This is a genomic window from Corallincola spongiicola (assembly GCF_004284785.1).
Lineage (GTDB): Bacteria > Pseudomonadota > Gammaproteobacteria > Enterobacterales > Neiellaceae > Corallincola > Corallincola holothuriorum.
The window spans coordinates 114383-172053 of the sequence record NZ_SHLY01000007.1; the positions used below are offsets into that span (position 1 = coordinate 114383).

Here is a 57671-nt window from a genome sequence, read left to right on the forward strand (position 1 = left end):
AATCGTCGTGGCAGAAGGCTTCGGAGGGTTCTTCCGCAGGGAATCTTCAATTTCAGCCATATTGTCGTCCCACTCAGGCCAATTGGTTGTAAACGTATCCGTTATAACCCCTACACTTGTCCAGCCTACGACTTTTTGCTGTACGTCCCACGCTTCACCATTCCAAAATGCAAAGTCACAGCTTCCGAAGCCTGTGCTGTAATACATTGCAACTAGGTAGACGCCTTTTTGCTGGGGAGCGCCTTTTTTCCAGTCTATGTTTAGTTTGGTTTTCTTCATCAGAATTTGTCCCTAAATGATTCTGCCGCTGCTATCCATTCTCGCATTTACTAATTGCTGTCGTCCGAGCCATGATGATCGCTATCGCTTTCATTCCCTGAGTTGTTGTTAGCGTGAATTGCCTGTTCCAGTGAACTCATATCAAACTCACGCTGGCGACCAAAAACCACTTCAGAAATATCACGCCTCATTGATGCGTAGCTGGTGTCTACCCCCGCAGTGCTGCAGGCTCTAGCGCTTACTTGGGGGGAGCAGTACATAGCGTAAGCGTAACAGTTGTTTGCTGACATATGACTGGTTGATCTAATTAACCTCTTCCGTTTAAGGGCGCGCTCAACTTCACGCTTTGAGTAGTATCTTTTCTTGCCGTACTGAGCCCTTAGATCTTTAAGCAATCTCGTAAGCTGTCTGATTTTCCATCGCCTAAAAAGACGTTTAAGCATCGTAAACTTCCTTATTGAGCAAAGCGTTAACACAACGAAATAGCCCGGCGGTAGCTTGATGTTATAATGACATTCCTGCTGCAGCACGAGAGAAAACATCAGTTTCTCGCTCTTGTTGAGCTCAATCCGGTGGGACACCAGTCACTCGCTCGATGGGATGGATGATGTCCTACAAGTCGCTTTTCATTTCGTCAGGTGAAAAAGTGAGTGTGTTTTGCTTTCTGTTGAGCTGCGAGAGTTAGTGAAAGCTCCTTAAAAAAGCGTAATGAAACAAGCATGAAGTCATGTAAAACTACTGACCGCAATATACAGCTATCTCGTCTGTCTTTGGTGTTTCGGCTTTAAAAGCCGAAATGGACGCAGGGATAACTTCACCGCTATAGGTCATAGCGACATACTCATAGTACTGAGGTTCAACCGCTTCCGAAATGATAAAGCTAGGGTGCCCCTTTTTTGCAAAAAATACCGTGTAGTCAGACACATTGAATTCGGGATGATTACTGGAATGATAGACTGTAATCTTATCCGCGTTAGCCATGGCAAAGTCATTTAGATAGGCTGACCAGTCAGCGTACCACTCGCTATCGTCAGGCTTTGCATTTCCCACTACAGCGATAGCATCCCCAGAATTATATTGTTGGCATATAGCTGCCGTGTCCTTTACCGCGCTAGTCGTCGCCTCACATGCAACACTGCCAGCGAGTAGCAGCACGGAAATAATAGTTCTTAAAAACATTGTGGTGTCCTCATTAAACGACAAGTGGAAGCATGTGGTTGTTGGCAACAGAGTGAATCGACCAGCCTTTCGTAGACCACTCGTTAGTTGTAATTTCTAAGTTTCTCATAAGCCAGCGGAGGCATGTCTTCAGCGTTGCTGGATTGTCTGGCTGAGATCATCAATGCTAATTTTTCCCTGCTCTGTTAAATCCGGCCATTCGTACCTTTTCAAGACTGGTGCTGGCCATCTCAGCGATCTCTTGCGGAAAGACTGGCACCTTTGATTTGCTCCAGTTTAAGCAGGCTCGCGGGCCCCCCCCGACGCGATGGTTAACTGATTCAGATTTAATGCTTTTAACACTACCTCTACTGGACTTGAGGAACACTTGTTGAGAGGGTGAGGGGGGCTGAGGCTTGCCTCCAACAGAAAAGGCTCATGTTAGGTAACCCATGCGCCTTTTTACATTTGTTACCTGACTAAATTCGCTTCGGGAAAAAGACCTCTTTTGTTTTTCCTGAACGAATCAATGCATGCATCGTGCTTGCGAACATGACGGGATCTGTTTCGAGCAGTTTGATTCTGTCCAGGTACTCAGACAGGTAACCTGACACCAAGAACAGCAGCATATCCACACCTTTTAGGTCGTATCGCATCAGTTGCCAAAGTCGGGGGCAGTCTTGTTTTAGTCGACGGCTGTATGATGCGCAGTCAGCTAACATACCATTCGCTTGTAGTAGACCAGCTAAAACCGTTGCCAAGTTGCCTTTGGCTGCTTTTCTTAGGGCTCTGAATTCTTTTTTAACTTTTCTGCTTAAATCTGGCGACTTAAGTATTTGAAGAGAGATGTTGTAGATGATGATGGAGGTGAGTGCTTGCGTGGTTCTCACGCCTATCTGTTTACCAATGATTCGACCGCTGGTACCTTGCAACAGGCTTTGGGCGTCTGCCAAGTCGGGTAACGAGGGGGTCGGAATAATGCCTAGTTCGCCAGCCACTTTCAGAAAGCCCTTGTCGTAATCTGTGGGTACTTTAATGGCACCCGCTTTAGCGACCGCATGAATGTATTCATGTGGCAACAAAGAGACATAGGTGCTGACAACCGTTGTTACACACTGTGCCACGGGACTAAGAATGGCAGCAATATCCAGGTCCATCGATTTGCGTATCACCGCCGTAAACGCATCCAATACGACAAGGTTTTCTCCCCCGACCTGTTTGAATCGCTCTTCGCCTGCTAACCCTAATCCTTCTGCGGTTCTCGTTGCGCCTTGGGCGATACGTGTCGGCTTTTTAATTGCCTGTGCGTGAACGCCGTCAACGACACCCGCAAGTAGCGTAGATTGGTCGTTTAGACTACCTATGAACACATCGTATGACGTATCGGCTGTGACACGCCGGTATGAGGGGGTGTGGCACCCAAAGTCGCATGCTTCCCACTTTCGTTGGTAGAAGGCGTCGTTTTCCATATGTTGGACATTGGAGAAGGGGAGAGCTTTGTACGCTTGAACGTACTTCTTAACACCCAGTTCGCTAACTAAGTTTCCATCATGAGCCATGAGTAATTCCTTTTACTATTTGTTGTTAATGCTATCTATCAGCTGATTAAATTGAGCAAGAATCCTTTCTTTGCTTTCAAGGGGGGTATGAAGCGTGACGTACGATTGATGACCCACATATTGCATCTCAATCACTTCGACATAGTAGGCTGTGTCTAGCTCGTCATTGAGATTAACTTCGACAAAGTAGCCTCGGCCCTGCTGGCGATCGACTTCACCGTGAGTGAGTTTGACTGAATCGCGCTGTGCCATGGGAATGGCATCAGCCATGTATTGTTGCAGGTATAGTTCTAAGTTTGGTCTGGTTGCGCTGTTATCGAAGATCTCGATGCGAGCTCTAGATGCTATCGATGTTGAAAGCGTGATAAGGCGCTGTGTTGCTTGTAGGTAGTCATCCTGTGATACGTCCCAATCTTGTGGGAGCACCATTGAAAATCCATCTTTATGGTAGGCTGTGCCCGCTGGGGGCGTCGGTTCGCTGCAACCGCTTAGTAACGAGCAGCATATAACGATTAATGTAAAAAAAAGACAGCTGGGGAAGTTGTTGGCTTTGTTCATTATCTGGTCCTCCGTGACGCAAGGGACTATAGCTTTCTCAGTATGCACTGACAACCTTGATTGCCGATTATGTAATCAACATAACAGTCTACTTAACTGGCTAATTTCTAAATTACTTTTTCCTTTTGTGTTGCTGTTTAAAAAGATCAGAGCTATTGATTTCACGTATGCAATCCAATGACCTATTTTTTTCAATAAGTTGCGCGCTGGATGGTTATTCTAGTCATTTAGTTTCTTAGCCAACAGACTAAATAACAGAGTAATGATCACTGACGAAACGATGTAGGCAGGTACGGTCGTTTGGAGCATCATTAATCCGCTTTCAACGCGTTGTTCTTCGGTTAGAAATGGAGTCGCCTGAGTATTGAATGAATAGTTGTATATGATGAAATTCAAAACACAAATTAAGACGCCCATCAGTGTATAAGCAAAATATTTTTTCATCGACTTAACTTCCTAAATCCATTTTTCTAGCGCTAACTTCTGCCTACAGGCCGTCCGCTTGAATAGCTGTGACCAATTTCCTTGGTGCGACCTAACGCTATAGGCGTCGCTAAGAGTGTGCACTCATTAACGGGCTACGGTTTGTCCCAAAAGGTTTCTGTCACTTGGCCATTCTCATTCACGACAAGGTAAAAATAGCGGCTTAGTACGAGCTCAGATTGATAGCGTTGTAAAGCGGTCAGCTGTTCGTCTGTAGGGGCGTTGTAATACATCACGTACACTTTATCTTGCTTGTCTTGTATCGGGGCTTCTTGTTCAATCAAGGTCAATTGAACATTCCGAACACCGCCCTTTAACGCCTCAACGTCTATGGCGGCATGTTGTTGCAAGAAGGTGTGTTTCCAGAACTCCAAGTGATCGGCAATGCTTAGCACTCTTGCTTTTTCGATGGCAAGTGCCTCCTCTTTTAGATACAGAGCCACCTGAGACCAGGCGATGTAAGCAAGCATCACCACCGTCAGAATGATTGAACTTCGGCTTATCTTAATCACTGTCATCTCCCCCTACTCATACGCTAGGTTGACCTATTTGTTGTTCCCTGCAGTTGGGCTCAGATTGAAGGAGTCAGGCAGCAGTTGATGCTCGTCGTTACCCATCTGATACGCTTTATCCCAAAGCTCAACTTGGCCCTTGGGAGCAGGCGGATACCACTGGACGTTTATTTAGCTGATTCTATACGGTTACAGCAACCGCTTAGTAGCTGTTGCTCTGGGGTGAGCAACATGACTTCATATTCATAGCTGAAATCGGACATGTCATTTGAACACTGATTGGTTTTGCTGAGAACCACGGATACCGATGCGCTATCGGCACCGCTTGCAGTTAAAAACCAACGGTTGGTGTGATTGCTACTGGTGATAGCTTTGGTTAATTTAAACTGGCCTTGGACGCTATCCATGTCTTCTAAGACGATCGTCTTGTCCTTTAACTCCAATGACCAGAAAGGTTCGGTGCCAAGGCATTTTAGTGGGCCAAACTCTGCGTCTTGCTGACTGCCATCTTCAGCACATGCCGTTGTTATTAGCAGGCTGAAAAGAGCCGCTATCAGGTAACTTTTTCTTCGCACAATCTCACCTCATTAAGCCAATTTTTGTGCCGCGATGGGGCCAAAAAGTTTTTGTTTGGCAATTAGAATCAGCATCAGGAGCTTACTCACTGCAAGATTCTACTTTGACGATAATGCTACCTTCTACTGTTAGTTGAATTCATTGATTTTTTTATGATCTTACTCTGTCGTCATGTCTCAGAAGTCGCAGCACGTTCGTTTCTGGTCAGCTTTCTTTGACCGTACTCATGGAATACTTATCCGGTTCTCTCTAGAGCGTTGTCAACTTGTTGATTTTTTGTTACTTTTTTGTTCGTTTTGTCCGAGGGTGAGTTGAGCTAGAGGCCGGTAGTTATGCGTCTTGAGCCTTAACTGTCTTCTTTCTCTTTTATTCTCTAGAGGTCTCAGAAGTTGGTTATTCATACGTTCAAGTTGTCGATTCTATGTCTTGCTATGGCTTGTGCTGGTTGCGGAGGAGGCGGCGGTGATGATCCCGTTATGCAAGCCGATGCAGACCAAGACGGTATTATTGATAATGTCGATTCTTGCCTAAATACCCCGGCCGGTATGACAGTTGATAGTGAAGGGTGTGAGATCGTTCCAGACGATACGGTTGGTGATGACGAAGATACCGTTGGCGATGACGACGATACCGTTGGTGATGACGACGATACAGTTGGCGATGACGACGATACGGTTGGCGATGACGACGATACGGTTGGCGATGACGACGATACGGTTGGCGATGACGACGATACGGTTGGCGATGACGACGATACCGTTGGCGATGACGACGATACCGTTGGTGATGATGACAATGAGGTCATTGCCGAGGTGTGTACTGAGATAAAGGCCGTTGATTTTGCACGATATGCCGATATCACTGGTTTTGCTAATGCGACTAAAGACACCAAAGCCGGATTGGAGCTATTACAAATAGCTGAATCGGGAGCGACTGCTGCTGCACAACAGACATACACTGGTATCGATAGTGATGTGATATTTAAGCTGCATACCATACAAGAAGCGGATGGTGAGCCGAGCTATGTGCTAAAAGTTAATGGCGCCTCGGTTGGTCAGGCTACTAATACCCGCATACACGGCACTGATACGCCAGAGTACAGCCTCGAAACTCATGTGCTGAATAGTGCATTTTTCTCATTACAAACGAACGACTTTATCCAACTAGAGTTTACTAATCATGCCAATGGCTTGGTGATGAATGGTGATGTCGCCGATAGCGCCCGCGCCCGTTGGTTTAGTTTGGATATTTGTACTGAAGGTGCAGACCAAGACAGTGACGGTGTTGCTGATGCGGTGGATCAATGCCCGAATACACCGGAAGGTAGCGTTGTAGATAGTGACGGCTGTGTTGAGCTTCCCGCTGCGGGCGGTGATGAGGTGATCACGGGTGAGTTACGTCAATGGCACAAGGTTACCATCTCCTTTAATGGGCCTGAAGTGGCTGAAACAGACACGATTAACCCGTTCACGGACTATCGTATGGATGTCACTTTCTCTAACGGTGATAGCCGTTATGTGGTGCCGGGCTTTTTTGCCGCAGACGGTGATGCGGCTAACAGCGCTGCGGACGAAGGTAACCAATGGCGGGTTCATTTCTCTCCTGACAAGGTGGGAGAATGGAAATACGAAGTCTCATTTCGTACTGGTGAGAATGTTGCTCTAAATGCGAATGCATTAGCCGGGCAGTCCGGTGGTGACATCGACGGTGTCTCAGGGGTATTTGTTGTCGCTGATAGCGACAAAACTGGCAGGGATTTCCGCGGTAAAGGCCGCTTACAGTACGTCGGTGAACGTTATCTACGTTTTGCGGAAAGCGGAGAGTACTTTCTGAAACAGGGTTCTGATTCCCCTGAAAATTTGCTGGCTTATGCTGACTTCGACGGTGACTTTAAGTCGGACAATCATAAAGACGATAAGATAAAAACCTGGCAACCCCATGTTGCAGACTGGAATAACGGTGATCCGACTTGGCAGGATGATAAAGGAAAGGGCTTAATCGGCGCGGTTAATTATCTCGTCAGCGAAGGTCAGAACGTTATCTCTTTTCTGACTATGAATATTGAGGGTGACGACCAAAACGTCTTCCCCTACACAGATTATGATGAGCGTTATCGTTTTGATGTTTCTCGTTTAGCTCAGTGGGACGTTGTTTTTTCCCACATGCAGAACAACGGCATCTTCCTGCATTTCAAAACTCAAGAAACTGAAAATGATCATCTGCTTGATAACGGCGAATTAGGTGCCCAGCGCAAGCTTTACTACCGTGAATTGATCGCCCGTTTTGGCTACCACCTGGCGTTGAATTGGAATTTAGGTGAGGAGAACACGCAATCGACTCAGCAAGTACAGGATATGGCGAGCTACTTTGCCGCGAATGATCCTTATCAGCATCCCGTTGTTCTGCACACATACCCTGGCCAAAAAGATCAGGTTTATGGGCCGCTATTAGGTGATCAATCTGATTTGCATGGTGCTTCAATGCAAATGGGCCAAGCAGACTTCAGCGATGTTCATAGTCAGGTACTGGAGTGGATTCGGCGCTCAGAAGATACCGGGAAAGCCTGGATAATTTCGGTCGATGAACCCGGTGATGCGAAGTTTGCGTTACGGCCAGATGATAACGCTGGTGATAGTCAGATCGATGGGCGTAAAAATGGTGTTTGGGGTACGTTGATGGCGGGGGGAGCCGGCAACGAATGGTACTTTGGCTACGATTATGCTCACTCAGATTTAACGTTGGAAGATTTTCGGAGTCGAGACGCTTGGTGGGATGTCACCCGCTATAGCCTTGAGTTCTTTAAAAACAATAACGTCCCTTTCTGGGATATGGTTAACGACAACAGTATCAGTAGTGCTGAAAATGACTATGGCTTCTATAAAGCGAACGACACTTATGTGGTTTATTTGAAGCAGGGTGGCAGTACGGAATTAGATCTGAATGGTGTATCTGGTACATATGAAGTTGTCTGGTTCGACCCTCGTAACGGGGGAGAACTGCAACAGGGATCTGTGACGGGTGTTGTTGGCGGTGGCTTTGTTGATTTGGGTGAGCCGCCTCAGGAGCCTTCTTCTGATTGGGTTGTTTTGGTGCGACGAGATGATGATTTAGTCATCCCTCCTGTTGTGCCACCTGTTGACCCTGACGAAGACCTTTACGTTGATGTGGATGGCCTGGTGATTATTGAGGCCGAACATACCACCGATGCGTTGGGTGAATGGATTGTGAAGCAAGCGGTAGCCGGGTATACCGGTTCCGGTCATGTTGAATTCACCGGTCCAAATTCATATTCCGCCCCGCAGTCAGCAATATCCTATCGCTTTAAAGTCTCGCAGCCAGGTGATTATCAACTGTATATCCGCGCGCATAAGCGATTAGACGGCGAAGCTGCTGACAAAAACAATGATGCATTTTTCCGTTTGGAAGGGGATTTTGAAGCCAGTACGAGTCATGAAAAAAATGCCGCATTAGCACTATTGAAAAACGACACTAAAATTTTTGGTGGCAGCGCCACTGGATGGGGCTGGGCTACGCAGCTCAACCCTAAACATGGGGAGTTTTATAACCCGGTGTATAAACTGAAAGCGGATACGGAGTATAGGTTTGTGATGAGCGGCCGCTCGACGAAGTTCAACGTAGACCGTTTTATCTTCAGGCATAGCAGTGTCGGTGTTGCGACCGCGAAAGATCCATCGCTTCCTGAGACACTTCAATAAGCTGGCTGAGTGACTCAGAGCACCGTGCTCTGAGTCACTGCTTGTTGAGCCAGCCCTATATGAACACCAGACAATGTCCGACACCCACAAGTCTTGCGGCGCTTGAAACCCTAAGTGACTGTAGTTGCGCAGAGATTGGTTTTAACTGGGATGCTGATATAGTTGACGTTACCAGCACGCTGTTTTCTTCGGTACTTATGTCATGAAAACCACCCCTGAAAAACTACTAAAAAAGCGGCCTGAGCTTATCCATACCGATGATTGCCAGGTGAACTCCCATGTACAGCGGGAGGAGGGGGACTGGATCCGCCACACATTGATGATCGAAGGTTACGAGGTGCCATTTGTATTTAAGCGGCAGAAGCAATATCAGTCTCTAAAGGGCGCGCGGGTTAATCTTAGTTACTACCCCGAGACCAAGTCCGTGGCAGGTTTTGAGATGGAGTTTATGAAGGTAGTGCGTGTGCGTCGCGCTTGATTTAACTTGTTGATCTGACTTGCCATAACGCGATTTTTAGAAAATTCATAAATGGCGGTAGCCCATGTGTTTGATCGATTTTCGGCATGCCCTCTGAGTTTATGAAAAGCCCGCTTCTTGTCTGAACCATAGTTTATTTCGCGATATGGAATGAGCGCTGTATGTTTGATCCTGTGAGGGAGTAACAGCTTGTCTACGTGGTTTACTGTATTCATGGTACTCTGAACTCTCCATTCTTCACCTGCTCCCTTAATAATTGCTTAAAGCAAGTTGCCTGATGCGTTGCCCTTCGGCTGCCGTCATGATGCTGCAACTTGCGACTGGCGCTCCTTAACCAGGCATTGTTAGGTTTTTATCCCGTCATTTTTACAGCGTTGTGTTTTTTGATGTTGTAACGGTTGCGACAGCACAGCGTGTACGTACGTAGGCCTATTGGCGACACTGACAATGTGTCCATGCAGTCACTCATTGAATTATTTTAATTACAAGGTAACGACGACATGAACACGTCATTAGTGGGAGTCATTGGGACTTCGAAAAAGCAAGATGAACGCCGGTTTCCTATCCACCCTGAGCACCTTACCCGGATCCCTGAAGCACTTCGGCGCCAACTGATATTTGAAGAGGGCTATGGTGCGCCATTTGGCATCGCAGACTCGGAGATCGCAGCGCTGACCGCTGGCATAGCCACACGCCATGAAATTCTGGCAGAAATTGGCTCGGTTATTATTAACAAGCCAGTGCTGGCAGATCTGCAAGAGCTACGTGAGGGCGGCACGCTTTGGGGCTATGTGCATTGTGTGCAGCAGCAGGAGATCACCCAGGCGGCGATTGACCGTAAGCAGACTTTGATTGCCTTTGAAGATATGTATGTTTGGTCTCCTGACGGGCAGGCTGGTCGCCATACTTTCTATAAAAATAATGAGATGGCCGGTTATTGCGGGGTTATCCATGCATTGCAACTGAAAGGGATCGATGGTCACTATGGTAATCAACGTAAGATCATTATTTTCGGCTTTGGTGCTGTGAGTCGTGGCGCGATCTACGCATTGAAAGCGCATGGCTTCAGAGATATCACTATCTGTATTCAGCGTCCGGATCATGAGGTTCGTGAAGAGGTGCTGGATTGTAACTATGCCAGAATTCGAAGTGGTAATGCAGGCGAAGCACGGATGATGCTGGTAGAGCATGATGGATCTATGCGGCCATTGACTGAGTTGATCAGTGAAGCTGACATTATTGTAAATGGTACTTTTCAGAATACCGAACATCCCATTGATTTTGTGACGCAAGCTGAGGGGGCCAAGCTTAAGCCGAAAAGTCTGATTATTGATGTCAGCTGTGATGAAGGGATGGGGTTCTTTTTTGCTAAACCGACCACATTCGAGACGCCGATAATCCAGTATGGCAGTGTCGACTATTACGCAGTGGATCATACGCCGAGCTATCTATGGGAAAGCGCCACACGCTCTATCTCTGCTGCGCTTATTGTCTATTTGCCCACGGTATTGGCTGGCCGTGATGCTTGGCAGCAAGATGAAACCATTAGACGGGCGATCAATATTGATGATGGAGTGATTAAGAACGACGCCATTTTGTCATTTCAAAACCGTGCGGTGCAGTTTCCTCATCTATATCGTGATCCTGTTACTGAGGAGGCAGAAAGTCAGCTTGCTTAATAGGTCTGTTGGCCCATAAAAATCGTCTTAGTTGCAATGCAGGAATTGACTCTCGTGGCAGCTAGAGGGTAAAGCTACCTTTCTCCAGTCGGTCTGTTTGGTATAGCTATCAAACAGATCTTTGGCTTTGCTAATCACAGAGCTAATCTGCTTTTCGAGCAATGGCTTGCGCGCTCAGTGACCATCCCCGATGCCTACCAATATTCTACTTATTAATCTCTGCTAATTAATATTCAGATTTCCTCTAATGGCTATATACATATCTGAGATGACGTATCTAGGTTGTTTATTTTGAATTTTGGTAACGCTAACCATATTAGGGTTTAATGTGTTAGTCATCTCTTGTTTGTGTTATTTTTATCCACGTTAAGTTTAAGTTGATATTAAGCGGTGTTGATCTAGCTCATTGATTTAAAGTGCCTTTGTTTTTGTTTTGTGATCGGTTGAAGAAAATTATTTATTCGTTTGAATAAATAATTTTGTCACATGTAAGGTGTTACGCTGTATCAAGTGGTCGGGATTTATATCGTCACATGATACTTTGTATCAATTATATTATTAGTTTAGATTGTATAAGGAAGTAATTAATGAAAGCTGTTTTATCATTGCTATTGGGCGCTGCTGTTTTATTTAGTCATGGGGTTAATGCACAAGAAGTAAAGCTGCTACAAGCCACATCTACTATTGATTTCTCATTTGCCAATTTCTTTAAAGGCGACATCCTGGTTGAGAATCTGGCCTATGACAAAAAAGTCACTGTCGTTGCTAGCATCAATGGGGAAGAGTGGCAGGAGTATGAAGCTGATTACGCAGAGTCATTAGACAATGGCTTGGAGTTATGGCGCTTTTCTGAGATGAGCCCCTATTCTTTGTCTGAGTACCAGTTTGCCATCAAGTACGAAGTGAATGGGGAAACCTTCTGGGATAACAACAACCACTCTGACTACCTTCTGACCAAGGTTGAAGGTGGGCGAGTTGAGAATAACTTTATCCTGCATTCTGATTTCATGATTAAGAACCAGAAGATGAATGATTGGTATCGCTCTCGAGATGGTTTTTACTACATGACCGGCACGCTCTACCTGCAAAACTTAGGTTTCGAGAAGCAGGTGGATGTTGTTTACACCACCGATGGTTGGCAAACCGTGGAAACGGCTGAAGCCAGGTACATTGATTCAAACAATGATGGCTCGTCTGAGGAATGGAGTTATTCACTAAAGAGTGAAGTCGCTAATCAGCATGTTGAATTCGCAATCCGCTATCGCGTGAATGGTGATGAGTATTGGGACAACAACTTTGGCCGTAATTACAGCCGTTAAGTTTGTCTTGAGCTGTTGTCTTTAGATTGAGAAAAGAGAGACAGAGTGTCTATGGCTACCGCAGCATAAATGCTCTGTCATTTTCTAGTTTTTAGGCGGAACTAAATCACCTGAGATCGGCTTGTTAGCGTTGTATGAGAGCAACGACGCGGCGCATTAGAAGTTGAACATCAACAGAAGTTTTTATATGAAGCCGCGGTGATTGCAGCACCGATGACTATAGTGGCGACAAGTTGTTTGTCACCACTTTCTATTGTCACCACTTTCTATTGTCATGACTTGTTATTGTCATCACCGCTGCGTTTGTCGATATTAGCTGAATTCGCTGACATCAATTCCTAGCAACTTACCAATGCCCTCACCGTAAGCGGGATCGGCTTTGTAGCAGTGTTTGAGATGACGTAGTTGGATCTCTTTAGGTACGCCATCCAGATTTCTTGCCGTGTTATCGAATAAGATCGCCTGCTTCTCTGGCGTCATCAGACGGAAGAGGTCGCCAGGCTGGCTAAAGTAGTCTTCATCTTCCCGATGATCCCAATGCGCTGCTGCGCCGTCCAAGCTTAACGGTGGCTCTGAGAAATCAGGCTGTTCTGCCCACTCCCCCTGATCGTTGGGCTCATACCCCAAGGTGCCGCCGTGATTGCCATCAACACGCATAGCACCATCGCGATGGTAACTATGAACCGGGCAGCGAGGTGCATTCACCGGGATGCTGTGATGGTTCACGCCTAAGCGGTATCGCTGTGCATCGCCGTAGGAAAACAGACGGCCTTGCAGCATTTTATCTGGCGAGAAACTGATCCCCGGCACCACACTTGCGGGGTTAAAGGCGGATTGCTCGACTTCTGCGAAGAAATTCTCAGGGTTGCGGTTCAGTTCCAATACGCCCACTTCCATCAATGGGTAGTCTTTATGAGGCCAGATCTTGGTCAGATCAAACGGGTTATAGGGTACTTTTGCGGCGTCTGCCTCCGGCATGATCTGTACTTTCATCGTCCATTTGGGGAAGTCTTTGTTGTCGATGCTGTCGAGTAGATCGCGCTGATGGCTTTCTCTGTCTTTCCCTATTAATGCCTCGGCTTCGGCATCGGATAAGTTTTTAATGCCCTGTTGTGATTTGAGATGAAATTTGACCCAAAAGCGTTCGTTGTTGCTGTTGATAAAGCTAAAAGTATGGCTACCAAAACCATGCATATGACGATAGGTTGCTGGAATGCCGCGATCACTCATGACGATGGTGATTTGGTGGAGAGCCTCGGGCAGGGATGTCCAGAAATCCCAGTTGTTTTTCGCGCTACGCATGTTGGTTCTTGGATCGCGTTTCACCGCGTGATTCAAATCCGGGAACTTCAGGGGATCACGTAAAAAGAATACCGGGGTGTTGTTCCCCACCAGATCCCAGTTTCCCTCTTCAGTGTAGAACTTCACTGCGAAACCACGGATATCACGCTCAGCGTCGGCTGCACCCCGTTCGCCGGCTACCGTGGTAAAGCGTGTAAACAGCTCAGTTTTCTTACCTACTTCTGAGAATATCTTCGCCTTGGTGTACTGAGTAATATCATGAGTCACGGTGAATGTGCCATAAGCGCCTGAGCCTTTGGCATGCATTCGACGCTCTGGGATCACTTCGCGATCGAAATGAGCGAGTTTTTCTAGAAACCAAACATCTTGCAGCAGCTGTGGGCCTCTCTTACCGGCCGTTTCTACATTTTGATTATGGGCAACAGGACAGCCTGCTGCCGTTGTTAGCTTCTTACTCATAAGGGGAGCCTCTGTTTTTTGATGCGACTATCACGAAGTCAAAAACTGAATTTAGAGCATAGGTTCGATAACTTTTTTACGCCAAGTGATGGCTTGTTTTCAATCAAATTTACCTAGCTTTACGTTTGTATTCTTTTGTTAATAAATCTTGGGCGGACGAGGCATAGAAGGGGCATTGAAAATGAAAAAAGCAGCAGGCCAGGCCTGCTGCTTTTGGGGTTGTGTATCGGTTTATCTGTGCGTTTTACTGTATCTCAAGTACCGCAAATGAGTTTGCTGCCACGTCGACGCTGAAGCTGCCGCCGCTGACGGTCACGTTGGTCTCGTTATATGTGCCATTCGCGCTATCGGGCGTGAGCAAGCGATAACTGCCGTCAGTGAGGTTGTTGAAAGTGTAGCTAAACGCTGCGCCTTTGGTCAGGGCTACGTAGGCTGCTACGCCGCCCAAATCACGTTTAAATGCGGCGTGATCGCCTTCGATAAGCAGGTCGATCTGAGTCCCTTTCTGCAGCGCGGTAGACGAGCTTCGTAGACTGTTAAGCATCTGCAGATGCTTATACAGTGCCGGGCGATTATTTTTGGCGTAGCTGATCCCTTCTGAGCCCAACATCCAACGCGCGACTACATCATCTTTTTCTGTGGTGGTGATGTAATGTGGCCAGCTTGAATAGAGTACCTCTGTACCGTAGAACACGACCGGCAAGCCGCGGAATAGGTAAACAAAGTTAAGGTTATTCATGTACTGAGTTTGCGACAGGATACCGTTGGCACGGGTGACATCGTGGTTGTCGACAAACGTAGCTAGATAGGTCGGATCGTAGATCCCTGATGCATCGCCATCTGCCCCAGCAATACGAGCGTAACCGTTGCCATCGTCAAAGCCCGTTTCACCTTTAAAGGCTTTGCCCATCCACCCTGGGAAGTCCATCGAAGAACCATGCAGGTCGAGCATGTGGAATTTCTTACCTTCACCGTTATAGATCAGGTCAACAGCTGCCGTACGATCACCGGTCCATGCTTCACCGCACATATAGAAGTTGTCGTTGCCTTTACTACGCGCGTGCTCGTCCATCGCTAACGTAAACTCTTCCCAGAAATCGGCACTCATGTAAGACACTGTATCGATGCGGAACGCGTCTACACCGTGGTCGATAAAGCGCTTGTAGACGTTGATCAGGTGGGCTTTGGCATTTTTACCATCTTCGCCGTTTTCGTTGAAGTCGAGCAGGTCTAACAGCCAGGTGCCATTACTGTAGCTGAAGAAACCGTTGCTGCTTGTTGTGCCTTCGTAATAAGGGTCTTGATCACCAAACTTCCAAATCTGGCCATCCATCTTAATTTCCAGCGCTTTGTCCGCCCACTTACTCTTTGAGCCGACTACGGAGTCGCCGGGTTGACCATGATTGACCACGATATCCAGCATCAGTTTCATGCCACGGGCATGCAACGCTTCAACCAGTGCGTCAAAGTCGCTCCAGCCGTCATTGTCTTTGCCAGAGGAGTGCAGGTGCGGATCGATTTGGTCGAAGTCAGCGCCCCAATAGCCATGGAAAGCAGATGCTTCATACTGACCGTCAGCGTTAAAGCGACGCCCTTCAGGTTGTTTCACTACCGGAGTGATCCAAATGGCGGTGAATCCCATGCCCTGAATGTAATCAAGGTTATCCATGATCCCTTTAAAGTCACCACCGTGATAGTAGGACAGAGGACCCGTTTTACTGGTGTCGCTGATCTTGTACTTATCCGCCGCGCCGTTTGGCAGGTACTCATCACCCCAAATATTGTTATTGCTGGTATCGCCGTCGGCAAAACGGTCAGTCATGATGAAATAGACGTTCTCAGAACGGAAATCACCGTCATTGCCGTTGTCGCCAATGGTGTATGAGAAGGTTGAGATAGCGTCATTGCCGGTGGCATCAACTGCGAGAACTTTCAGCACCAAATCCGCACCCGTGTCTTGGATGTCTGTTGCTTGGTAGGTTTTGTCGTTACAAGGAGTTGAAGCTGTAGTGGGTGTTGACCCATCGGTGGTGCAGTAGATCTTAGCGGCGGGATCCTGGTCGTCGGTCACGCTTAAGATAATTGTTTGTGCTTCCAGGTAGGTGCCAGGGTTTGGTGAGGCAGTGACGACTGGCGCTTTTCTATCGACACCGTCATCAAACTCCGTAACGTCAATATCTTTGCTGTTAGCATTGAAGCAGATGTCATAGGTGGTGTTACCTACGACGGTATAGTCTTGCGCCGGATAGTTTTCGATCCAGTCACCATGATGATCGATCTTAAAGCGTGGATCGTCAGATCCAAATGTTTGCGTTGTACAGTAGTTCACACTATCCGTGGTGGTCATCAAGGTTGTCGCCCAACCATTTGGCGTACCTCGGAAGTACCAGCGATCATCGCCCTGACCATCTTCTTCGACCGAAATGGTGACACTAGCGGTGCTATCGGCACCTTGATCGTCCGTCACTGTCAGGCTGATGGTTTGTTGGCCGAGGGTGTCAAATACCACGGTAATACTGGTGCTGCTGTCGCCCGTGCTCCAGTCATAGGTAACGATGGAGCCATCACTATCGCTAGAGTTGTCAGCGTCGAAAGTAAGGGAATCACCCAGAGTGACCGTTTGTGCTGTATTCGGATTGATAACGGCAATGGGTTTCTGATTGCTGCCGTCATCGACGAGAGTGATTGTATAACGCAATGTCTCGTCGTTAACCTCGACGACGTAATTGCCAATCACATCAGTAAAGATATCGCCACCACCAAAAGTGAGCTGGCCATTACTGCCGCCATAGTTCTGAGACCAGTTTCCGGTAACATCAAGCTTGAATCTTTGCTCGGTCTGACCGTCGAAGCTGACCGTTGTTTGCCAGGTATTATTCGCCGTCAATGTCATCGGGGTGGCAGCCCAGTTATTTGGCGTGCCGCGGAAATGCAAACTGGCGAAGTTATGGGCGAATTGGCCATCATCGTCATCGCCGTCACAATTGCCGACAGGATCTGCCGTGATGCTGGTGCTATCTACCAAGAACGTGATGAGGTAACTCTGATTTGGATCGACGGTAACATCGCTGTCGGGGTAGTTCTCGTTCCAGTTACCGTATCGGTCGATCTTAAAACGCGGCCCACCTGTGGCATCGCCAGATCCAAACGTAGTACATAGTTGATATTTGTTATCAGTGACTTGCTCGAGTTGCGTGGTGCCCCAGTTGTTGGCGGTTCCTCGAAAAAACCAATCCGCTTGTGCGGGCAGCGTGAGTAGGGACAGACCGGCCGCTACAGCTATTGTACGGTACCTCATAAGAGATCCTTATTTTAATTATGTAATAGAAAATGGTTAGTAGGGTGCTTCTTCAACGCGTTGGCTCCGCGTTGCTTTAAGGCGATATAAGCTGATTTGCTTATCATCGTTGAAAGTCAGTTTCGCTGGCGGGTGTTAGCGTTAACGTGGGTGAAAATAAACCATTTCTAGGTTTATTTTTGAGCAAGCTTTAATAAATGTGATTTTCTTCTCATGGTAAGTGGAACAAAGAAGATCTGACGCACACTAATTAGGTGTAGTTAAGTAACCTCTTGAAAGTAAAGCGGTTGAGTGTCATTAAAATTATCTGCTTGGCATTCTTATAATATTGAAAATTGAAATGATCCAGGTCAATTAGAGTTAGACTTTTTTAATTTTTAAGTTAAGCAAAATGATTCTTAACATCTGGCTGTTGCGGTGAGATGTTCGATGCCAGATCATGTGTCATCCGTTAAAGATATTTGCGGCTTGGTAAGACTAATTAGGGATGTTTTTTGCTTGAAAACACCCGTCCTGCTGATGCCGAACGGGTGCTGTTTTTGCTAATAAGTGCTGTTTACTTCTCTGTTAATTTAACGTCGTCAACAATAAAGCTGCTACCGGCGTTCGGGCCAAAGAAGTGGATCGCAGCTTCCTGCAGTGCACCCGATAGCTCTAAGGTGACTTCACCGCTTAACATGGTCCATTCTGTGGTTGCGCTGACTTTATCAAGCCTGATCCAATGACGACCCGTGTCATCGACATACGTCAATCGAGCTTCAATGTTGCCACTGCCTGAAGCCATGCGAGTCCATGCTTCAAGTGCGTAACTCTTACCGTTGTCTAGTTTTGTGGTGACCAACTGTCTGGGGCCATCGTACCAGGCCCAACGACGGTAGCTTTGCAGCGCATAGTTTCCGCTGTGGGCGCTCGCAGTTAGTTTTATTCTTCCCCAAAAACCTTCAGTCCAATTGGTGACATTACCCTCTTCAAGGTTGCCGTTATCGATCAGGTTATCAGGTTCGGTCGGATCGGTTGGATCTGTTGGATCTGTTGGATCGGTTGGGTCCGTTGGGGCTTGCTCTTCTGCGACAACGCTGACTTGATCCAGGTAGAACTCGCGACCCGCTTCAGGTCCGTAGAACAGGATATAGGCACTTTCGATGCTGGTTGAATCCGTTAGATCCAATTCGGCGTTTATCTCAGTCCATCTGTCTGAAGAGATACCGATTTTACCCAGACTAATAAAGCGAGAACCGTTATTGTCAGTGATTCCTATAGTGGCCGAACCCGGTTGAGAGCCGTCGCCCTTTAACTTCATCGCCCCAGAAACTTTATACTTTTTGCCTGGTGTTAGGCTGTTTGTCAAAGTATATGCTGGGCCTGAATAGCTATATGGGCGACTAAACGAACGCACACTTTGCGCGCCGGTATATCGCTTGATCTGGTCCAGTGCGACTTGGGCGTCATATTGACCGAACCACGGTGTTAAGCCATTTTCAAAGCTGGCATTGGTGATTAGGTTGCCGTCGATAGTGGGGACTTCACGGATTGGATCAGCCGGATCTGTATCTCCGCCGCCGTCACCGCCATCGCCGCCGTCACCACCATCACCACCACCATCACCACCATCACCGCCATCGGTATGCTTGGTTGGATAGAAATCAGCCATTTGAGCTGAGATTTGGTTTACTGCGTAGGAAGCATCCGCTGAATTAGCGGCGTTTCTGTCTACGCCGCAGGGCAGGCCATCACAGATACTGATGCGGGGGTTAGAGAATACGTCGATATAGTTATTGGTATTGAACAGATGGGCGTAGGTCATGATGGTACCAAAGCGGTAGTCAACACCGTGGCCTAGACCATAGGTGAAGATGCCACCACTGGTGTCCTGTTTTCGGTCGTGGCCTAGTCCCATGTTGTGGCCCACTTCGTGAGCAAAGGTTAAGGCACCACAGTTTGAACCAGAAATTGAGAATGCATAGTTCTTAAACCATGAGCTCATCTGTCCATCACCAGAGCCGACATAGCCTAAGCCACATGCGCCGCCTGAAGCGACCGTGAGGTAGGCGACGACATCGGCGCCGTGTTCGGCACGCATCTCCTTGACGGTTGCGTCATTGAGGAAATTGCTCAAGCTACTCCCATCAACAGCATTTACACCGTTAACAGCGAGTTTTTGTTGGTGTACTAAGCGCAGCCGTACGTTCATATCACTGGCTTGGTATGCGCTATTGGAATAGGAGATAAGTTGGTTTACGTAGGTTTCTATTGCACCTCGGCGATCCTGCTCTGCAGCCGTATCATAGAGCACCATAACATCAACAATATCGTTAGCAGCGACCGCCGTGGTTACCGCCATCATTGATACTGAACCGATCAAAGAAAGCGCAACGCTTTTTGATCTATTTCCAAATTTTTGCGAGAAAGACATCCGTATTACCTATGTGATTATCAAATTTATTTTCTATTGTTTAATTCTATTTCTAGATCTAATTAGACGGGCTTGGTATTGAAGGCTCAGGTTGACTAGGAACCACATAATCAGGCTTGTTGAAATCCTGAAGGTTATGAATATCTACTGTCGATGCAATCCATCCATCCTGGTTATCACTTTCCATGACAAACCCACCTTTGGGTGTCGAAATATTGGCGAATGAACCATTTTCTCCCACCGTGATTGTCACTGGGTAGCCTTCACCATATTGATCCTGCACCTGGCCTTTAATCGTTTTGTCGCCATTACTGTGGTACTCAATTTCGTCGGCACTTATTTCAAAATGTTCATTCACTTGTGGGATGTAGAACTCAAATTCATCACCAGTGTCGATCGCTGATAGAACATCTGGATTGACCTTTAGGTAGGTTCTGTCAACCGGCTCATTTTCTAGCGAGGCATAAGTCGATGGAACAGAGGTTTGTGTCTGCCAAAGTCTTGTCTCATCAAGGTCGGGGCTGAGTTTTGGCGGCAATATTTCCATCTTTTGAGCAACCGAGTGGTGCGCTAAGTCAGTTGCTGATGTTTGTTGTTCTCCTTCATGTTGTGCTTCTCCAGCATCATTGATGAGTGTGGATGATTGCAGCTCTGTTGACATATTTTGTTGCGGTTGAGCATCAGGAAATAGTGAATCTTTAAAATTTATTAATAAGAATGATGTGAGCAATACAATTGACACCACAGCGGTGATCAATTTGTCCATGGTTCTCTCCAAAATAGCTTTCTTAATTAGCGAGTTAAAAACATTGATTGTGTGTCAATTTATTGACACACTCTATCACCGGTACCTTTGTAATGTAAGGCTGTTTGGCATTAAAAATAGAAGTTAGTATTGTTTTTATATTTCTAAATTACTGCTTTGTGGGCGGCTGTTCAGAATTTTTATGGTTGTTTCGTGAGTGAGCGTGTTTTTATTTTTCGAGGTTTTATTCGCGGCTAATTAATTAGATAAATGGAATTAAGTAAACATGAATTTAAATAGAGTTGTGCTTAACGTATTTGTGTCATTTTTGCTAATTAGCGTAGCTAATGTCGCTTTTGCCAGGCCCTCTACCTTTCTGCCTGCCGAAAAAGAGGTTTTTGCGATTGGGGACTTGCATGGCGATTACAGTGCCATGGTGTCCATATTGCGTGCAGCAAAGCTGATTGATGGCAGTAACAATTGGATTGGTGGTAGCAAGACACTGGTGCAAGTGGGTGACCAGCTAGATCGTGGCGACACTGAAAAGCAGATATTAGATCTGTTTGAAAATCTGATTGTTCAGGCACAACAAAGCGGCGGCCAAGTGCTTGTCCTTAACGGCAATCATGAAACCATGAATGTGGAGCTGGATTTCCGCTATGTAACGACAGGAGGCTTTCGCCAGTTTGAGGGCTACTACAACAACAGCATTACTGATTCTGATGTGGTTAGCTTGCCATCGAGCCAACGCGGCAGAGCTGTTGCCTTTAAGCCTGGAGGACCCTATGCCAAGGTACTGTCGGAGCATAATGCCATTGTGATGGTTGGCCGTACCGTATTTGTGCATGGTGGTATTACTCCTTCCCATGCCCGTTACGGGATTGACAACATTAATGCTGAGATCAGTGAGTGGATGAAGGGGTACTCCCGCGAGCCGTCTTCCGTGGGCGGTTCGGGACCTTTGTGGAATCGTGATTACGGTGACGACACCTTGTCTGCCAGTGATTGCCAGCAATTGAACGAGACTCTGAGTGCGCTAAATGCGTCGCGCATGGTGATCGCGCATACCCGTCAACGCAGTATTAATCAGGCTTGTGACGGAAAGGTATGGCGCGTTGATGTTGGTATGGCGAGTTATTATGGCGGTCGCCTGCAAGCGTTGAAAATTACCAATGATGACCTGATCCAAATCGTTAATCAGAACGGGTCTATTTCTGATACCGGATTTGGTGGAGGAGGTGGTAGCCAATGCGATCTACTTACAACGCCAAACGATCCCGTTGCCAGTAATGTCACAACTTCGTCGTTTACTGTTTCCTGGAATGGCGTGGCTGGCGCTGACTCCTATCTGATAAAGCGTTGGGATTCAGCCGCTGGAGAATGGGTAGATTACAAGACGGTGGCAGAGACCTCTTTGCAAGTCACGGGTGTGCAAGATGAGAAAGTCTATTTGACCGTGACAGCATTGAGCGATTGCGGCGAGCGAAGTGGCACTTCGGGCTACGTGACAATTACTATGCAGGTGGATGGTGGCCAATGTGAAGCGCTGGCAAAGCCAAACACCCCCGTGGCGAGCAGTATCACTAGCAGTTCATATACAATTTCTTGGGATGGCGTGAGTGGTGCTGACAGATATTTAGTTAAGCGCTGGAACGAAGCAAAGGGGGCGTGGGAGGAGTTTACAACAACCACGGATACCAAAATCAGTGTGACTGACGAGCAGGAGTCCGTGGTTTACTTCAATGTGTCAGCGCTAAATAGTTGTGGTGAAGCGAGTACAGCCTCTTCGTATGTGACGGTGACGCTCACTGATGGGAGTGGCGGTGGCAGTGGAACCTGCCCAAGCGGATACACCCATTACAACGGTACGCTTAACGCGGATGGTAAAGCGAGCCCGGTGGACGGTGGTTATTACTATGCATCCAGTTATGGTACCCACGGCATGGAGAATATTGGCACCAGCTTGACGATGTCTTTCTATAAGTGGAAGAGCAGTCAGTGGGAGCTGAAACGTTCATCGACAACATCGCTCAGCTATACCAGTACCGAAGGGTATTACTACCCCTATCTGAGCGGTACCCCTGGCGCTACTTATGATATTTGTCTGAAGCGGCCATAAACCTAGCGTGAAAGTGCCATGTTTAGTAGCGTCCCTATTTTGAGGGACGCTACTTTCACGGAGTGTTGATGTCGTGGGGTATCCATACAATGGTTGTGGATTACGATATACAGATCATGTGTCGTTTGCTATATTCCTACCCCTAATGAAGCGTTGAAGTAGTACAGGAGATATTGATGATTGTAGTTAAAACCCACCCGGTGAAGGCCGAGAAATAGTCAGCACTACGAACAAAGATCCGCGTCTATTTCCTTCTCCTTTGCCCGGTGTTCTCTCACCGGGGTCAATGATTTTTCGTTTGCCCCAAGCATGATCTATCTGTGCTCACGCAACGTTGGTTTTGCGTGCGTAGGGAAAACAAATGAATTCTATAATTTCTCTCAACCTATTGGGTTGGCAACCTTTTTTTCAACAACAACTGACGTTAGACGAGTTTGAGCAGACAACCGTTGCCCGTGTTGTTGCCCACCACCGCAGTGAATATGTGGTGCGCACTGAACAGGCATTGAGCCGGATGCCGATAACTCCATCATTACCGCCAATGGCGCTGGGCGATTGGTTGCTGCTTGATGGTGACAATCGATTTTTGCGTCAGCTGGATCGTAAGTCGCTGTTCAAGCGCAAGTCTCCTGGCAGTAAGCTCGGTGAGCAGTTTATCGCTGCCAATGTTGATACGCTGTTTATTGTCTGCTCGCTAAATCAGGATTTTAACTTGAGCCGGATTGAGCGTTATTTAGCGCTTGCCCATGAGGCCGAAGTTGAACCCGTTGTCGTATTAACTAAGCAGGATCTTTGCGACGATGTGGATGAAAAACGGCAAGCGATCCAAAGCTTAGATCCCCTGCTGCTGGTGGAATCGGTCAACGCGTTAGATTGTACAAGTTGCGAAGTTCTGTTGAGCTGGTGCCGACCGGGGCGCACGCTGTCGTTGTTGGGATCCTCCGGCGTGGGTAAATCGACGTTGATCAATACCTTATTGGGCAATGAGATCCAGGATACCGGATCTATTCGTGAGGATGACAGCAAGGGGCGGCACACGACTACGTCGCGTTCGATGCATTTTATGCCATCGGGGGCGGTTTTGATCGACACCCCGGGAATGCGTGAGTTGCAGTTAACGGCATGTGAGCAGGGGGTTAGTCAGACCTTTGCTGATATCGATGAGTTGGCGCAGCGGTGTCGATTTGGCGATTGTCAGCATACCGGTGAGCCTGGGTGTGCGGTGCAACAAGCGATCGACCGTGGTGAATTGGCACCGCGGCGTTTGGCAAACTACTTCAAGTTGATGCGAGAGCAAGCGAGAAACAGCGCCTCTCTGGCAGAGCAGCGGGCAAAAGATAAGGAGTTTGGCAAGATGGTGAAATCGGTCATGTCTGAATCTCGGCACTATAAAAAAGGCTGCTAATCAGTGTGCTAGAGCTGGCCTCGGCTGGCTCTAGCTACATTGCGCACATATTACAGAGGGTTATATCTAGCATTTGCTTGACGCAGGGCGCGAGCTTGTCAAACCAATGCTAATTATCTGACAGATAGCACTTTATTTATGGATTGCTCAAGTTAGAGTGCGGGGTTGCTTTTACCTACTTTGGTTTATCACTTTCGCTATTGCAGGGAGCGCTCTATGAGTATGCTTGGCCTTCATTCGTTACTACGCGGTCTCCCCAGTGTGACCTTATCTGCCATCACTTTAACTATCTCCGCTTGTTCCAGCGGAGGCTCCTCTTCAGTTGAAGGCCCATTGCAATCACAGTATATCGACGCGCAACAGCCGCAACTGTTGATCACTGGTGGGCAGGGGGATGTGATGGTGACATTATTGGATGATGATCTCCTTCATATCGCCTACCACAGTGAATTGTCTGCCGGACAACCTTACTTTTCGCCCATGCTGGCGCAGACACAGTTCGATGGACCTGCCAGTCATCAATATGATCCCTCTTCTCAGACGTTAAGTACTGCCTTGTTGAGTGTGACATTAGAGAAGGGTTGTTTGCTGACCACTGATTTGAGCCAACCTGAGCCGATCACGTTAACCCGTCTTTGTCTGGCTGAAAGTGACGATGACGAGCTTGAGCTGACACTGAGCCAAGAAAACTTTAGTCATATTTATGGTTTGGGTCAGAAGTTGGATACCAGTGACGACGGTGCGAATTGGCTCGGTGAGGAGCGTTTACCTGCAACCTCTACCGGTAACGCGATGGCCTATTCCGATATTGCCGCATCGGGTGATACCCAAATCCCCGTGGCCTATGTGCTCGGCGAGGGGATGGATAACTACGGCCTGTTCTTCGATACACACTATCCGTTGTCGTTTGATTTCGAATCACCTCAATGGCAGGTGAGTAGTGAAGAGCCGTCGTTAGGCGTGTTCCTGTTTACCGGTACTGATCTAAAACAGCTACGCAGTCGATACCTAGATCTGACTGGGCGCGCACCTGTGCCACCGTTGAAGGCTTTCGGCTTATGGGTTTCCGAATATGGCTATGACAATTGGCAAGAACTCGACAGTAAACTCGCTAGTCTGAAACAGGCGCAATTTCCCATCGATGGATTCGTGATGGATCTGCAATGGTTTGGCGGTATTGAGACCAGCTCTGAAGATACTCAGATGGGCTCGCTGACCTGGGACCGTGAGGCTTTTCCTGAGCCTGAGAAAAAAATAGCAGCGCTGGCCGAACAAAATATTGCGCTAATACATATTGAAGAGAGCTATGTCGGTGCTGGTTTACCGGAGTACCAGCAGTTGGCAGAGAAGCGCCAGTTGGCGATGGATTGTGAAGCCCCTTGTACAACGCCCAGCAAGCTCAGCTCCAATCCCTGGTGGGGGATCGGTGGGATGATCGATTGGACCTCTTCGTCGGCGAGGGTTGATTGGCACAATGAGAAAAGGGTAGCGCTCATCGATGATGGGTTTTTGGGCCATTGGACCGACTTAGGCGAGCCTGAGCTCTATGATTACAGCAGTATATACAGCGGACTTGAATGGTATGGCGAGCCGAGAACTGATCATCCCAGCGTACATAACCTGCTAAATTTCTATTGGAGTCAGGGCATTGCCGAGCAGACGGCTGCAACCCATCCAGATCGCCGCCCTTGGATCCTCAGTCGTTCCGGTGCCGCAGGTAGTCAGCGCTTCGGTGTGGCGATGTGGTCGGGAGATGTCGCCAGCCGCTTTTTGGCTGTAGAAGCGCAGATGCCCGCACAGACCAACATGAGCCTGTCAGGATTTGACTACTATGGCTCGGACATTGGTGGATTTCATCGTGGCGGTACCTCTGGCAGAAATCTGGATACCCTTTATACCCGTTGGTTAGCGACCTCTGTGTTGATGGAGATCCCTTTACGCCCCCACACCGAAAACCTATGTAACTGTAAAGAGACAGCTCCGGATCGAGTCGGTGATCAGGTCAGTAATTTGGCCAATCTGCGTACCCGTTACCGCTTAACACCATATCTCTATAGCTTGGCTCACCACGCCACCTTAACCGGTGAGGCGATGTTCCCACCATTGGTGTATCACTTCCAGCAAGATGCCAATGCGCGTGATGTCGACCAGACCAAAATGATTGGTGAGAGCTTGCTGTTCACTGCGATCACAGATAATGAAGATCAGGTGAATAGCTACCTGCCTGCAGGTTCATGGGTGAACTATTACGATCTCGCTGAGGTCACGCAATCGTCAGGAGCCGTGTTCCAACATTCGGTGACGGGCCAGTTGAGTGAGAGCGAAACCGTTGTCCGTGCGCCGCTGTTTATGCGTGCCGGTGCTATCGTGCCGACGCTGGGCGAAGACGTTGCCGATCTTGGTCGTGTGGCTGCAGCTGATATTCAATGGTTTGAAAATCTGCAGCTGAACGTTGTTGCTGATAGTCAGTCTCACCAGTTTTCCTTATATGAGGATGACGGCCTGACGCAGAGCTATCTAAACGATGGCCTTGCTGAAACCGTGATTGAGCTTGCTCCGCAAGCCGATGGCTATCTCGTTACGCTGAGTCCCAATCAGGTTGCGAAGTCCTCCGCAGCACAAAGGCAGCTTAGTGTCACTTTTGTCACCCCCGAAGACACCATTAGTCAGGTCGAAGTTAATGGCGAAAGGTTGCCACAAGTGACCCCGCAGAGCGGTGATATCGGTTGGTATCTTCTCAATGGTGGCTTAGTGGCGGTATTGGGTGAGGTGAGTGTCGGTGCAGAACAAGCGATTCGTTTTGTTCGTTAGATTGCCGACGGCTTAAAGTAGGCGAGCTTTGGCTCGCCTTTTTTATGCCCGCGCGGTGGCGATTTTTGTATGGAAGGTCGCCGCATCAATAAAGTTCACTGGCTGCATTAAATATGTTGCGAAGTTACCAAAAAACTAATCTGCTCATTAAGTTACTTTGCATAAGCCGGTGTCGACGGCTACCTTTTAGCTAATGAAATTAGGATGATATGGATGGCGAGTTAGAATGGTATCGCAAGCAGAAATATTGGTACTTTTGCTCTGCTCAGGGTTGTTGGGAATGGTATTCGCCTTTCGCTCTAGCCTGGCTCAGATCCCCTACTCACGATTGCTCCTAGGTTCACTTTTCGCGTTTGTCTTTGGTTCTGTATGTACCGCCGTTGAACACATTTTCTGGTTAGATTTTTTTAATTTCCTCGAGCATATCGGCTTTTTGTTAAACGCCGTACTGATGGCTGCATGGTGTTTTCTTGCCACCGAAGAGGGTATGGCGAAGGATGCAGATGGATGATTGCTGCCATCGATTTCTTCGCCTCTGTATTCTCAGTTTTAGCCTTGGTCATGCTGAGTTTAAGGCACAAGCGTGTTAAGCAAAAACGCGCGTTTTGGGCGCTATTTTCACTCATTGCTGTCACCACCTATATAAATTTTTTCAGTGCCATCGAGTGGTATGAATTGTGGTTTAGGGGGGTCGCGTTAAGTGATCATGGGAGAGAGCTATTTCACGACTATTTTCAAGTTCTCCAGCCCGTGCTGTGGGGGCTTTTTCTCTACATCTTTATACAGGCCGAGCAAGCGCGTCGGTTAAAAGCGGCTTATCAGCAAACCCGAGATGTGCTGACCAATATGCCGGTGATTTTGCGTGCCTATAACCATGCTGGTGAATTGATTGAGTGGAATAAAGCGGCAGAACAGGTGAGCGGGTATGCCGCTGATGAGGTGATTGGGAATCGCGACATTACTAACGCTATCTTCCCTAGCGACGAATTGCCTCCTGCCATGGCTGTGACCCTCAGTGAGCTTTCAGACGGTGATGTGAATAGTTTGCTTTATCGCAAGGACAGCTCCAAACGTATTGTCTCCTGGTATTGCTTGCCACAAAACGCTGAGGTTATTCCTGAATGGCAGTCGTGGGACATTGGTGTTGATATCACCGAGCGATATGAGTCACAGCAAGAGCTGATCAAACTGGCGACCACAGACCTGTTGACCGGGCTACCGAACCGCTACCTATTACTCGACAGATTGAAAACCGTCTCTTCCCAAGCGGCAGAAAGTGGTCAGCAATGTGCGCTGGCGTTTGTTGATATTGATGATTTTCGTGCTTTGAACGATACCCTAGGGCACTCGTTAGGAGATGAAGCTTTAAAATCATTTGCCGAGGTACTTCATGGTACCCATTGGTTCCGGGAGCAAATGGTTGCCCGAGCGTCGGGTGATGCTTTTGCGATTATTGTTCGGGGCTGTAATCAACACTATTTGATGGAAGGGTGTCAGCGCTTGCTTGATGCGTTGGGACAGCAGGAGTTTGATCTTGCCGGTAGTCATGTTCAATTAAGCGCGAGTATCGGCTTGTGTCTGTTCCCAGACGAAGGCGTCAGTGCTGAAGAGATCATGAAAAATGCAGAGCTTGCTATGTATTCGGCCAAAGCTTCAGGGAAGCGCTGCTACGAATTCTTTTCTGACTCGTTGTATGTGGATCTGGTGTGGGAGCGGGAAACCAGCAAGCAACTGTTTACTGCGATTGAGGAACAAGAATTCACGCTGAACTACCAACCTCAGATCTGCCTGCAAAGCGAGCAGGTGATGGGTTTTGAGGCACTGATTCGATGGCCTCGAAGCACGCCTGATCGCTTCATCCCATTGGCTGAACGAAACGGCATGATCCACGGCATCTCTGAGTTTGTTATGGTGACCGCTTGCGAGCAGCTAAAAAAATGGCAACAGCAGGGGTTGAATACCCGCATTGCCATCAACTTATCAGCGCTGCAATTTTATCAATCTCATCTTTGTGACAGTTATTCAAAAATCGCCGCAGAGAAAGGGGTCGATCCTTCGCTGATTGAGCTTGAGATCACCGAAGGCACGCTGATTAAAAATGTGGCACAGGCGATTGAAACCATCACCCAGTTTAACGCCCGTGGCTTTACCGTCTCTTTGGATGATTTTGGCACGGGGTACTCCTCTTTCGCCTATTTGAAATCTCTGCCGGTCAGCAAGATCAAAATTGACCGTTCATTTATCAAAGATATTCATGAAAGCGACGCGGAAGTCGCCATCGTGAATGGCATTATTAACTTAGCCCATAATCTAGGTATGCAAGTACTCGCCGAAGGGGTTGAACTGCGTTCGCAGTTCGACCTATTGAGAGATCTTGAGTGTGATGCCATGCAAGGTTGGTTGTATGCGCCAGCAATGCCGCCTGATGAAGTGACCCACTGGCTTAACGAAAAAGAGTTGGCTCTGATGCCGCTTTAATTGTCGGTGGCGCAAGGCAACGGAGAGCGTTTTTGTCCTCTGTTGTCGATAATTCTTTGTTAACGTCGCTTCTCTATTGGATTGTCGGTCGGTAGAATTAAGCCATCTCTCCGCAACGTGAATTAGCCCTTTGAGTACCTCTGCGCCCGCGAATACCGTTATTGTTCTGGATTTTGAAACCACAGGTCTTTCGCCGAATCAGGGTGACCGGGCGATTGAAATTGGTGCGGTGATGCTGGAAAAGGGGCAACCTGTGGCGCGTTTTCAGGAGTTGATGAACCCTGGGTTTCGCATCAGTCGGTTTATTGAAGATTACACGGGTATCAGCAACCAGATGCTTAAAGACGCAGCTCCGTGTGAAGAGGTTATGACCCGTTTTTATAACTTTATCGGCGGGCACAACCTCGTTGCCCATAACGCGTCATTTGATCAGCGCTTTCTTGATGCCGAATTCGCGCAAATAGGGTGCAGCTATAGCGGTGAATTCAGCTGTTCAATGTTGCTTTCCCGACGGCTTTTCCCTGATGCACCTAACCATAAGCTAGGCAGCCTGGTGGCATATAAAAATATTGCCAACGACGGGGTGTTTCACCGAGCGTTGGCGGATTCAGAAATGACCGCTAAGCTTTGGAACTGCCTGCTTGAAGAGCTACAACAAAGCTACCAGCTGCACACGCCAAGTTTTAAATTGATGCAGCAGATCTGCAGTAAAAGCAAAGCGGCCGTACCTAAATTTCTGCACGCACAGAACTAAGCGGATTGTGGTATAGACGCTGAATGCAGCTTTAACTGGCTTGCGCTTTTTATGTGTGGATTGCCAACCGAGTTCTATGCTGTTCGCGCTGGCGAGCTTTTCACTGTTTATCCCAATAGGGCGTACTGCCAAAGTGCGCTGCAAAATAATCGATAAATGCTCTGACTTTAGGTGCCAGCAGGCGTGAAGTGGGGTATACCGCCCAAATGGCGGTGCCTGATACTAGGGGGAAGTCGCGGAGTATCGGCACTAACTCGCCTCTTTTAACGTGTTGATAGGCACACCAGCTGGAGCTGAATGCAATGCCCAGTCCGTTTGCACAAGCATCGCGTACGACTTCACCATTATCGGTACGTAACGTCCCTTTGGTCTTAATCGTTTGCTTCCCCGTGGGGGTTTCAAATACCCAGCTCTCCAGTCCCATTAAGTTGATACATTCATGCTTTAGCAGATCCTCCGGTGTGCTAGGTTCGCCATGTTCGGCCAGATATTGGGGGGATGCGTAGACACGGCGGGTATCTGGCGCCAGTTTTCTTGCTATCAGTGTTGAATCTTCGAGCTCGGCATTGCGAATGGCAATATCAAAGCCCCCCTCGACCAGATCGACGATAGTGTCTGAAAAACGAAAATCGACAGCAAGCTCTGGGTAGTCGATTAGAAACGTTTTAAGTGCTGGCATTAGGTGCATGCGACCAAAAGAGGCGGGGGCGGCGACGCGCAGTGTGCCCGTAGGAATAGCACTGCCGCCACCGACGGCGGCGCGAGCTGCTTCAACGCTGGATAAAACTTCTTCGGCGTGGGGAAGAAACGCTTTGCCCTCCTCGGTCATCGACACTTTGCGTGTGGTGCGATGGACTAAACGCACCCCCAAACTTTGTTCAAGTTTACTGATGTGTGTGCTGGCGACGGCAGGAGATAGACCTAGCTCTTGGCCTGCGACACTGATATTGCGGGTGGCTGTGAGGCGAACAAAGAGCCGTAGATGTTCAATATTCATATCTGCTTTCTGTGTTGAGAGCCTAACTATTATCAATTAAATCTAAAAACTGATTACACAGTTGGCGTTATTTTCATTATCCACTTTAGTAACTAGAGTTGTAAAACACAACTCAACAGAGATCCATCCCAATGAAAGCAATGATAATTCGTCAAGCTGGTGGCCCAGAGGTATTTGAAGTGGCTGAACTGCCTAAACCAGAGCTTAAACCTGGCCATGTGCTGGTGCGCATAGCTGCGACCAGCGTTAATACAGTCGATACCATGATCCGCCAAATGGGAAGTGAGCTGCCATTGTCCCCCGAGATGCCCGCCCTTTTAGGGATGGACCTTGCCGGTACCGTTGAAGCCGTGGGCGAGGGTGTCACGGAATACCGTGTCGGTGATGAGATTTACGGCTGTGTGGGTGGTTTAGCTGATCTGCCGGGCACCTTGGCTGAGTATGTGGTGGCTGATGCGCGCCTGATTGCTCATAAACCAAAAAACCTATCTATGCGCGAAGCGGCTGCGTTGCCGTTGGTGGGTATTACGGCTTACGAAGGCTTGATCCGAGCGGGTATCGCTAAAGGCCAAAAAGTGCTGGTGCATGGTGGCTCCGGTGGCGTCGGCCACGTGGCTTTGCAACTGGCGCGCTATTTTGGCGCCGAAGTATATGCGACAGGTGGCGGAGAGCAACAATCCGAACTGATTGAACAGCTAGGTGCAACAGCGATCAACTACAAAACTGAATCTGTCGCGGATTATGTCGCGAAGCATACTGGTGGTGCAGGGTTTGAATTGGTGTTTGACTCGGTGGGCGGGGCGAATATGGCCAACTCATTTGAAGCTGCAGCGCTGAATGGCCAAGTGGCTTCTACGGTCTCTATGGTGGAGCTGGACTTAACCACAGCACATTTTAAAGGGTTGTCGCTGCACGTGGTGTTTATGCTGATCCCCATGTTGCACGATTTCCATCGTGAGGCCCACGCCGATATTTTGCGTAAGTTGGCTGAGATCGCTGAGGCTGGCGGTTTGCGCCCAGTGCTGGACGAAAATCGATTTACGTTGGATCAAGTGGGCGATGCTCACGCCCGGTTGGCCAGTGGTCAGGGGATGGGCAAGGTTGTTGTCGAGGTTTAGGGTTCAGATCTGATAGTGCCGGGGAATTTCTCGGCACATTGTTTGTTGTGACAACTTGTCTAAGTCGTCCATCGCTTGATGCTGCCTCACGCCTGTAAGTGTTAGCAAAAAAGCTTACTTCAATTAAGCCCCAACGATTTATTAATGTTTTCTCTGAGTTTACCGCGTTCAGAGCGTTGCCTGCTGCATTGCCGTTGTGGCTGTTTTGTTATCTGTTCCAGAGCTGTACTGCAACAAAGTTCTGCCTTATCTGATATGCGATAGTGGCCGCTAGCCGCTAATTGACATACTGATACAAGGATGTGTTGTGATACAACGAACTACAGAACAGCGCCCTAAATATTCCCCACTTTTTATCTTGGCGACTTCTTTGCTGTTGGTTGCCTGTGGCGGTGGGGGAGGTGGATCTGATACTCCGGTTGACGATGCACCTGTTGCGATGGCTTTAAGCCTTAGCGCTGGTAAAACCGAGCTTAAAATGGGGGATACCAGTCAACTCGTGCTTAATGTTGCCTATGATGATGGTAGCAATCAGCCTGTTTCCGCGTCCGATCTGCAATGGCAATGTGTTTCATCGGCGGTGGAGATTGATCAAAATAACTTGCTCACTGCAAAACAATCTGGCACCACCGATTGCACGGCAAATTGGCAGCAGTTGAGTTTGTTGGTGAGCTTTTCAGTCGCTGAAAGTTCTGTGGTTGTTGATCTGATCCGCACATCGCCCCTCGGTCCGCTGACGCTCACTGTGGGCGCACAACAAACAGTGGGTGTGTTCGCTCATTATTCTGATGATTCAATTACCCAAATTAGCTCAGGCTTAGTCTGGCAGTGTGACAGTGATGCCGTCTCAATGATTGGGGAACGTACTGGTCAGGTTGGCCATGTGTTGACTGCCGTCGCGCCAGGCCAAGCAACTTGCAGTGTGCAATGGCAAGGATTAAGTACCGAGTTGCAGGTTACTGTGCAACAAGTCAGTGAAGTTTCTGCTGAGCTTTCGCTCTCTTTCTTGGATCATCTCAAAGATTCAGATCTGAGCCGTTTTACCGCCTGGGTAGAGCGTGCGGTGGCCGGCAACCCTGGTTATGGTTTTTCGCCTGTCGATGCCGTGTATCTTTATTACCTTACGGCAGATGAACGTTATATAAAGCATGCGATTACGCTGGTGGAGCAGCAGGTTTTAGACGCTGAAACCAAGATCGCTGAAGGCCAAAAACCGAAAGTCAGCTCCGACTCCTATCTTCATGTCGGTCGTTTTATCTCTGAGTTGGCATACACCTATGCTTATGGCGGTGAGCTGCTGAGTGATGGTCAAAAGCTGCGTTGGCGCCAATATGCTGAACAGGCTGTGTGGAACGTTTGGCATCATAAAGAGGCTGAGTGGGGAGGACAGCCATTCCCATGGAGTGGCTGGGCGGTCACGCAACCGGGTAATAACTACCACTTCAGTTTCTTAAAAGCGACCATGACCTGGGGCTTGGCAGATAAAAATGAACACTGGCTAACGCTGCTAAAAGAACAAAAACTACCGACGTTAGTCGCCTACTTCGCAGATTTTGAGGGCGGCGGTAGTCGAGAAGGTACCGGCTATGGCGTCGCCCAAGGGAACTTGTTTGATCTGTACCGGATCTGGAAGGATGCCACGGGCATGGATTTAGCTGGACGGTCGCCCCATGCAAGACAAACGATTGATTACTGGATCCATGCCACCACGCCTACGTTGGATCAATTTGCACCTATCGGTGATCAATCCAGAGTGTCATTTCCCCGTTTGTTTGATTACCACGAAAACCTGATACACCGTGCTGCTTCGCTTAATATTGGTTCGCCTGAGGCCAAGCGGGGTAAATGGTGGTTGGATAATAATTCGGTGACGGAGATTGTTTATGGCTTCAATTTGCACACCACACTATTAGCGCAAGAGCCGGAACCGGTTGCCCCTACTGACTTGGTTTATCACTCAAAAGGTGCTGGTCATTTGTTCGTGCGATCCTCCTGGCAGCCCGATGCCACTTGGTTATCTGTTGTCGCAGGTATTTATGATGAGTCCCACGCTTCTCGAGACCAAGGCGCGTTCTCTCTGTTTAAAGACGAGTGGTTAGCCGTGACCCAGAATATCTGGTCCCACAGTGGTATTCATCAAGCCACCGAGGTGCATAACACCTTACGTTTTGTCGAAAATGGCGAAACGGTGCGCCAGAATCTGGATGCGGAATCCTCTATGGATTATCAAGTTGTGGGTGACACAACCACGATCCAGATGGAGCTGAGTCCCGTCTACGGTAAAAACAACAGCATTACATCGTGGCAGCGCGATATCACTTTTACTGCCGACGAAGTGATGGTGTTTGATCAGTGTGTGATCACCAGTGATGTCGAAGTGATTTGGCAGATAAACTTGCCGGTTCAGCCAGAAATATTGGCGGATGGCTCCATTCAGTCTGGGCAACTATTGATTACGCCAATGGTGCCGGCTGCACCTGACATATCAGTAATTAACTGGGTTGATGTAAATGCTAGTGAGTATAAGAATGGTCACTATAAGCTGGAACTAAGCGGTGGCGATTGCCGTTACCAAGTGCGCTTAAATGTTTTATAGCTGGGGGCTCACATAGTTGATCTTGGTGGCTGCCTGCGATGGGAGATGTTCCGACAACGATAAAACAACCAAGCCTGATCGATGGCTTGGTTGTTGCGGCATCGATTATTCATCGATGCCGCAACACGCTGATGTTTCAATAACCTAGAGTTTATTGACCTGATAGCGACGGATGTTATCCGTCAAAGTGATCAGATAAGTCCCTGGCCCCTGAGTGATAGCAATATTGGCGTACTCGTTACTGTGGGTTTCGCCGTCGGGTTCATCATCGCCATACCACTTACCGTCAGCGTAAAACTTAAAGCTGGGGTTGCTGTCGGTGACAGTGACAGTGATCTGCCAGCGATAATCGCCCACTAAGCGCATGGCGGTTTTACTCCAGCCATTTGCTGTGCCGCGAAAATCAACACTGCTAAAGTCTTGTTTGTAATTGGTGTCGTCAGTGACCGTGATGGTGATGGTATCGGTCGCTGTTTCGCCTTTGTCATCAGTCACCGTTAACGTGACAGGGTAGATCCCAGCGTCGGCATAGAGTTTAGCTGGGAAGATGCCAGTTAAGCCATTGGACCATTGATAGGAGACAATGCTGCCGTTAGCCGATGTTGAGCCGCTGGCGTCAAACTGCACTGTGCTGCCTATCATCACCGTGATGTCGTCACCGGCATCTGCGGTTAGCCCCTGTTTACTATAAGACACAGCGTCGATGAGTTGCTTGCTACGATCATTGCCGGAGCGGTAGCCTGATGGCTGCTCCTGAGTACCAACACTGCCCATGCCATAGGTTTTCAGATCAAAATGATTAGCCGAAATATTGATGATGCTAAAGCCGATCTCATACGCGACGCCATTGCTGTTGTGGGGGTAATAGGCAAGCATATGCATATCACTGCTGCTGTTATTCCGGGGCCATTGTCCCGCTGGCGCTGCGATCATATAGCCCACCCCTTTATTCGCATCACGGCCATACTCAGCCTTGAAGTCCAGTGAATGGCTGGTGGCTGTGACAGGTTTCAAGCGCTGGTACTCATGCACATGGCCGGTAATCGCCCAATCGAGTTTTTGATTAAAGTAGTTCACATACGGGCGTAGATATTTGACCTCATCCTTACCGCCAGCCGGGTTGATCGCCGGTACATGCCAGTACGCAAAACTCCAAGGACATGATTGCGCTTGATTGACTTCATCTTGCAGCCAGTTGCCTTGGGCCGCTGCATTGTTGCCGTGGTCGCGCTCAGGATAGCGGCCATAGAACACAGGGATCTCTGAGTTCACGCTCATAAAACAGGCATTACCGTATTGGAAGCTGTAGTAATCGGGGTAACTCATATCCGGGGTGAGATAGAAGTATTTTCTAAATGAGCGAGTGTCCTCAGCGTTACTCCAATACTGTTCAGAGTCGCTGACGTTGCTGTTGCCTGGGGTGTCATGGTTGCCCATGGCTGGCAGCATGGCTTTGGAAGCAAACAGTGTCTGACCTTTATCAAAGAACACCTTCCACCAATAGAAACGCTCGCCGTTTTGTGGAATATCATCTTTTACCATGTCGCCGACGGTGATGATGAAATCAAAGTCATCCATATGCTCATTGACGATCGCCTGGGCGACGTCATGCCAGCGTTGTTGGCCTTGTTCATCTTGCATGTCACCAACCACGAGGAAGCGACTGTAGTCCATCTCATTTTTGGCGGTGATAAAGGCATATTGGCTGGAGAATTCGCCGGCAGGACTGGTGACTTTGTACTCATACTCCGTATCCGCCTGCAAATTGCTTAGGGTAATGTGATGCACCTTCCCCCAGCCCGGTGCGAGATCGGCAACGTTGTCCTCTGCCTGTACTTGCCATTCTGTATCACCCGCTTTGCGGAAGTAGGCTTGGGCAGTAAAGTTGCTGTGACTGCCTGCCAGCTCATAATTGATCACCATATTGCTGGCAGGATTAAGGACGGTTGCCGTGTTGTACGCGCCCGTGGTTGTCGGTTGGATCAGTGTGAGGTAGGGGCCAATATATGGAGAGAAAGGCTGCTCAAGGCAATCTCCGAGATTGTCGAACCAGCGGTTATCGCTGTAGCAACCGGTGGTGCTGCGGCTGAATTCATCGGCTTTGTCGATAATAAAGTTCAGTTGAAGCCCTGAATCGATTTCCCCTTGGTATTTACCAGGTAGTGACCAGACGTAATAGCCACTGTCAGCATCTATGGTTAAAACCTGCTGGGCATTCCAGCCATAACCTTCTAGTTCAGAGATCGCACTCCCGTTGGGGATCCAGGCCCAAATGGTGGGGGCTGATGAGAAGTCATTGGCGTCAAAATAGAACACCAAGTTACTTGTATCGTTATCACCGTCATCCCCATCATCACATTTAGCCACGGCAGTGGCATCAACCTGCTTTGAACCGCTGTTAAAAGTGATCTGGTAACTGCCGCTGTTCTCTATCAGATAGTCACTATCGGGATAGTTTTCACTCCAATCACCGTAGTGATCAATCTTAAAGCGCGGATTGCTGCCGCTGAACTGCTGGCAGGTGACGTAGTCATTGTTGCCGCTGACTACCATTGGGGTTGTGCCCCAGCTATTTGGTGTGCCTCTAAACTGCCAGCTATCAGCATATACACTGGACATGCTGCACAGTAAAAAGAGGCCTAACACTGTCCGCCAGAGGCGGCATTGTGCCTGCTTGGGTACCGATATCATTTTGCGTTCCTTGGATCTGTCCTTGCGCATCTGCGCACCGAGTTTTGCAGGCTAGCATGGATAGTTTTTGCTGTTTTTTTACTCAGCCAAATACGAGAGGTAGAGCAAATAAACAGCGGAAAAATCGATCTGTTTTTGCGCTAAGTTAAATTAAACCGATTTAAAACAAGGGTGTATTAGGTTTTGTTTATGTGGTCATCGTCAGCGTTGTGCCGATGCTTAATATAACCTTTGCAGGTGCTGAATTGAGCCCAGAACAATAGGGGTTCAACTGTTAGTCAATGTTAGCTGTATCTTTTGTGGCGGTATGTTTAGTGTTCTATGAGCTATTAATTCTCCGTTTTCTCCGTTGTTGCTTGCCTGTGGGAGAGCTCATTTGATACAGGCGCCTAGTCGTCACTCATCGGGTGAAACTTGGTGCTTACAGGAGTCAATAATTAGGATCTAATTAACTGAATTTAGGAGATATTAAAGGATATACTGACAGCGCTGCTTGGTTGGAAGAAGTGAATGAAGGGAGTTAGGCATGAGTCATGCAGAAGATTACTACGGGCCAACACTATATTTGGTGATGGTTATAGCTTGTGGTGCTATCACTATCGCAGGTTACCCTGCGGCAGTTGGCTACCTGCTACTGATAAAGCTGGTTTATTCGGTTGTTGTGTCCATGATAATTCATCGATGGCGAGAGTCGTCTGATGTGCTAGTGGAGTCAGAAGAGAATCGTTGGATGGCGAACCTGCACGGTATCCCTGTAAAGGAGGTCTCAAATGCGCTTAAAAACCTTCACTTTACTAGCGAAGATATGATGGTTCGTCGGTATCAGACGTTACTGTTGCCAAAGTTTATACTTATTTCTCTGTTAACTTTCTCGACGATACAACCTCTCTATCAGAATGTTACACAGCAAGGTTTCGGCATGGCTGACTGGTTCGGCGTAGTGCTGCTCGGATATCTGTGCTTCCAGTTATTTTATACGTTTCAGTCCTTAATGATGGCAAAAACGATGCGCTGGGAAGTAAACCGCTACCTACTTGGGGAACATACCTATTATTCGGCATTTACTAGCCATAAAAAGGGCTATTTCATGCCTTTTCTCGATAAGGTGTTTCGCTAAGCGGTGCGATTTGTCTCCGCCGATATAGGTAGGGCGCTAAAGTTGCTGCGGAGGATCATCTGCACCGCACTATTCGCTTTAATGGCTGATCAATGTCAACGATCTCAGTGAGTCTCGGGCGCACACTTGTGTTAACTCGTTCCGAGGACGCTGCCTATGATTACAATGGCCGCGCCATGTTCCGGGTTTCTTCCCTGATGGCGAAAAAGCAGGACGTCCATGAATGCCATGGACGCCCTGGTTTACTTCTAGTCTGCTGCTTAATCGGATTGACGACTACTGGATTGCACCTAGCATCACATTAAAGATACTGGTGTTATCAATGGTTTTATCGTTGAAAATATTGGCGTTAACACCCCAAGCCATCAGTGGCACATTGACGTTGGTGTGGCTGCCCCATTTCCATGTTACGTCCGGATAGATACCAGCACCGTTATCTTTTTGCACTTCCAAGCCGCCACACTCGTGATCGGCAGTGACCAGTAGCATGGTGTCTGTTCGGTTAGTGGTCCAAGCAATTGCCTCGGCAACTGCTTCATCCATAGCGATGGTTTCCTGTACGTTTTGCTCAATCAGGTTGACGTGACCCGCCCAGTCAATTTGTGAGCCTTCCACCATCAATACAAAGCCATTTGGATTTTGAGACAGTATTTCGATTGCCTTGGCGCTCATCTCAGCTAGTGTTGGGATGTCGTATGCCTCATAGGTATGACCGTTGTTGGCTTGTTCCTCAAGAGGCAACACATAAGGGATGCCGCTGCTGTTGTTGCTGAAGTCCTGTGGGCCAAAAATACCAGCGAACTTGAAGTTGTTATTGCCGAACGTAGCAGTATCCACTGTCACGGCATTGAGTGCGGTCTCTGTGTTTACGACGGTATAACCGCCGGCTGTGGCGTTAACTGTATGCATGTCATCGGTGCGGTCATAGGTCCGTGTCCCACACAGTGTCAGGTTCGGCTGCACTTCCTGATAGATGCTGATGGATAATGCTTCGTAGTCGCTACGGTTAGGACCGTGGGCGACGAACGCAGCAGGCGTAGCGTGGGCGCAATCCGACGTGGCAACAACACCAACGGACATGCCATTCGCTTTGGCGTACTCCATGATCGTGGGGTAGTCATCACCGTTACCCGGTTGCGCTACGGAGATCGTACCGCTGGTGGCTTTGTGGCCAGTGGCGAAGGCTGTTGCTGCGGCGGCAGAGTCGGTGTAGTAGTTGTCGCCGTGATGCTCATCTAGCTCATAGCCTAGAGTGTCGGCGCTGGCTGTATAGATTTCAGCGTTGGCAGGCGCTTGTTCCATCGCCAGTGTACTGCCGTTGAAGTGACGTGCCGCTTCGATTTGCGGGAAACCCATGCCGTCACCGATAAAGAAGATGACATTTTTAGCCGGCGCGGCATCAACTACTTCAATGCTGACGGTGTCTAATGCTTCGGTTTCTGTATCGGCATTGATGGTCAACGCCGCATCAAACTGACCCGTGGTTGGTGCGGTCGCGTTAACTCGTGTATCAGTTTGCGACTGAGTAGCGTCAGAAATCAATGTTGGGGTGACAGTCCCTGAGGTTGCCCAGCTAAAACTGTCGGCGAACAAGCTGCCGTCTGCTGTCAGATTGGTTGCTTGGTTGGTGACAGCGATCTGATCGTGACCCGCTGTGGCACGGACTTTATTCATTGAAACGGGGACACCGATCTGGCTATCTCCCAGCATGGAGATATTGAACACGTAAACGCCAGCTTCTACTTCTGCTGCAATGTTGCCGCCTGGATAAGTGGTCAGTACAGAGCTGCCATTTTCCAGGGTCAGCGGCGTATCTTTTAACGAACCGTATTTGTTGCCATATTCATCGCCTTGTTGGATCTTGAAGCTGATGAACTGTGGATCTTCAAATGCAACAACCACTTCATAGCCGCCTGCGCCAACATAGTTGAACAGGAAGTCTTGATGAGCGCTCCAATTATTGAACGTGCCCACCAAGTACAGTGGCTTGGTTAGATCGCTACTGTCTGTTTCAGTGACATTTTCGAGCAGTAATGGCGGTTGGTTAATGGTTTCTGAGGCATCAAGGGTAAAGCGGAATACCTGATCTTCGTCGCCGGTGACCGAGATATCCATGTTTTGATTGCTGTATTCAGTGCCGTCATCGGCTGTGTACTTGCGCTGCATCAGCATCGGTACATCAAATACAACGTCGGCCGCGACATCGGTACCGATGGCAATGTCCCGCTCGGGGCTCCAATCTGGGTCGGAAATTTTGAAGCTGTAATCGCCAGGGCTCATACGAAATAGGGCGATGTAGATGCCGTTGCCTTGGTGGGTAAGTTCCGCTTCAGGACGAGCAGACCAGCTGTTCATGCTGCCTTTGATATATAGGCGACAGTTTTTGTTTGGGTTCTCAGCCTGCTCATCTTCCGTACATTGGTAGGGGCCAATATCAATACTGGTGGCCAGATCCGGATTGGTCAGATCTTGGCCATCAGAGCCCGGAGTCCCTTGTTCGCCCTGAATACCTTGGTCGCCATCGGAGCCGTCGTCACAGGCTGTTACGCCGGCGACGAGCACCAGTATCAACAGCAAATGCTTACACAATTTAATACGCATAACTAAATCCCTGAATAAGTAAAAATTTGATAAATGAATAGGCAAGCGCGTTTGTTTTTAAAATGATTGCGCGTTTGATTAGCGCTGGAGACTTGCCTTCAACACCTTGAAAAAAGGCGTCGTTAGTATTCTTGGGATTTGTAACAGTCAGGTGACAGTTTGATGAAGATCACGTTTTGGTGGCTGAGCTTACGTGATCACGCGGCGGCTGCCTGTGTATTGTTGGGTAAGCAGACTCGACTGTGGGAATAGGTGTCGATGAGTTATCCAAGAGATTAGTTCAGGCCAATGTTATATGTGGCAAATGCTAATGCCTGTATAGGATTGAGGTGCTAAAAGAAAGGTAAAGTGACGCGTCAATTTGCGCTCCGCTATTCGCCTTGATGGCTGATCAATGTCAACGATCTCTATGGTGCTCGGGCGCACACTGGGGTTAACTCGTTCCGAGGACGCTGCCTATGACAAAAACGGCCGCGCCGTGTTCCGGGTTCCTTCCCAGACGGCGCATGACCCATAGCCACAACTGGCCCCGATGAGGGCTACCCTTCTTTAATTGCATTTCCGATATAAAAATAACGCCTACGGAGACGCCCACATGAGCATAGATAACATCCGAAATATTGCCCTGCTTGGCCAAAGCGGCGCTGGTAAAACCACCCTGAGCGAGCAGTTGCTCTTTCACACAGGCACCATCAATACTCTCGGTGAATTAAGCCGAGGCACAACAGTGAGTGACTTCGACGCTGAAGAACGCGCGCTACAAAAATCGATAGATACCAGTTGGCTGCATTTTGAGCATCAAGGCCACCAGGTCAATGTGCTGGATACCCCAGGATCAGCAGACTTTATTGGCCGTGCTATTAGCGTGTTGCCAGCGGTGGAAAGTTGTGCGCTGGTGGTAGACGCCACCGAAGGGGTGAGCAATGTGGCAGAGAAGCTGTTTCAAACGGCTGGCGAGCGAAAGAAATGTCGCATGGTGATCATTAACAAGATTGACAGTGATGCTGAACATCTGGCGACTTTATTGGATGAGTTGCAAACTCGGTTGGGGCCCACCCTGTTGCCGATCAACTTGCCTGTGGCCAGCGGTGATGATGTCATCGATTGTTACTTTGATCCCCAATACGATCGCACACCGGCGTTTAGCAGTGTCGAAAGCGCCCACGATGCTTTGATTGACCAAGTGGTTGAACTCGATGAAGCGTTAATGGAGCTCTATCTGGAGCAGGGCAGCGAGCTTAAGCCCGAGCAGTTGCATGATCCATTTGAAAAGGCCTTGCGCCAGCAGCATCTGGTGCCGGTCTGCTTTGTGTCTGCGCGCACAGGTGCCGGTGTGGATGCCTTGCTGCAAGTGTTAGCTGAGTTAATGCCCACCCCGCTTGAAGGCAATCCGCCACTATTTATGAATTACGACAATCCGGTCACTTTATCTCCAGATCCGGGTAGTCATGCTATTGCCCATGTGTTTAAAGTGGTTATCGATCCGTTTATGGGACGTTTGGCCTTGGCGCGAGTGCACCAAGGACGGTTAAAGCCTGATAGCGCGTTGTTTATTGGTGATGGCCGCAAACCCTTCAAACCTGGCCACCTGTTTCGCCTGCAAGGGAAGGAGCGCGTAGAGGTTAGCCAGGCGGATCCGGGGGATTGGGTGGCGATAGCTAAGATCGATGCGCTGGCTTTCGACTCGGTCATTCATGATTCCCATGATGAAGACCATTTTCATCTGCAGAGTCTGACCCTGCCGCCACCGATGTTCAGTATGGCAATCAAGCCGAGTCGTCGAGGTGAGGAGCAAAAACTGTGGGAAACGCTCGACAAAATAACCGCCGAAGATCCCAGCCTGAGTGTGTCTCATAAAGCCAGTCTGAACGAGACCCTGCTGACCGGGGTAGGTGAATTTCACCTGAAAACTGCGATTAACAAGATGCGCAACCAGTACAAGTTAGCGGTAGAAACCAGTACGCCCAGTATCGACTACCGCGAGACCATCACTGTCGCAGCTGATGGGCATTATCGCCACAAAAAGCAGACCGGTGGTGCCGGTCAGTTTGGTGAAGTGCACTTGTCGGTTAAACCCTTGTCTAGAGGTGAGGGATTCAGGTTTGTCGACAAGGTCGTGGGTGGGGCGATCCCCGGGCAGTTTATTCCTGCTGTTGAAAAGGGCGTACGGCAGATTTTGGAAGAGGGCGCTATTGCCGGGTATCCGATGCAAGATCTGCAGGTAACGGTGACCGATGGCAAACATCACTCGGTAGATTCGAAAGAGATCGCCTTCGTCGCTGCTGGCAGAAAGGCGTTTATTGAGGCGGTGGCGAAAGCTAAGCCAGTGGTGCTTGAGCCGATTGTGGATCTTGCTGTTACGGTACCTGCAGATGCCATGGGTGATGTATCAGCCGATATGGCCAGCCACCGTGGTGTCATCACTGATACCCATGTCGGCAATAGCGGGCGAACTACGGTGCACTGTAAATCACCACTCAGCGAGGTAAGTGATTACTCACAACGGCTAAAGTCGATCACCAAGGGCGAAGGGCACTTCACCTTGGCGCTGAGTCACTTTGAGCCGGTGCCGGTGTCGCAACAAAAAGCACTCTGTCAGGGCTATCGTTCGCAAGAGCTCGCTTAAGTGATGATAAGTGGTGCGCTGTTTTGCGGTAGCCGTGCCACTTATCTGTAACGCGACCAGACAACGGCAAAAACAAGGCTAACCCTTCAGTTAGCCTTGATGATTTTTTCTGTTTATTGGTGATTTGGTCGCGGTAAAAAAGCTTATACCAAACTGGTAAGCATCTCGTCGCTGTACGCTACCAGCGGGGCTTTTGATTTCACCTTCGCTACATAGTCGGGATTAGCGATAAACGGACGGCCGATCGCGAGCAGATCGAACTTATTCGCTGTTATTGCTTCACTGCCGGTCTCGGCGGTGTAGCTGCCGACACCCACTAATGTGTTGTGGTAAACACTACGGATGTAGCTGGAAGCACGGCCACCTAAATACCCGAACTCCATCGCATCATCAAAGATCCCGACGTGAAGAAAGGCTAAGTCACGTTGTTCCAGTGCCGGTAACAGGTAGTCAAATACGTCACGGTCGCGGTCGTCGGCGGCCATATTAAAGTAGGCGCCAGGGGAAACACGCAAGGCGGTTCTGTCGTTGCCGATGCGGTCGATCACGGCGTCTACCACTTCCAGTGCAAAGCGCGCCATATTTTCTGGACTACCGCCATACTGATCCGTGCGCTTGTTGCTGTCATGGTGCAGGAACTGGTCTATCAAATAGCCGTTGGCTCCGTGGATCTCAACACCATCAAAGCCAGCATCTATGGCGTTCGCTGCTGCCTGCGCATAGTCCGCTACCAGCTGCTCTATCTCTTGCTTTGTCACTGGCTTAGGCACTTGGTAAGTCAGTTCACGCATTCTTGGTACGCTGCCTTCGACTGCTTCAGCGGAAGGTGCCAGCACATGCTCACCATGGTAAAAGTGGGGATGAGCAACGCGGCCGGTATGCCAAAGTTGAGCGAACATTTTGCCGCCGTTGGCATGCACTGTATCTGTGACTCTGCGCCATCCAGCAATTTGCTCCGGGGTAAATAGACCGGGGGTATTGGGATAGCCTTGGCCGTCTGCACGAATAATTGTCGCTTCAGAGATAATCAGACCTGCCTCAGCCCGGCGGCCATAGTATTCAGTCATCGCTTGGGTCGGTACCAGGTCTGCGTCAGCCATGCAGCGGGTCAGTGGCGCCATCAGGATGCGATTTTTCAGTGTTAGGGTAGGGTTCAGGGTATAGGGTTGAAAAAGGATATCCGTCATAACGACCTCTGAATCTTGAATGTTTGTTCAAGATAGAATGTTTTGAATGTTTATTCAAGAATGTTTTTGAGCAAACATTCAAAAATAAGTACAATGATAATAGATGTGACTCACAGAGAGTGAAGGCCTGCTGATGCGTAATGCTGAATTCGATAGAGAGAAAGTACTGAGATCTGCCATGAGCGCGTTTATGGCGAAAGGCTATGGCAAAACCAGTATGCAGGATCTTACCAAGGCCACAGGTCTGCACCCCGGCTCCATCTACTGTGCGTTCGACAATAAGCGTGGCCTGTTATTGGCTGCAATTGAACAGTACATACAGGACCGCGGAAAAGAGTTCGATGCTTTCTTCACTGACGATCAAGCTGTATTGACGCAGTTAAAAACCTATCTCGATCATATCGTTCAGGAATGTCTGAGTTGTGAGTCAGAACAGGCATGTTTGCTTATTAAAGCGCTGAATGAGCTGGCTGAACAGGACGATGAGATCCAAAACATTACCTCGGCTAGTTTGGCAAGCTGGCAGGAGGGGATTGAGTATGTGCTACGAAAAGCCCAAACCAACGGCGAACTCAGTGCCGATCAAGATTGTGCCCACTTAGCCCGCTATTTCGTTATGGGCATTTACGGCTTGCGCACCTTTGCGCAAACCCACCCCGAAGCAGAGGTACTGCAGCGCTTGGCTGATAAGCTCTATCAAGATGTGTGTGGAGATAAGATCTAGGCGGGCTTTGTCTCATCAGCATGGTTAGCCGTGACGGCATTTGTCTACCATGAATATCTGTTGCGCAATGCCAGTCTTCGTTGCTATTTCTTGTCCTACTGCGCCTTAAAAAAAGGGCTCACCCCATGAGACTGGCTTGAGCCCTTGTTTATATTTGGTGATTTCTCACCCTACTTGGTCAGGAACGCTGCGACATCACATAAAGAAGTGAGCTGCTTAAACTTAGTAGCCAAGCACAAGTGTCCAGTAACTGCGATAGTCGCTGTTTGCGTTATCGGCTCTGGCGCCGCCAAAGTCGACGTGGTTTGCGTTCATTATGTGGCGGCAATGTCCTTCGCTGTTTAGCCAGCCATTCATTACATCTGCAACTGAGCCGTAACCCGCACCGATATTTTCACCAGCCCAAGTTTTGCTATAGCCATGTCTTCTTGCGCGATCGTTAGAATCGGAGCCATCTAACCCTGTATGGGAGAAGAAGTTATTATTCGCCATGTTGTTGGAGTGCTCTTCAGCTGCCAGCTGCAAAGATTGATGTAACTGAACGGGTGAGGTGGCTGCATAGTATGTTGAGCCACAGTTTCTGCCGACACTGCGGGCTTCGTTCACCGCCGCTAATAGTTGAGCAGATACACTACCCGCATCACCGCCATCATCGGGATCGGTTGGATCTGTTGGTGGGATGTTGTCGGATGACTGAGTCAGTACAACTTCATCAATGATAAACGCTTTTCCAGCGTCAGGACCAAAGAAGTATAGTTCTGCTTTGGATAGGGTTCCTGTCGCTTGCACGGTGAACTCTGCGGCGAGTTCTTGCCAATCGGTTGTACCAGAGACTTGACCTAGTTTATGCCAAGTATATCCGTTGCCATCTTGTATCAATAAACGTGTTTCAATTTTGGCGCTACTTGTCGACACCATGCGTACCATTGATTTCAATTGGTATGTTTCGCCTGTTGTAACGATGCCCGTGATGTTTTGTTTAGGTCCGTGATACCACTTAGTACGGTTTTCACTTACCAAAGCATAGTTACTGTTGTACGCCGTGTTAGTGATGGTAGTGGTTGCGGTATAGCCTGATACCCAGCCGGTGGTGTCGCCTGTTTCTAGATCTCCGTTCTGCAAAAGGTTGGTTTCAGGCTGTGGTTCATCAGTACCGCCGCCGTTGTCTCCACCAGAGTCACCTCCGATAGGAATGACGCGAAGTTGATCTAAGCGCGAACCATCTTCTCGCACATAAACGGTGATCGTGTTTTGGCCCGATAATAGCTCTACTTCTAATGCCTCTGTAACATCTCGGGAGTTCACATCAATCTCTTTGTATACCGCTTGGTTGTGTGTGTCCCATAGGTGTGTGTCGCCATCGTTCACCTTGATCCAGAAAGAATCTGCTGTCTTTTCTGGCGCATAGGTTGTGCCTTTTAGCATGTAACGCCCCGCGCCTGTTGTATTGAAGGTGATCTCTGCGCGGTTTGCTGTCAGTGCGTTACCTTCGTAATACAGACCTTGATGGAGAGAGTCTATGTAACGTCCAGAGCTTGCTGCGTTGTCATCACCTCGTCTGAACAAACCATACAGTTTGGCATCTTCCGCTTCGATAGTGATGGTCGTGGGCTCGCCGCCTGTATCTCCACCACCATTATCCCCGCCGCTGTCGCCACCGCCTGAGCTATCACCGATGCGTACCAAGCGCAGTCGATCTAGGCGCGTGCCATCTTCTCGGGCGTAGATGGTGATGACATGGTCACCTTGAGATAAGTCCACTTCGACGGTTTCAGATATACCGCGGGAATTAACGTCCATCTCTTCATAGGTCGCTGTACCTAATGTATCCCATAAGTGGCGTGTTCCGTTGTCCACCTGGATCCACAGCGAGTCGGCTTGTGAATTTACGGAATAGGCCGTTCCCTTAAGTTGGTAGATGCCTGATTCAGCCAAGGTCACCTTTAGTTCGGCACGGTGCGCTGTGATGCTGTCGTCGTAGTAATTTCCAGCGTAGTCTGTACCTATGTATTGGCCACCGCTGGCTGCGCTATCAGAGCCGCGTTTAAACAGGCCAAATAAGGTGGCTTTTTCTGCTTCGACAATGACGCCTGTGTCGCCGCCCTGATCACCCCCTCCGTTGTCGCCACCGTCATCAGTAGTGGGATACCAAGTGGCAAGTTGCACGGCAACCGCGTTGATGGCATCTACCGCTTCGGCACCATTTGCACTGTTTTTGTCTACACCACATGCATATCCTCTGCAGTCATTCACTGAGGCATCAGAGAAGCGGCGCAATTGGGTGTAGGTACCAAATGATTGGGGATAAGCCATGATGGTGGCGAACGTACTATCCACCCCGTAGCCTGTGCCGTAATCGAACACCCCGCCAAGGCTATTCTGTTTGCGCGAATGCCCTAATCCCATGTTGTGTCCCAGCTCGTGGGCGAAAGATAATAGGCCACAGTTCGAGTGCGCGCCGACCATGTTGTATGCCCAGTCTTTGGCATAGCTGTTGTAGCGGCCATTACTGCCCGTGCCTACGTACCCTAAACCGCAGACATTGCTACTTGGCAGATTTAATAAGGTCACAATATCAGCACCGTACTGTGTCCGTAGGTTGCTTACATTACTGTCTAGTCGCAGCTGGTTTAGGGCATCTGCGTTCATCGCGGTGGCACCCGATTTATTGTATTCACTGCTGTGCACTAAGCGGATACGAATGTCCATGCCACTGGTTTGATAAGCGGTATTTGTGGTGCTGATAAGGTGGTTAATATAGGTATTGATGGCACCGCTTTGTTGGGCTTTTGCTTCTGCGGTGTATAACACCATCACATCAACGGTTTCATAGGCACTTGCTGAGGCTGTAGCCAACAAAGCTGAAGCACAAAGGCCTAACGTGGGGAGGAATGCTCTCTTTCCATAGAATCGTTTCATGTTGTCTCTTTATTGATTTTTTTATTGATAAATAAGGCGTTATTCTTGTTCCGGGGGAGGGGCTATCGCGACTGGAGGCACGATATGATCAGGCTTGTCCCAGGTGATCAGCGAGCTTTGCTCTTTGCCTGAAATGATCCAGCCTTCGTCATTATGGCCTTGCACAAAATAGGTATCTGACGGCGTATCAATGGTGGCATACAATGCGTTTTCACCTGACGTCAGTGTGACGACGTAAGCTTGTCCATCATCACCGATAAATTGTGATGTGACGTCATATCCGCCATTCGGCAGCGACCGTATTGCCACCACTTCACTTGGTATGCTTTCTGAAAGTTGTGGAATATTTACATTGATCACATCACCAATTCGGAACGCTTTGCCGACAAGTTCCGAGTACTCGATAAAGCGTCGATCTGCCCCATCATCCGCGAGTTCATCGTATTGTGCCGGGACGTCGTCTAGCGCTTGCCAGGCTGATACTTTTACCTGTTGTCGTACGGCGTCATTATCACGTGTGTCATCACGTCCGCCTGGTGGCAATGTGCCTGCTGTCGTTGGTGCGGAGACATCAGTTGAGTATGCCTCGTTTGGTTGGGGCCGTTGTTGCGGCGTGCTGTTGGATGCATCGGCCGTAACTGCAGGTGGTTGGCTGGTGTCTGTGCTGCTGAAATACACGACAGCCGCGATACTTAACGCCAATACACTAGCCGTCGCGACCCACTTTGCTGTGCTCATATTGAGAACCTTATGTGTCTACCGTGTGATAGCCAAAGTGCTGCCTGACGACAGTGTGGCTAACACGATGAAGTGAAAGATTTACCACCGCTGCCAAAAAGCGGTGGCAAACTGATTAGTGTCATTAGCGGCTGACTATTTCTCGGTCAGAACCACGTCATCCACGATAAACTCTGATCCCGCGTGTGGACCAAAGAAGTACAACTCTGCTTGGCGCAGCGAGCCTGTTGCCGTCACTGTGAACTCCGCGGTGATTTCTTGCCATTGAGTTGAGCCCGATACCTGACCTAGTTTTGTCCAGGTATGGCCGTTGCCATCTTGGGTGAGCAGGCGGCTTTCAATTTTGCTGCTTGTGCCGGAAACCATGCGTACCCAGGCGCTTAATTGGTAGGTTTTACCTACCGTTAAGGTATTAGTCACCACTTGTTTGGGGCCGTGGTACCACTCAGTACGATTTGTGCTGGAGAGGGCATAGTTGCCTGTATATGCAGATGTAGTCACGGCAGTGGTCGCGCTATAACCAGGTACCCAGCCAGCGGTATTGCCTGACTCAAAATCACCGTTTTGCAGTAAATTTGTTTCGGGATCTGGATCTGGTACGGGGTCGCCACCACCCGAATCGCCACCTATCGGGATTAATCGCAGCTGGTCTAAGCGAGTACCATCTTCACGTACATAAACGGTGATGGTGTTTTGCCCTGCTCGCAGATCCACTTCTACGATTTCCGATACGCCACGTGAGTTAACATCCATCTCTTGGTAGATGGCTTTGTTATGTGTATCCCACAAGTGCAGGTCACCACCATTTACCTTGATCCAGAAAGAGTCAGCCGAGCTTTCTGGCGCATACACGGTTCCTTTTAATTGATAGCGCCCAGCGCCCGTCGCTGTCACCGTGAATTCGGCACGGTTGGCATTGATGGCAGCACCTTCGTAGTAATTACCCTGATGAATAGAGTCAATATAACGTCCGGCGCTTGCAGCACTGTCTGTACCCACACGGAATGCGCCATATAGCTCCGCTGTTTCTGCTTCAACGGTAATGGTGCTGGGTTGGTCTGTGTCTCCACCGCCACCGCTGCCATCATCTGTACCACCGTTACCATCGCCAATTCGGACCAAGCGGAAACGATCCAATCGGGCGCCGTCTTCACGCACGTACACGGTGATTTTATGCTGGCCTGCAGAGATATCGATCGTAACTTCACTCGCTTCATTACGATAGTTCACGTCCATTTCTTCGTAATAAGAGGCATTATTGATATCCCAAATCTGACGAGGGCCGTCGTTTACTTCGATATAGAATGAATCTGCAGCTGTATTGGGGGCATAAGTGGTCGCTTTTAAGGCATACAGGCCTGACTGTGGCACAGAAAAGAGTAGCTCAGCGCGGTTGGCTTCTATGTTGGTGTCGTAGTAATTACCAACGTACTCAGAATGGATATATTGACCAGCGCTTGCTGTGCTGTCATTGCCGACTTTAAACAGACCGTAGAGCGTTGCGTCTTCTGCTTGGACAATGACACCACTGTCGTCACCGCCATCACTATTGCCCAGCTCTCTTTTTATTGTTGCCTTAGCACCCGATGATATTGCCCAGCGCAGGGTATTCTCAAAGTAGTCTGACTGGTCTTTGCGACTAGCGCGGCTAACGGCACGGTACCAGTTATCTCGAGCAGTTTGATGATCGAAGCGATTGCTTAGTCGGGGGTTGTTATCGAGCTGCTGATAAAGTCGTTGCACAAATGGCTTTCCGCCAAAGTTATCGTACATTTCAAGCAAGGTTGCAGACATCAGTGTGTTGATGGTTCCACTACGCCATGCCAGTCGGCTTTTCGCCCACACGTTGTCGAAGTTATAGCTGCTGTTGGATAGGTATTTGTCGTAATCTTTTTTGTGATCAGCGCGGAATTGATCGTAGTACTTGCCGAAATAGTGTAGCTCGACACCTAAGTCATCTACTATCCAAAAAGCAGCGGCATTGTTGAAACCCACTGTCCAATAGCCGTAGTTTGAATTATTACCGTCACAAGCCCAGTCAATCCAAGCATTCCAGCCATTGGAACCCGATTTGTAGTAGTTGCGATTCATCTCGTAGAGCCATACTTGGTCGATACTGATGTTTCCGCTTTTGATGCGCTCATAGAACGGGTTAAATAACCCGCTGCCAACAGATAAACCAAATATGCCGTGAGCAGCCAATCCGCCATAGCCATTGTTATCTTTCGGAACCTGGATAGTTGGTAGGCCCCTGTAGTTACCGTTTAAGGGAAGGTTTCGTAGGCCGGTGAAGTCTTCAAATGAGGCTTTAGATGCCGCCATTAGTGCAACGACCTTCTCCATCGTTGCGCGGTCATAGGTACTGGCATTGGCTCCTTCAATGGCAATCGCAATGTCATTGTTGTACCAGACTGTCGCTGTTCGGGTGCCTTGGCTGGCTATGTTGAAGTTGAAACTGACATTTTGGTCAATATTGATTGGTACGCCGCCAGCATAACGCCCAGCTTCAGCTGTGAAGGCGAGGGACAGTAGTACCCCAATACAAGAACAACAGAAAAAGAAATTTTTCATCATATGGACCTTTCCCACGACTAGAGTGATTAGCGGCCTGGGGCCACTAGAAATGAGTTGGTTAAATTTGGTGACTCAAATAGGATTGTACGTCAATAATTTGACGTAAGGTAGTTTTGCGGTAGGTTTTTGTTGTTTTTTAGTGTGTTATGTTGTTCCTCTAATTTAGTTCACCAGCATTTCACATGCTTCTAGGATGTAACGTGTCAACAGGTTGACGTTGTGTGATTCTTGACTGAAAGATGTTGAGAACGTTTTGATTCTTTCTAACTTGTTTGCTTAGCCCTTGGTTTAGAGGCCCGAGATATTGAACTTGGGATGCTCTTACTCTTAATCGATTCGCTATTGATCACACCCTCGAGTATTTATGTGCCTCACGACAAAAGCTGTCGAACCACAGCGCGTATTTCATACTTATTCACAGGTAAAGATTGTCAGTGACGATACTAAGGCAAAAATGCGAGTGAAGTGGTGGATGCCTTTCTGCTGATTAAGCGCTGGGAGCTTACGGCAGCCGCTGCAGCAATGAGCTTTACCGCAGATGACTATTCCGAACGCGTGACCACTTGGTTCAAAGGCACGTCACGTGCCCTTCCAATGATGCGCAGGAAATGCCCGTTGTACGATAGGCATCAGTAGTTAGTGGCGTTAAGCGGCCGAGAAAATAGCCCCCTTGCAGATCTGCGTTAACTTGCCTTAGCTTCGCTGGGCACTTGGCCAAATAGGCGCTTATATTCGCGGCTGAATTGCGACACGCTTTGGTAACCAACTTGATAGGCTGCTTGGCTGATACTGGTTTGCTGCACGGTTACTAGCTGGTGAGCGTGATGCAACCGTATGGTCTTGATGTATTGCAGTGGTGATGCATTGGTGACCGCTTTAAAGTGCTGGTGTAGTGAGCTGGGGCTCATATTGGCGATGGTGGCTAGTCCGTCTACATCTAGCGGTTGCTCGTAGTGCTGTTGAATATGCCGGATCACTTCGGCAATGCGTTGATGCTGTCGCCCCTGACTGGCGAAGGCTGCAAGTTGGGGGCCCTGAGGGCCAAGCAGGGCATGATACAGTGCTTCTTTGATGCACAGCGGTGCCAGCACCTCGGTGTGTTTCGGCTCGGTGAGAACTGACAGCAAGCGATCGATGGTCTGCATCAGAGCTATCGACATGGGGCACACGCAGATCCCACGTTGACTGGGAGATTGTGGTTGTAGTGTCGGTAGATGCAGTAATAGGTCACTCACCATCTCGGTAGAGATATCAATTTTTATCGCCAGATAAGGCGTTTCTGGACTTGCCTCTATCACATGGGCTTCCAGCGGTAATGACACTGATAAAGCCAGAAAATTGAGTGGGTCATAGCTGTATTTTTCATCACCCAAATAGCTGGCTTTCTTCCCTTGGATCACCACATAGATAAACGGCTGACAGACGATCGCGTTTCTTTCGGTCGGGCTTTCGGCACGGATCAACGTGATCCCCTGCGGCTCTATGACGGTAAGACCAAGCTCTGGTGTTAGCGCCTGCATCTTTTCGATCATGGCACACAGCAATGTTTGCTGCGCGGTCGTCATCTGATGATGGGGCTGAATATCCATTTACGTCTCCCACTGTTCACTGCGCTTTCTGCTAACGTCACAACCCTTATTCCAACAGGCATAGTTGTAACAGATTAAGTCGTTTGTCGATGCTGCCTAGCATAAGCGTTGTGGCAGTGACTGTAATGCCTGGATATGACGATTTGTAGGATCAGGCAAAAGCTGTGTAGTTCTGTGCTAACTCTGGCTCACTGTTGTTCACCATACTGCCCTGGCTTTAAGGGATTTGGTCGATGCCCAGTCTGTTGGCTGGTATTGGCATTCATTCGCCTTTGGTTGGTGAGTTATCGTGATAGACAGGAGCATTCAAATGCAACAGCGTAAATTGGGAACCGAGGGGCTTAACGTATCCACTATTGGCCTTGGCTGTATGGGGATGTCGGAGTTTTATGGCGGCAGTGAACGTACGCAGAGCTTTTCGGTGCTAAGTAAAGCCATCGATCTTGGGGTGACTTTCTGGGATACCGCCGATATGTATGGTCAGGGAGATAACGAACGTTTGCTGGGGGCTTTTTTCAAGGCAAATCCTCAGACGCGGGCAAAGGTGCAACTGGCGACGAAATTTGGTGTGGTACGTGCTGACGATGGTGAATTTGTCGGGGTAAATGGTCGGCCTGATTATATCCAGGCCAGCTGTGACGCAAGCCTTAAACGTTTGGGAGTGGATCATATCGATCTCTACTATCAACATCGCGTTGATCCTACTGTGCCGATTGAGGAGACCGTGGGAGCGATGGCCGAGTTAGTGCAGCAGGGTAAGGTGCGTTATTTAGGGTTGTCGGAGGCGAGTGCTAGCACTATTCGCCGCGCTCACGCGGTGCATTCGATATCGGCCGTGCAGTCAGAGTACTCACTATGGAGCCAAGATGTGGAAGCAGAGATATTGCCACTGTGTACTGAACTTAACATCGGCTTTGTGCCTTACTCTCCGTTGGGGCGGGGTTTTCTAACCGGAGCTATCAAGCAGCGGAGTGACTTGGCCGCGGGGGATTGGCGTTTGGCTAATCCCAGGTTTTCGGAGCAGAACTTCGCATTGAACCTGCAGCTGGTGACGCAACTTGAATCATTAGCAGCGCAACACCATTGTACGAGCGCGCAACTGGCATTGGCGTGGCTATTGGCGCAGCACCCTCACATCGCCCCGATACCAGGAACGCGCAGTGTGGTGAGGCTGGAGCAGAATGCCACGGCTGAGAGCATTGTATTATCGCAGGCAGATCTCGACGCGATTAAAGGGATCCTGAATCGCTTTAATGTGCAGGGTACAAGGTATCCTGAGCAAGCCTCGGCACTGCTGTTTGGTGATACGCCAGCGCAGGCTGCAACAGCCTAACGGGCAGTCACCTAGGGCTTAGGCCTAAAGGGGAGTGACAAGATAGAAAGCGCGCGTGTTGGATACGTCTGCTTTCTATCTGCTTCTGGCAGTTAGTTCCTACTTTAGAATATTTTTGCTGATAGACAATTTAAAGATATTATAATCAGATAGTTACACCGGCTAGGGCCGGTAGTGAAAGCGCGATAGGTATCTCTGTGGCATATGTCCGTGCCTGCTCGCGGATACGTCCTGTGGCAGGAAGGTGATAAGTTGACTAAATTCGACAAATTGGTGCTGTTTGGTTTTTTCCTGATCTCATTGTCGTTGTTGGGCTGGTCAGTTCTCATTCATGGTAACAGTGCGCAAGCAGTTGCAGCTTCCATTGGTATTTGGCTGCTGCTGACATTTTTTGTCATGACCCTATTACACGGCATCATCAGCGGGGTACCAAGAACCAAGGTCGCCATTCCCGCCCTGCCGGCGACCGCGGTTATCTGTGTCTCTGGGGCGTTGTTAATCTATGCCGTGCTGTGACTGGCGCTTAGTTTCTTGTGTAACTGCAAATGCCCATGATGGGTTTGTCGCATGGGCACTTGCTCCTTGTTATCTGAGTTTTTCGCTATTGTCGTTAAAATCCTTCCAATACGATTTTACCTTTGGCGGTTTGCGTCTCTAATACGGCATGGGCACGCTTCAGGTTTGTCGCATTGATCTGACCAAAGAGTTGTCCTACGGTGCTTTTTATTAAGCCACTGTCGATAAGGGCGGCAACCTGATTTAGCAGATCATGTTGCGATTGCATATCTTCGGTTTGGAACATTGAACGGGTGAACATCAGTTCCCAGTGCAGTGAAATAGCTTTGTTCTTTAACGGCACCGCGTTGAGGCTTTCCGGATCATCGATAAGGCCGAATTTTCCCTGTGGTATTAAGCTGTCAATGATTTCGGCATAGTGACTTTCTGTGTTGTTCAGGCTCACCACATAATCAACCAGCGGCAGTCCGGCGTATTTAAGCTCCTGACTCAGCGGTTTACTGTGATCCAGTACATGATGAGCGCCAAGCTCTTTTAGCCATGCGCTGGTTTCTGGCCGTGATGCTGTGCCAATAATGGTGAGATTGGTGAGGCGTGCTGCTAGCTGCACCATGATTGAACCCACACCACCTGCGGCGCCTATGATCATGATCGATTTCTTGCTCGCTGCTTTACCCACTTCCACTTGCAGCCGGTCAAATAGCATCTCCCAGGCGGTGATTGAGGTTAGCGGCAGTGCAGCGGCATCAGCAAAGCCGAGGCTTTCTGGCATATGGCCAACAATGCGTTCATCTACTAACTGCAGCTCTGCATTGCTGCCACTGCGGGAGATATCACCGGCGTACCAGACTTTGTCGCCGGGCTTAAACAGGGTGACGTTAGCCCCAACGGCTTTGACGATGCCGGTGGCATCCCAACCCACTACTTTCCATTGGCCATCGGCCGCGGGGACGCCTTGGCGGATCTTGGTATCCACCGGATTAACTGACACGGCTTGCACCTCTACCAACAGATCGTGGCCTTTCGCGTGCGGCTCGGGTAGCTCAATATCTTGCAGTGAAAGGGCGTCTGAGATGGGCAGGTTTTGTTGATAACCGATTGCTTTCATGTCTGTGCTCCAGTGGCAGGATTAGCGGGGAAGGGTGTTTACCACCGTTCGATGACAGCAAGTGTAGTTGACCTATATCGTTTGAAAAACTAGGGTGTATGAAAATAACTTTCAAAAATAATTTGCCAATGAAAGCGCTGAATGATCTTCGTATTTTTGTTGAAGCTGCCAAGTTGGGTAGCTTCTCGCAGGTGGCTAGAAACATGGAGCTAACCGCTGCGGCGGTCAGTGCGTCGGTGAAGCGGTTAGAACAAGAGCTTGGGGTATCATTGTTTGCTCGTTCTACCCGAAAGATCAGGTTAACTAGCGATGGCGAGTTGTTTTTGGAGCATTGTCAGCAGGCCCTGGATCTGATTGATGATGGCAAAGCGGCAGTACAAACGCAGTTGCAGGGGCTATCTGGAGTGCTTAAGTTGTCGGCCCCGTCTGACTTGGGGCGTAATATTCTGCTGCCCTGGTTAGATGAATTTATGGCGTTACATCCTAAGGTTGAGTTGCGCTTACATTTGTCTGATAGCTATGCCGATATCTATAGCAAGCCGATTGACGTGGCGCTGCGTTATGGTGAGTTGAAAGATGCCAGCCTAGTCGCTGTGCCTGTGCTGAGTGATAATTATCGCGTGCTTTGTGCTGCTCCCAGTTACTTAGCTGCAAAGGGGGAGCCGCAAACCCCTGACGAACTAACGCAGCATGACTGTTTGTGTTTCTCGTTCAGTGATACGCCACAAACCCAGTGGAATTTTCAGCAACAGAGCAAGCAACAGAATAAGCCGTTAAAAGTGATGGTGTTGGGCCGGCGTATGGCCAATGATGGCGATATCGTGAGCCGGTGGCTGCTAAATGGTGAGGGGATCGCCTACCGCTCCTATCTGGATGTGGTTCGCTATCTGCGCTCCGGCGAGCTGGTGCAACTGTGTCCGACATGGGTGGGGGAGCCTGCTCCACTTTATATGGTGTGTGCTAATCGGCGGATGATGACACCCTTGGTGAAAGAGCTACGAACATTCCTGCAAGCAAAGCTCGCTGTGTTGTTAGCCTAACTTAGCATCGCTGTGGCGAGCGTTCTGAGTTAATATCACGAGCCTGCATTCTTGCTTTTTCGGACACATAGTCAATCGGTATGAGCCTGTTAGAAC

The 57671-nt window shown here is 48.8% G+C and carries 39 protein-coding genes (2 of these 39 running past the window's edge); 19 read left to right on the forward strand and 20 right to left on the reverse strand.

Going from position 1 to position 57671, the window contains the following annotated elements; genetic code table 11:
- The 7 genes from EXY25_RS16350 to EXY25_RS16375 all read right to left on the reverse strand — a co-directional run.
- Window positions 1-279, reverse strand: partial view of a hypothetical protein gene (locus EXY25_RS16350; protein ID WP_130567697.1) — the 5' portion only. 21 nt of this gene lie to the left of the window's left edge; 279 of the gene's 300 nt are visible here — the first part of the coding sequence; its start codon is at window positions 277-279; the stop codon falls past the left edge of the window.
- A gap of 50 nt (window positions 280-329) precedes the next feature.
- A complete protein-coding gene (locus EXY25_RS18985) occupies window positions 330-821 on the reverse strand; it encodes a DUF6559 family protein (RefSeq protein ID WP_342771995.1) in 492 nt (163 codons plus the stop codon).
- A gap of 193 nt (window positions 822-1014) precedes the next feature.
- The gene (locus EXY25_RS16355) at window positions 1015-1458 is read right to left on the reverse strand and encodes a hypothetical protein (RefSeq protein WP_130567698.1); all 444 of its coding nucleotides are present in this window, start codon (window positions 1456-1458) and stop codon (window positions 1015-1017) included.
- A gap of 458 nt (window positions 1459-1916) precedes the next feature.
- Window positions 1917-2996 carry a hypothetical protein gene (locus tag EXY25_RS16360; RefSeq protein ID WP_130567699.1) on the reverse strand — a complete coding sequence of 360 codons (1080 nt, stop codon included), beginning with the start codon at window positions 2994-2996 and terminating at the stop codon, window positions 1917-1919.
- 15 nt (window positions 2997-3011) lie between these two features.
- On the reverse strand, window positions 3012-3425 hold the full coding sequence (locus EXY25_RS16365) for a hypothetical protein (RefSeq protein ID WP_130567700.1): 414 nt from the start codon (window positions 3423-3425) through the stop codon (window positions 3012-3014).
- A 707-nt stretch (window positions 3426-4132) separates the two neighbouring features.
- The gene (locus EXY25_RS16370) at window positions 4133-4549 is read right to left on the reverse strand and encodes a hypothetical protein (protein ID WP_165419390.1); all 417 of its coding nucleotides are present in this window, start codon (window positions 4547-4549) and stop codon (window positions 4133-4135) included.
- A gap of 167 nt (window positions 4550-4716) precedes the next feature.
- The gene (locus tag EXY25_RS16375; protein WP_130567702.1) at window positions 4717-5124 is read right to left on the reverse strand and encodes a hypothetical protein; all 408 of its coding nucleotides are present in this window, start codon (window positions 5122-5124) and stop codon (window positions 4717-4719) included.
- A gap of 477 nt (window positions 5125-5601) precedes the next feature.
- Between EXY25_RS16375 and EXY25_RS16380 the strand changes: the two genes are divergently transcribed.
- From EXY25_RS16380 to EXY25_RS16395, 4 genes are all read left to right on the forward strand, one after another.
- On the forward strand, window positions 5602-8841 hold the full coding sequence (locus tag EXY25_RS16380) for a DUF5060 domain-containing protein (protein ID WP_207232186.1): 3240 nt from the start codon (window positions 5602-5604) through the stop codon (window positions 8839-8841).
- A 202-nt stretch (window positions 8842-9043) separates the two neighbouring features.
- Window positions 9044-9319 carry a hypothetical protein gene (locus EXY25_RS16385; RefSeq protein ID WP_114339149.1) on the forward strand — a complete coding sequence of 92 codons (276 nt, stop codon included), beginning with the start codon at window positions 9044-9046 and terminating at the stop codon, window positions 9317-9319.
- Window positions 9320-9819: 500 nt separating this feature from the next.
- Window positions 9820-10998, forward strand: coding sequence for a N(5)-(carboxyethyl)ornithine synthase (locus tag EXY25_RS16390; RefSeq protein WP_130567703.1), 1179 nt, complete (start codon window positions 9820-9822; stop codon window positions 10996-10998).
- A 587-nt stretch (window positions 10999-11585) separates the two neighbouring features.
- A complete protein-coding gene (locus EXY25_RS16395; protein WP_130567704.1) occupies window positions 11586-12317 on the forward strand; it encodes a carbohydrate-binding protein in 732 nt (243 codons plus the stop codon).
- Window positions 12318-12629: 312 nt separating this feature from the next.
- On the opposite strand, the gene katE2 is transcribed toward EXY25_RS16395, so the two are convergent.
- The 4 genes from katE2 to EXY25_RS16415 all read right to left on the reverse strand — a co-directional run bounded on the left by katE2 (window position 12630) and on the right by EXY25_RS16415 (window position 20555).
- Window positions 12630-14078, reverse strand: coding sequence for a catalase KatE2 (katE2, locus tag EXY25_RS16400; protein ID WP_130567705.1), 1449 nt, complete (start codon window positions 14076-14078; stop codon window positions 12630-12632).
- Between the two features lie 244 nt (window positions 14079-14322).
- Window positions 14323-17376, reverse strand: coding sequence for an alpha-amylase family glycosyl hydrolase (locus EXY25_RS16405; protein ID WP_130567706.1), 3054 nt, complete (start codon window positions 17374-17376; stop codon window positions 14323-14325).
- Between the two features lie 556 nt (window positions 17377-17932).
- Window positions 17933-19789, reverse strand: coding sequence for a biofilm-associated metzincin protease Mep72 (gene mep72 / locus EXY25_RS16410; protein ID WP_130567707.1), 1857 nt, complete (start codon window positions 19787-19789; stop codon window positions 17933-17935).
- Between the two features lie 58 nt (window positions 19790-19847).
- Entirely contained in the window at window positions 19848-20555 is a 708-nt protein-coding gene (locus EXY25_RS16415; RefSeq protein WP_130567708.1) for a hypothetical protein, read from the reverse strand.
- Between the two features lie 265 nt (window positions 20556-20820).
- Here EXY25_RS16415 and EXY25_RS16420 point away from each other — a divergent pair, with 265 nt between their 5' ends.
- The 6 genes from EXY25_RS16420 (at window position 20821) to EXY25_RS16445 (ending at window position 30101) form a co-directional block, all read left to right on the forward strand.
- Entirely contained in the window at window positions 20821-22653 is a 1833-nt protein-coding gene (locus tag EXY25_RS16420) for a metallophosphoesterase (RefSeq protein ID WP_130567709.1), read from the forward strand.
- Window positions 22654-23014: 361 nt separating this feature from the next.
- Window positions 23015-24058: a ribosome small subunit-dependent GTPase A gene (gene rsgA, locus EXY25_RS16425; protein WP_130567710.1), complete on the forward strand. Its 1044-nt coding sequence runs from the start codon at window positions 23015-23017 to the stop codon at window positions 24056-24058.
- 216 nt (window positions 24059-24274) lie between these two features.
- Window positions 24275-26869 carry a TIM-barrel domain-containing protein gene (locus EXY25_RS16430; RefSeq protein ID WP_130567711.1) on the forward strand — a complete coding sequence of 865 codons (2595 nt, stop codon included), beginning with the start codon at window positions 24275-24277 and terminating at the stop codon, window positions 26867-26869.
- A 226-nt stretch (window positions 26870-27095) separates the two neighbouring features.
- Window positions 27096-27380, forward strand: a complete 285-nt coding sequence (locus EXY25_RS16435) for a hypothetical protein (RefSeq protein WP_130567712.1) — start codon at window positions 27096-27098, stop codon at window positions 27378-27380.
- A complete protein-coding gene (locus tag EXY25_RS16440; RefSeq protein ID WP_165419391.1) occupies window positions 27377-29347 on the forward strand; it encodes a putative bifunctional diguanylate cyclase/phosphodiesterase in 1971 nt (656 codons plus the stop codon). The genes EXY25_RS16435 and EXY25_RS16440 overlap by 4 nt, the downstream gene beginning before the upstream one ends.
- A 130-nt stretch (window positions 29348-29477) precedes the next feature.
- A complete protein-coding gene (locus tag EXY25_RS16445; protein ID WP_130567714.1) occupies window positions 29478-30101 on the forward strand; it encodes a 3'-5' exonuclease in 624 nt (207 codons plus the stop codon).
- Window positions 30102-30201: 100 nt separating this feature from the next.
- Here EXY25_RS16445 and EXY25_RS16450 read toward each other — a convergent pair whose 3' ends face one another.
- Complete coding sequence (locus EXY25_RS16450) at window positions 30202-31098, reverse strand: LysR family transcriptional regulator (protein ID WP_130567715.1); 897 nt, start codon at window positions 31096-31098, stop codon at window positions 30202-30204.
- A gap of 131 nt (window positions 31099-31229) precedes the next feature.
- On the opposite strand from EXY25_RS16450, the gene EXY25_RS16455 reads away from it, so the two are divergent.
- Complete coding sequence (locus tag EXY25_RS16455; protein WP_130567716.1) at window positions 31230-32216, forward strand: zinc-dependent alcohol dehydrogenase family protein; 987 nt, start codon at window positions 31230-31232, stop codon at window positions 32214-32216.
- A 307-nt stretch (window positions 32217-32523) separates the two neighbouring features.
- Window positions 32524-34812, forward strand: coding sequence for a hypothetical protein (locus EXY25_RS16460; protein ID WP_130567717.1), 2289 nt, complete (start codon window positions 32524-32526; stop codon window positions 34810-34812).
- A gap of 144 nt (window positions 34813-34956) precedes the next feature.
- On the opposite strand, the gene EXY25_RS16465 is transcribed toward EXY25_RS16460, so the two are convergent.
- Window positions 34957-37503, reverse strand: coding sequence for a PKD domain-containing protein (locus EXY25_RS16465; RefSeq protein WP_165419392.1), 2547 nt, complete (start codon window positions 37501-37503; stop codon window positions 34957-34959).
- A gap of 526 nt (window positions 37504-38029) precedes the next feature.
- Here EXY25_RS16465 and EXY25_RS16470 point away from each other — a divergent pair.
- Window positions 38030-38620, forward strand: a complete 591-nt coding sequence (locus EXY25_RS16470) for a hypothetical protein (protein ID WP_130567719.1) — start codon at window positions 38030-38032, stop codon at window positions 38618-38620.
- 276 nt (window positions 38621-38896) lie between these two features.
- Here the strand turns inward: EXY25_RS16470 and EXY25_RS16475 are convergent, their stop codons facing one another.
- The gene (locus EXY25_RS16475) at window positions 38897-41221 is read right to left on the reverse strand and encodes an alkaline phosphatase (RefSeq protein ID WP_130567720.1); all 2325 of its coding nucleotides are present in this window, start codon (window positions 41219-41221) and stop codon (window positions 38897-38899) included.
- Window positions 41222-41816: 595 nt separating this feature from the next.
- Between EXY25_RS16475 and fusA the strand changes: the two genes are divergently transcribed.
- A complete protein-coding gene (fusA, locus tag EXY25_RS16480; protein ID WP_130567721.1) occupies window positions 41817-43847 on the forward strand; it encodes an elongation factor G in 2031 nt (676 codons plus the stop codon).
- Between the two features lie 143 nt (window positions 43848-43990).
- On the opposite strand, the gene EXY25_RS16485 is transcribed toward fusA, so the two are convergent.
- Window positions 43991-45034, reverse strand: a complete 1044-nt coding sequence (locus EXY25_RS16485) for an alkene reductase (RefSeq protein ID WP_130567722.1) — start codon at window positions 45032-45034, stop codon at window positions 43991-43993.
- Between the two features lie 133 nt (window positions 45035-45167).
- On the opposite strand from EXY25_RS16485, the gene EXY25_RS16490 reads away from it, so the two are divergent.
- Window positions 45168-45758: a TetR/AcrR family transcriptional regulator gene (locus EXY25_RS16490; protein WP_130567723.1), complete on the forward strand. Its 591-nt coding sequence runs from the start codon at window positions 45168-45170 to the stop codon at window positions 45756-45758.
- Window positions 45759-45980: 222 nt separating this feature from the next.
- On the opposite strand, the gene EXY25_RS16495 is transcribed toward EXY25_RS16490, so the two are convergent.
- The 4 genes from EXY25_RS16495 to EXY25_RS16510 all read right to left on the reverse strand — a co-directional run bounded on the left by EXY25_RS16495 (window position 45981) and on the right by EXY25_RS16510 (window position 53578).
- Window positions 45981-48677 (reverse strand): carbohydrate binding domain-containing protein, encoded by a 2697-nt coding sequence (locus tag EXY25_RS16495; protein WP_130567724.1) that lies wholly within the window; start codon window positions 48675-48677, stop codon window positions 45981-45983.
- Window positions 48678-48716: 39 nt separating this feature from the next.
- Window positions 48717-49415 carry a hypothetical protein gene (locus tag EXY25_RS16500; RefSeq protein WP_130567725.1) on the reverse strand — a complete coding sequence of 233 codons (699 nt, stop codon included), beginning with the start codon at window positions 49413-49415 and terminating at the stop codon, window positions 48717-48719.
- Between the two features lie 135 nt (window positions 49416-49550).
- On the reverse strand, window positions 49551-51989 hold the full coding sequence (locus tag EXY25_RS16505; protein ID WP_130567726.1) for a carbohydrate binding domain-containing protein: 2439 nt from the start codon (window positions 51987-51989) through the stop codon (window positions 49551-49553).
- A 683-nt stretch (window positions 51990-52672) separates the two neighbouring features.
- Window positions 52673-53578 carry an AraC family transcriptional regulator gene (locus EXY25_RS16510; protein WP_130567727.1) on the reverse strand — a complete coding sequence of 302 codons (906 nt, stop codon included), beginning with the start codon at window positions 53576-53578 and terminating at the stop codon, window positions 52673-52675.
- Window positions 53579-53888: 310 nt separating this feature from the next.
- Here EXY25_RS16510 and EXY25_RS16515 point away from each other — a divergent pair, with 310 nt between their 5' ends.
- Together EXY25_RS16515 and EXY25_RS16520 are read left to right on the forward strand one after the other, a co-directional pair.
- Window positions 53889-54911, forward strand: a complete 1023-nt coding sequence (locus tag EXY25_RS16515; RefSeq protein WP_130567728.1) for an aldo/keto reductase — start codon at window positions 53889-53891, stop codon at window positions 54909-54911.
- Window positions 54912-55163: 252 nt separating this feature from the next.
- On the forward strand, window positions 55164-55427 hold the full coding sequence (locus EXY25_RS16520) for a hypothetical protein (protein ID WP_130567729.1): 264 nt from the start codon (window positions 55164-55166) through the stop codon (window positions 55425-55427).
- A gap of 94 nt (window positions 55428-55521) precedes the next feature.
- On the opposite strand, the gene EXY25_RS16525 is transcribed toward EXY25_RS16520, so the two are convergent.
- Window positions 55522-56535 carry a zinc-binding alcohol dehydrogenase family protein gene (locus EXY25_RS16525; protein ID WP_130567730.1) on the reverse strand — a complete coding sequence of 338 codons (1014 nt, stop codon included), beginning with the start codon at window positions 56533-56535 and terminating at the stop codon, window positions 55522-55524.
- A 98-nt stretch (window positions 56536-56633) separates the two neighbouring features.
- On the opposite strand from EXY25_RS16525, the gene EXY25_RS16530 reads away from it, so the two are divergent.
- Together EXY25_RS16530 and EXY25_RS16535 are read left to right on the forward strand one after the other, a co-directional pair.
- Window positions 56634-57575, forward strand: a complete 942-nt coding sequence (locus EXY25_RS16530) for a LysR family transcriptional regulator (RefSeq protein ID WP_240695214.1) — start codon at window positions 56634-56636, stop codon at window positions 57573-57575.
- A gap of 80 nt (window positions 57576-57655) precedes the next feature.
- Window positions 57656-57671 carry the 5' end (the start) of a hypothetical protein gene (locus EXY25_RS16535; protein WP_130567731.1) on the forward strand. It continues 785 nt past the right edge of the window, so only the first 16 of its 801 coding nucleotides appear in the window; its start codon is at window positions 57656-57658; its stop codon lies beyond the right edge, outside the window.

Bases quoted from the DNA above. Each gene is read 5' to 3' on its own strand.
- mep72 (WP_130567707.1), bottom strand. From the start codon at position 19,789: ATGTCTTTCTCGCAAAAATTTGGAAATAGATCAAAAAGCGTTGCGCTT.
- EXY25_RS16355 (WP_130567698.1), bottom strand. From the start codon at position 1,458: ATGTTTTTAAGAACTATTATTTCCGTGCTGCTACTCGCTGGCAGTGTT.
- EXY25_RS16465 (WP_165419392.1), bottom strand. From the start codon at position 37,503: ATGATATCGGTACCCAAGCAGGCACAATGCCGCCTCTGGCGGACAGTG.
- EXY25_RS16510 (WP_130567727.1), bottom strand. From the start codon at position 53,578: ATGGATATTCAGCCCCATCATCAGATGACGACCGCGCAGCAAACATTG.
- fusA (WP_130567721.1), top strand. From the start codon at position 41,817: ATGAGCATAGATAACATCCGAAATATTGCCCTGCTTGGCCAAAGCGGC.
- EXY25_RS16500 (WP_130567725.1), bottom strand. From the start codon at position 49,415: ATGAGCACAGCAAAGTGGGTCGCGACGGCTAGTGTATTGGCGTTAAGT.
- EXY25_RS16485 (WP_130567722.1), bottom strand. From the start codon at position 45,034: ATGACGGATATCCTTTTTCAACCCTATACCCTGAACCCTACCCTAACA.
- EXY25_RS16525 (WP_130567730.1), bottom strand. From the start codon at position 56,535: ATGAAAGCAATCGGTTATCAACAAAACCTGCCCATCTCAGACGCCCTT.
- EXY25_RS16395 (WP_130567704.1), top strand. From the start codon at position 11,586: ATGAAAGCTGTTTTATCATTGCTATTGGGCGCTGCTGTTTTATTTAGT.
- EXY25_RS16475 (WP_130567720.1), bottom strand. From the start codon at position 41,221: ATGCGTATTAAATTGTGTAAGCATTTGCTGTTGATACTGGTGCTCGTC.
- EXY25_RS16490 (WP_130567723.1), top strand. From the start codon at position 45,168: ATGCGTAATGCTGAATTCGATAGAGAGAAAGTACTGAGATCTGCCATG.
- EXY25_RS16415 (WP_130567708.1), bottom strand. From the start codon at position 20,555: ATGGACAAATTGATCACCGCTGTGGTGTCAATTGTATTGCTCACATCA.
- EXY25_RS16365 (WP_130567700.1), bottom strand. From the start codon at position 3,425: ATGGTGCTCCCACAAGATTGGGACGTATCACAGGATGACTACCTACAA.
- EXY25_RS16435 (WP_130567712.1), top strand. From the start codon at position 27,096: ATGGTATCGCAAGCAGAAATATTGGTACTTTTGCTCTGCTCAGGGTTG.
- EXY25_RS16380 (WP_207232186.1), top strand. From the start codon at position 5,602: ATGCAAGCCGATGCAGACCAAGACGGTATTATTGATAATGTCGATTCT.
- EXY25_RS16360 (WP_130567699.1), bottom strand. From the start codon at position 2,996: ATGGCTCATGATGGAAACTTAGTTAGCGAACTGGGTGTTAAGAAGTAC.
- EXY25_RS16440 (WP_165419391.1), top strand. From the start codon at position 27,377: ATGATTGCTGCCATCGATTTCTTCGCCTCTGTATTCTCAGTTTTAGCC.
- katE2 (WP_130567705.1), bottom strand. From the start codon at position 14,078: ATGAGTAAGAAGCTAACAACGGCAGCAGGCTGTCCTGTTGCCCATAAT.
- EXY25_RS16420 (WP_130567709.1), top strand. From the start codon at position 20,821: ATGAATTTAAATAGAGTTGTGCTTAACGTATTTGTGTCATTTTTGCTA.
- EXY25_RS16455 (WP_130567716.1), top strand. From the start codon at position 31,230: ATGAAAGCAATGATAATTCGTCAAGCTGGTGGCCCAGAGGTATTTGAA.
- EXY25_RS16470 (WP_130567719.1), top strand. From the start codon at position 38,030: ATGAGTCATGCAGAAGATTACTACGGGCCAACACTATATTTGGTGATG.
- EXY25_RS16405 (WP_130567706.1), bottom strand. From the start codon at position 17,376: ATGAGGTACCGTACAATAGCTGTAGCGGCCGGTCTGTCCCTACTCACG.
- EXY25_RS16505 (WP_130567726.1), bottom strand. From the start codon at position 51,989: ATGATGAAAAATTTCTTTTTCTGTTGTTCTTGTATTGGGGTACTACTG.
- EXY25_RS16430 (WP_130567711.1), top strand. From the start codon at position 24,275: ATGAGTATGCTTGGCCTTCATTCGTTACTACGCGGTCTCCCCAGTGTG.
- EXY25_RS16450 (WP_130567715.1), bottom strand. From the start codon at position 31,098: ATGAATATTGAACATCTACGGCTCTTTGTTCGCCTCACAGCCACCCGC.
- EXY25_RS18985 (WP_342771995.1), bottom strand. From the start codon at position 821: ATGTTTTCTCTCGTGCTGCAGCAGGAATGTCATTATAACATCAAGCTA.
- EXY25_RS16390 (WP_130567703.1), top strand. From the start codon at position 9,820: ATGAACACGTCATTAGTGGGAGTCATTGGGACTTCGAAAAAGCAAGAT.
- rsgA (WP_130567710.1), top strand. From the start codon at position 23,015: ATGAATTCTATAATTTCTCTCAACCTATTGGGTTGGCAACCTTTTTTT.
- EXY25_RS16495 (WP_130567724.1), bottom strand. From the start codon at position 48,677: ATGAAACGATTCTATGGAAAGAGAGCATTCCTCCCCACGTTAGGCCTT.
- EXY25_RS16530 (WP_240695214.1), top strand. From the start codon at position 56,634: ATGAAAATAACTTTCAAAAATAATTTGCCAATGAAAGCGCTGAATGAT.
- EXY25_RS16515 (WP_130567728.1), top strand. From the start codon at position 53,889: ATGCAACAGCGTAAATTGGGAACCGAGGGGCTTAACGTATCCACTATT.
- EXY25_RS16385 (WP_114339149.1), top strand. From the start codon at position 9,044: ATGAAAACCACCCCTGAAAAACTACTAAAAAAGCGGCCTGAGCTTATC.